The organism is Ruegeria sp. (assembly GCF_965221235.1).
In the GTDB taxonomy this organism is placed as follows: Bacteria; Pseudomonadota; Alphaproteobacteria; order Rhodobacterales; family Rhodobacteraceae; genus Ruegeria.
Window position 1 is genome coordinate 1,323,398 of sequence record NZ_CBDCRS010000004.1, and the last position, 55,878, is coordinate 1,379,275.

Consider the following 55,878-nt stretch of genomic DNA (forward strand, 5'->3'; position numbering starts at 1 on the left):
CCCCGGCGTTGATGTCGAGGACGTCTGGCGCCTCAAGGCGCGGGCTGGCTACAAAGTGTCTCCACAGGGGCTGCTGTACGGCATTGGCGGTTATGCCGAGGCCGGAACCAACAGCCTTGGCAGCGATGATGGCTGGTTCATCGGCGCGGGTTACGAGCAGATCGTTGCCCCGAATGTCAGCATCGGCGGCGAACTGCTGTACCACGAGTTCGACAACTTCAACTCAAGCGGAATTGACGTGGACGCGACCACCCTTCAGTTCCGCGCGACCTATCGGTTCTGATAGACCGAAATCGCAAATTGGGACCCGGCTTTGAAAGGCCGGGTCCTTTTTGGTTTTACAGTTCCAGAACTGTGCTACCGGTGGTCTGGCGCGCTTCCAACGCCCGGTGCGCATCGGCCACCTGATCCAGCGGGAAACGCTGGTCGATATGGATCTTGACCTCTCCGCCTTCGACCTTGTTGAACAAACGCCGCGCCATGGCCTGACAGACCGCGTGATCGGCGACATGCGTGAACAGTGTCGGCCGGGTGATTTTGAGCGAGCCTTTCTTGGCCAGCATACCAAGATCCATCAGTGGCACCGGCCCCGAGGCATTTCCGAACGAAATCATCATCCCCAGCGGCTTCAGGCAATCCAGCGACCCGTTGAACGTATCCGCGCCAATCGAGTCCATCACGACATCGACGCCCTTGCCGCCGGTAATCTCGGCTACACGTTCGGCAAAGTTCTGGGTTCGGTAGTTGATGCAATGGGCCGCGCCGTTGAACTGCGCCAGGCTGCATTTCTCATCCGTTCCGGCGGTACCAATCAATCTGATCCCTTCGGACTTGGCCCATTGGCAGGCAATCAGACCCACGCCCCCAGCGGCGGCATGAAACAGCACCGTATCGCCGCGTTTCAAAGGCGTGGTGCGATGAAACAGGTATTCGACCGTCATCCCCTTGAGCATCATCGCTGCGGCTGTGTCAAAAGAAATCCCTTCCGGCAAAGGACAGACCTGAGCGGCGGGCATCACCCGCGCCTCGCAATAGGCTCCGGCGGGCGCGGTGGCGTAAGCGGCGCGCTGGCCGGGTTTCAGATGTGTCACACCCTCGCCTACGGCCTCGATGACGCCTGCGGCCTCCATGCCCAGCGCATGCGGCAGGTCCATCGGATACAAACCGTCGCGCTGATAGACGTCAATGAAATTCAGCCCGCAGGCCCGGTGGCGAATGCGCACCTCTCCGGGGCCGGGATCGCCCAAAGGCTGGTCTTCGATCCTCAGAACTTCGGGGCCGCCGTGTTCATGGATGACGACGGTTCTTGCCGTTTGCTGCATGCTGACCTCCTGTTGCCTGACGCCAAGCTAACACGCCTGAAAATAAGGGCAATCGGCACAATTTCGCATCACGCAACCGCAAGGTGAAAAAATGTGCTATACTGTCTCTCGGGCGTTGCCGGATGGTCCGGCCACGGGCAACGGTTGCCGGATCCACCCTGCTGCGCAGATACGCTACGGGAGGGGATTATGATGGCGAAAACGATTGGAAATCCGATCAGTTGGGCCGCCCGGAACATCGGCGCGACCGGCGATCACATTGCAGAAAGCGTCAACCGCATCGGCAGCTCGGACACGAGACATCTGCCGGTGGTTCAAACGCTGACGATGCAGGACCTCAGGGCCTGTTTGCGGGCGGGGTATAACGATTTTCTGGAAACGCGGGCCGATGCCATATTCATCGTGCTGATCTACCCCATCGCGGGGTTGCTGATGTTCGGATTTGGCCTGAACCGCAACATGGTGCCGCTGCTGGCGCCACTGATCATGGGCTTTGCCCTAATCGGCCCGATTGCAGCAGTTGGGCTGTACGAAATCAGCCGGAAACGCGAACAGGGTGGTGACGCCCACTGGCTGGATGCGTTCGGCGTGTTCCGCTCGCCCTCATTCGGAGCGATTCTGATGCTGGGCTTTTATCTGGTCATGTGGCTGTTGATCTGGCTGATGGTCGCACAGAGCATCTATGTCCATACACTAGGCCCTGATCTGCCCATGTCCTTGAGCGCATTTGTGACGCAAGTCTTCACCACTGGCGCGGGTTGGACGATGATCATCTTCGGCAATGCAGTCGGGTTCCTGTTTGCCTTGGTCGCGCTGGCGATCAGCGTGGTCAGCTTTCCGCTGCTGCTGGACCGCAAAGTGGGGCTGCCGGTGGCGGTTGTGACCTCGGTTCGGGTGCTGCGACACAATCCCGGCGTCATTCTGGCTTGGGGTTTCATCGTTGCCGCGCTGCTGGTTATCGGGTCGATTCCGATGCTGCTGGGGCTAATTGTGGTGATGCCGGTACTGGGCCACGCCACATGGCACCTGTACCGCCGGGCGGTCGCCTGACAGGCTGGCGCGGGGCTGACCCTGCGCACTTGAGTTAACCGGCGACCTTCAGGACGATCTTGCCAATATGGCCAGATCTTTCCATCCGTGCATGCGCCGCTGACGCCTCTGCCAGATCGAACTCGCTGTCCATGACGGGGGCAACCTTCCCGGCCTCCAGCAACGGCCAGACCGCCTCACGCAGGTCTTGCGCAATCTTCGCCTTGGCCAGATCGCTTTGCGGACGAAGAGTGCTGCCCGTCAGGGTCAGACGTTTGACCATCATCATGGCAAAGTTTAGCTCGACCTTCGGCCCTTGCAGGAAGGCGATCTGCACAAGGCGGCCATCCTCGGCCAGTGCTTTGACGTTGCGCGGAATATAGTCGCCGCCCACCATATCGAGGATCAGGTTCGCGCCACCTTCGGCCCGCATGGTGGCCACGAAATCCTCATCCCGGTAGTTGATCGCCTTTTCAGCGCCCAGCCGGACACAGGCCTCACATTTCTCGGCCGATCCGGCGGTCGCAAACACCCGCGCGCCAAAAGCATTCGCCAATTGGATCGCCGTAGTCCCGATCCCGCTGGAGCCGCCATGGACCAGAAACCGCTCACCCGCTTTCAACCCACCGCGGGTAAAGACGTTGGACCAGACGGTAAAGAAGGTTTCGGGCAGACACGCCGCCTCTTTCATCCCCATGCCAGCCGGAACCGGAAGACAATGCGCGGCCGGGGTTGCGACGTATTCCGCGTACCCTCCACCCGGCAATAAGGCGCAGACCTGATCGCCAACCGACAGCCCTTCGACACCCGCACCGATAGCCACGACCTCACCCGATGCTTCCAGGCCCGGCAGATCGCTGGCACCCGGAGGCGGATCATAAGCCCCTGCCCGCTGCAATGCGTCCGGGCGATTCACGCCAGCGTAAGCCACTTTGAGCACCACCTGCCCGGCCTCAGGGTCAGGCACGGGGCGTTCGGTCAATTGCAGAACATCCGGACCACCGGGTTTGGTGATCTCAACTGCGCGCATCATCTGGGTCATGGGCAAATCTCCTTTGCCCAATGCCTAGCAGGCAAAAATCGAAAGGCCCAGACGCTTACTTGCGCGGGTTCAGCATCCCCGGCAGATCGGCCCGCATCTTCATCGGGGGCTTCACCTGCTTGGCGAACCAGTTCGGTACCGTCAGGAACGGTTTGAACAACGGATTGCCATTTACCTGCGCCTTGAGTTTCTCGAACTGCATCACATTGTCGATGCGGCGGTCCAGAAACTCCCACGTCTTCTGGTGGTCCGGAGAATCATCGCCCAGCCAGAACAGCAGGGTCGAGGAATAGACCCCCGACAAGGTCGCGCGTTTGGTGTACCAGTTCACATCGTCCGAGGTGTCGCCCAGCGTGTCCCAGATCAGATCGCAGGTTTGCCACAACGCCTTGGCCCCATCTGCCGCATGGGTCGGCAGAGAAAACAGCGTCATCCCCCGGCGCACCAGTTCCTTGTCCGACACGGCCTCAAGCCGGAACCGGACGGCAGCGGCCACGCGGTCGCGGAATTTCAGCTCGCTCAGATCGGTGGATTTCAGGCGCTCCACCATCTCGGCATCGCCGCGCGCATGAAACGCCAGCGCCAGATCAACCGCGCCGCGGGGGCAGATCGCACGCGCCAAACCGTCATCCAGATCGCAATCGGTGATCGCTGCACGAAAGCCGGCCTCGGACCAGCCATCAAAGGGCACGTGGATCAGGATCGCGTCCAAAAGCTGTTGTTTTGCATCTTCATAGGTGACAGTCATGGCGGTTCTCCGGTTCTCGGGGCCAGTACTAGACAAGATAGACCGGCTTTGCTATACGGCCAACTCCTGCAATTTCCTTGCAACTCTATCTAGAAAGGTGGTGACAACCACATGCAGGTTAGTGTTCGCGACAATAACGTCGATCAGGCGCTTCGTGCCCTGAAGAAAAAGCTGCAGCGCGAAGGCGTGTTCCGTGAAATGAAGCTGAAGCAACATTTCGAGAAACCGTCCGAGAAAAAAGCGCGCGAGAAGGCTGAAGCGATCCGTCGTGCCCGTAAACTGGCACGTAAGAAAGCACAGCGCGAAGGTTTGCTCTAAGCACCTGACGCTCGTCCAGCTTTGGATGGCACTATTTGACGACCCCCGAGGCCCCGCCCGGGGGTTTGTCGTTTCTAGCACCGGTTGTAATTCGCCGAATCGACCCCGGCCTTCGGCGGCAAGCTGCTAAATCCGACTCAGCAACATTTTGCCCGGCGTTTTACAGCGCAGCGAATCCCGTATCGGTAGCGCGCGCCTGCCAAAACTCGCCTGAAATTCCGCCCCCTCTACCCGTCGGTTCAACGCCCCCTGTAACTGGCCCCGTCTCAACAGACGACACACCAAAACGGAGGCTACCATGTCGACTGCAAGTACAATCGAGCAAGAAATGCTGGCGCTAATCAACGAAGAGCGCGTGTCCCGCGGGCTGGTCCCGCTACAGCTGGAAACACAGCTGAACGCCTCGTCCGAGGACCACAGCGCCTGGATGCTGGGAACGGATACGTTCAGCCATACGGGTGAGGGCGGCTCAAGCGCAACTGAACGCATGCGGGATGCCGGGTTTGATTTCACCGGCAGCTGGCGGTCGGGTGAAAACATCGCCTGGCAATCCGAACGCGGTGCTGAGGGGGCCAGCGATGATGTCGAACAGCTGCATCAGAGCCTAATGAACAGCCCGGGCCACCGCGCAAACATCCTGAACCCGGATTTCCGCTATATCGGTATTGGCATCGAAGAAGGCGACTACAACGGCTGGGATGCTGTCATGGTCACGCAGAACTTTGCGGCAACCGACGCCGAGGTGATGCTGGACACCGGCGCTGCCCCAACCCCACCTGCGCCGACCCCGGTTGTTGATGATGTCGACGACCTGGACGAGGAAACTCCTGCGACCCCGGCGACCGACCCGGAATTGCCGGACACAGACGTCACCGAGACCGACGAGCCGGGTGAGGAAACTCCGGATACCGACGTCACAGAAACCGACGAGCCCGGTGAGGAAACTCCGGATACCGATGTCACAGAAACCGACGAGCCCGGTGAGGAAACTCCGGATACCGATGTCACAGAAACCGATGAACCCGGTGAGGAAACCCCGGACACAGACGTCACAGAAACTGACGAACCAGGTGACGAAACCCCGGACACCGATGTCACCGAAACCGACGAACCCGGTGAGGAAACTCCAGACACCGATGTCACCGAAACCGATGAACCCAGTGAGGAAACTCCGAATACCGACGTCACCGAGACCGACGAACCGGACAGCGAACATTTTGACGTTCAGGCCTTCCTGGCAGCGATTGAAGACTTCGTGAATGGCTTTCTGGAGCTGGTCGATGACTTCAAAATGGACATCGCCGAGCTTGCGGATGAGGATGAAGATGATTTTCTGCTGACCGACGATCTCTACGATGACACTCCGCCCGCGACCGAAGATGATGCAGGCGAAAACACTGACCCAATGGACGAAATCATTGAAACCGTCGATTTCGGTGGCGGCTGCATGATGGACTTCGTCTAGTCGGGATTCCGCAGACCTAAAACAAAAATGCCCCCGGCTTCGGGGGCATTTGCAATTGATCAGTAGATCTTGGGCACGTGCAGCTCATCCGGAAGAACGCGGCGTTCGTAGTCCGGGTTGTACCGACGGTCCGGCAGGTCGACCTTTTCCTGCGGCACGTCGGTGTATGGGATCTTGGTCAGCAAATGCTCGATACAGTTCAGGCGTTCGCGTTTCTTGTCGTTGCCCTCAACGATGTACCACGGCGCCTCGGGGATGTTGGTGCGGAAGAACATATCTTCCTTGGCCTTGGTATACGCCTCCCAGCGAATGCGGGATTCCAGATCCATCGGCGACAATTTCCACTGCTTCATCGGGTCGTGAATGCGCATGAGGAATCGCAGCTGCTGCTCCTCATCCGTAATCGAGAACCAGTATTTCAGCAGGATGATCCCTGATCGCACCAGCATCCGTTCAAATTCGGGAACGTCCTGAAAGAACTGCTCGACCTGATCTTCATTGGCAAAGCCCATCACCCGTTCCACCCCGGCGCGGTTGTACCAAGAGCGGTCAAAGAACACGATCTCACCCGCCGCGGGCAGATGTGGGACGTAGCGCTGGAAATACCACTGGCTCTGCTCCCGGCGGCTGGGCGCAGGCAGGGCAACCACGCGGGCCACCCGCGGGTTCAAGCGCTGGGTGATCCGTTTGATCACGCCCCCTTTGCCTGCACTGTCGCGGCCTTCGAACAGAATGCAGACCTTGGCCCCGGTATGCTGCACCCAGTCCTGCACTTTGATCAGCTCAGCCTGAAGGCGCAGCAGATTGCGGAAATAGACCTTGCGGTCCAGCATGTCGGGATGCTGATCCTTGTAGATCTTGCGGACTTCCATCGAGAGCATGGGTTCGCTGAACTCAATCTCGAAATCTTCGTCCAGCGTGTCTTCCAACTCGGCTTCCAGCCAGTCCTTGGGGGCATCGTTGTTTTCGTAAGCCAAGATCTTATCCTTATCGTCTAACGGGTCCGGACCGTACTGCGCGCGTGTAACCACGAGATGTCACCGGAAAAATTGATGACAGCCCCGCCTCAGGGAAAACAAAGCGTCCAAGGTCAGGGCGGGATCACAAGGGGGTTCGGCCTCGCTTTGAATTTGGCCCCAATGGCTGCCGGATACAAGCGTCAGAATTGACGCATTGCCAACGGTTTGACAGCGGTCCCGCCCAAGATCGCTTGCCAATACACTCATTTCGGCGGCATCAATGACACCGTAATTTCCATGAGGCGACTTTGGCGCATTTCCTGTCCCTGCTGCCTGTAACTTGGCCATGGCTCATCCTGATCGCCGCACAAACCAGCGCGGTATCGGGCCGTCAGAGGCTGGGTCTTTTGCTGCTGGCCCTTTTTGCAACAACCGCATTGATCCTTGGGCTGGTGACACCGCTGGCCGGTCTGATTGTTGGGGCTGGCCTGCTGGGTGCGGCCGGATTGCGGCACCTTAGTGGCGCGGCGGCGCTTGCAGGTCACGCCGTCCTCATCTTGTGGTCGCTGGCGCTTGGGGCGCATCTGATCACCGGGTTTTACAACCTGCTGGTGCTGGACCAGGTGCAGGCCGGACCTAACAGCGCGGCGTTTTCGATGCACCTCAATCTGGACAAGCCGCTGGTTTTATTTGCTGTTCTTCTGGCCTGGCCCAGTATGATCCAAAACGCGAGGCCAACACGGATCGTGCCTTTACTGGCTGGCCTTGCGATCTTGCCTGCCCTGTTCGGGGTCGGAGTTGCCACGGGCGCAGTCCGGCCCGAAATCACACTGCCGCATTGGTGGCTGATCTTTGTCCTGTCGAACCTGTTTCTGACTTGCCTGACGGAAGAGGCCTTTTTTCGCGGCTATCTGCAATCCGCCCTGACCTCCAAGATCGGTGTCGCATTAGGTGTTGTTGCAGCCAGCCTGCTGTTCGGTCTGGCCCATGCCGCGGGCGGCCCGGCACTGGTGATATTTGCCTCGATCCTCGGGGCGGCTTGCGGTTTGGGATATTACGCGACTGGGCGTCTGTGGGTGCCGGTTCTGGTCCATTTCGGGTTCAACGCCCTGCATCTGGCCCTGTTCACCTATCCCGGCCCCGCCTGAGCCTCACACCGGCAGCGCCGTGGTCTTGAACACGGTACGCAAAGCGAATGAGCTTTGCATCTGCGCCACCCCCGGCAGCCGCGACAGATATTGGCGGTGGATGCGGGCGAAGTCCTCGGTGTTTTCGGCGACAACTTTCAGGATGTAATCCGCCGTTCCGGCCATCAGGTGGCATTCCAATACATCCGGGATACGGGCTACGGCCTTTTCAAACGCATCCAGCAACTCTTCTGCCTGCCCTTGCAACGTGATCTCGACAAACACCGTTGTCGGCACGTTCATCTTGCGCGCGTCCAACAGCGCCACATAGTTGCGAATATACCCATCCGCCTCAAGCCGCTGCACCCGCCGGTGGCACGCCGAGGGTGACAGATTCACCTTCTCGGACAGTTCAGCGTTCGACATCCGGCCATCGCGCTGGAGGGCAGCCAGAATCTTTTTATCTGTCGTGTCGAGGCTCATTCACGCAATTCCTTTGCAAGATTTTGGCAATATATCGGAAATACTCCCAAAAAAAAGCCCATCCACAGGCAGAGTTTCACAGAAATTGCGCTCTGAATTGCACATTATTTAAGCAGCTTATGAATGGAGGAGCAAAATGAAGATCGGTTGCCCCAAGGAAATCAAACCCCAGGAATTCCGTGTCGGTATGACCCCCAATGCAGCGCAGGAAGCTGTTGCGCGCGGTCATGAGGTTATCATCGAAACCAATGCAGGAATCGGCGCGGGTTTTGACAACGACGCATACGTCGCTGCCGGTGCCCGGATCGTGGACACGGCGGAAGAGGTGTTTGCCACCGCTGACATGATCGTCAAGGTCAAGGAACCGCAGGCCATCGAGCGCAAAATGCTGCGTGAAGGTCAGCTGCTGTTCACCTATCTGCACCTCGCGCCGGACCCGGATCAGACGCATGACCTGCTGGAATCGGGTTGTACTGCCATCGCGTATGAAACCGTAACCGATGCAAGCGGCGGCTTGCCTTTGCTGGCACCGATGTCTGAGGTTGCAGGCCGTCTGGCCCCTCAGGTCGGATCGTGGACGCTGCAAAAGGCCAATGGCGGACGCGGCGTTCTGATGGGCGGCGTGCCCGGTGTTGGACCCGCGAAAGTCGTCGTAATCGGCGGCGGCGTGGTTGGCACCCATGCTGCAAAGATCGCGGCAGGTATGGGCGCGGATGTCACTGTGCTGGACCGCTCGCTGCCACGGCTGCGCTATCTGGATGACGTATTCGGTGGCCATTTCAAGAACCAGTACTCGACGGCTGGTGCGACCGCCGAACTGATCCAGGACGCCGATATGGTGATCGGCGCGGTTTTGATCCCCGGTGCGGCAGCTCCGAAACTGGTTACCCGCGCGCAGCTTTCGACGATGAAACCCGGCGCAGTTCTGGTGGATGTGGCGATTGATCAGGGCGGCTGTTTCGAAACGTCGAAGGCGACCACCCATGCCGACCCGATCTATGAGGTCGACGGCATCATGCATTACTGCGTCGCCAACATGCCGGGTGCGGTCGCGCGCACTTCGACCATCGCGCTTGGCAACGCGACAATGCCGTTCATGCTGGCGCTGGCGGAAAAAGGCTGGAAGCAGGCATGCCAGGACGACCCGCATCTGTTGGCCGGTCTCAACGTGCATGCTGGACAGCTGACCTACTACGCAGTTGGCAAAGCACTGGGAATCGACGTGGTTTCGCCCAACGTGGTGATCAAGTCCTGAGGCTCTCCCGCCCCTGAAAGCGCCCTCTGACGAGGGCGTTTACAGCGTTGGGCCGGGCGCCGCACCTGCGGCGCGGCGCGGTTGGACTTTGTGCCGACAGTTGCGCAAAAGAAACGGCGCCGCGCGATCAGCGCGGCGCCGGGCCCAACCGGAGAAGGGCATTTTAATGCCCGATCGACGGGCGGGAGGCTTATGCCTCTTTGTGGATTTCGACCGAATGTGGGTATGGGATCGACACGCCTTTGGCGTCGAACGCCTCTTTCACCGCTTTGGTGACCTCGAATTTCACATCCCAGTAATCCGCTGCCGCACACCATAGACGGGCGGTCAGATCGACCGAACTGTCGCCCAGATTGGTGACGCGCACCCAGGGCTCGGGATCGCTGTGAATCCGCTCATCCGCCTTGGCCACGTCCAGAATGATTTTCATCGCCTCGTCAGCGCTGTCGCCATAGTCGATACCAAACACCAGATCGACGCGGCGCGTGTCGTGCGCCGAGTAGTTGGTAATCACAGTACCCCAAGCCTGTCCGTTCGGTACGATGATCTGCACATTGTCCGGTGTCACCAATTCGGTCGTGAACAGGTTCAGGTCCTTCACAGTCCCCGCCGTGCCGCCAATATCCACGTACTGGCCCAGCTTATACGGCCGGAACACCACCAGCATGACACCGGCCGCCAAATCGCTGAGTGTCCCCTGCAGCGCCAGACCGATTGCCAGCGACGCGGCACCCAGAATGGCGACGATACTGGTGGCCTCGATCCCGAAGATCCCCAAAACAGCGACCAGAACCATCGCCAGGATGACCCATTTGACCAGACTGGCCACAAAATTACCCAGTGTCGGGTCAATCTGCGGCGTCGCATTGATCCGGCGACGGACCATGCCCGCGATAGCCCCGGCAACGATCCAACCCAGGATCAGAACGATCAGGGCCTTGACCGCATTCATGATCAGCGGGGCAAAAGCACCCACCTGTGTTACGACCTCATCCACGCGCAACTCCTTTATCCAACAAGAAACCCGCGTCTTTCGCGCGGGATTCACCAAATTGTGAGCTAAAATCGCCCTTTGGTCTAGGTGCGAGTTGCGCCGGTTTTCCCCGTTGTTCACCTGCAAACACAAGCTGCCCCCAAACGCACAGGCATGGGGGCTTACAAGATGGCCCACCACACCCTAACTTCTGGAGATATCCAAACAGGAGCCCCCCATGCTGGACACCAAATCGCACCCGATCATGAACCGCTGGCCTGCGCAGTTCCCGGACCGTATTCAACTCTATTCCTACCCCACACCCAACGGCGTCAAAGCCTCGATCATGCTTGAGGAAACTGGCCTGCCGTACGAGGCCCACAAGGTCACTCTGGCCGATGCCGATGTCAAAAGCCCCGAGTTCCTGTCACTGAACCCCAACAACAAGATTCCCGCAATCATCGACCCCAATGGCCCGGACGGAGAGCCAATTGGCCTGTTTGAAAGCGGTGCGATCCTGCTGTATCTGGGGGAAAAGACGGGGCAATTCATAGGACAGACCGCATCCGACAAGCACCGCATCACCCAGTGGCTGATGTTCCAGATGGGTGGCCTCGGCCCAATGTTCGGGCAGCTTGGCTTTTTCCACAAATTCGCTGGCAGCGAAATCGAAGACCCCCGCCCCCGCGAGCGCTATGTCAACGAAGCCAAGCGTCTGCTGAACGTGCTGAATCAGCAGCTTGAGGGTCAGGACTGGGTCGCCGGAGAGTATTCGATTGCCGACATGGCAATCGCACCCTGGTTGCGTGGTCTGGACTTTTACGAAGCGAAAGATTTGGTCGGCTGGGACGATCAAGCCAATGTCGTGGCCTATCTAAACCGGTTCCTCGAACGTCCCGCCGTTCAAAAAGGTCTGGTGACGCCCGCGAGGGACTGAACCCCACACAAATTGTAAAGCAGGGCTTGCGGCCACACATGGTCGCAAGCCCTTTGTTCTTAGCCCGGCAGCTTACCGGTCAGCACATAGCGCAGAACTTCGACCACCTGACGCGGTTCTTCCGCCACGGCCAGCGCAGCCGCATCCACCTCTTTCAGTGCGTGTTGGTGATCAGGCCCGTGCAAAACGATCAGCGATTTACCCAGTGCCGCCGCATAGCCCGCGTCAAAGGCTGCGTTCCACTGTTTGTATTTCTCTCCAAATCGAACGACGACCACATCAGCATCAGAAATACCTTTGCGGGTGCGGATCGCGTTCACCATCGCCCCTTTATGGTCATGCCAGTATTTGTTGGGTTCCGCCCCCAAAATGGCCACGCCGCAATCGTCGCTGGCATCGTGATCGGTGACCGGGCTGTTGAAGGTGATATCCAACCCCTGCGCGCCGTCGATGATCTGCTCGCGCCAGTCGGTGTGGATTTCCCCTGACAAATAGACTTTCAGGCCCATGACTTCCTCCGCAATTGTTCAGGCCCTACTTAAGGCGTGAAAGCGCGAAGCCCAATGCGGAGTTAGAAGAAACCGCTGATGAAACCTATTTACTTCGCGCCACCAGATACCGCGATGGTGGTTTTGCCGGATGGTTGCCGCTTTCGATTACATCAAACCCGGCTCGGATAACTGCGGTCTCCAAAGTTTGAACGTCAAACAGATTGACATAAGGCGCTTTGCCGAACAGCTGCATCACCGGAAGCATGAGTTTCATAAGCCCAAACTTCAATCCCAGTCCGCCCTCGGACAGGCACGGCGTCTTGGAGATGAACAAACCGCCTGGCGCCAGCCTCGCATGAATATCGGCAAAGACTGCATCGATATCTGGAACCAGATGAAACAGGTTGAAGCCAAGTACGGCGTCAAAGGTCTGCCCAGCTTCTGGCTTGGTGATATCTATGGTTCTGAAAGAGATATTCTCGATCCCTTCTGACTGTGCTTTAGCCCGACCGATACCCAACATGGCTTCGGAAAAGTCACTGGCCGTGACATGTGTGACCGAGGGTGCAAGCAACAACGCGGTTGATCCCGTTCCACAGCCAAGCTCAAGAATATTGTCCTGTTTGGACAGGTAGGACTGGGTTCGACCCAAAGTATATTCATACGATTCCATGTCGCGGATTGGATTGCGCGAGTACTTCTCGGCGATACCATCCCAGAATTCTGCAGCCGTGGTCATAAGGGATCTCCTTTGCGGGGAAACTACTCATGCGCGGATCGGATATAAATTGCCGAAATTTGCAGATCACTTATACATATTTGCATGAATGATCTCGGCGAATTCGACTGGAATCACATCCGCGCCTTTCTTGCGACAGCTGAAACTGGCTCATTCTCGGCTGCGGCCCGACAATTGGGCCAGACGCAGCCAACCCTCAGCCGCCAGATCGCAGCGCTTGAGGGTGATCTTGGCGTGATGCTCTTTGAACGCGTTGGACGTACATTGGAAATGACGCAGGCGGGGATAGAGTTACTGGACCATACCCGAACGATGGGCGAAGCTGCCAATCGTATCGCATTGACCGCTTCGGGACAGGCAAATTCCATCGAAGGACGGGTTCGGATCACTGCAAGCGATGTGATGTCAGCCTATGTTCTTCCGGATCTGCTGCGCGAGATTAGGGCGCAGGCTCCGCGATTGAAGATCGACGTAATCGCCTCGAATGACATTCGCGACCTGATGCGACGCGAGGCTGACATCGCGATCCGGCACGTCCGACCGGATCAACCCGAGCTGATTGCCAAACTGATTCAGGACGCACCCGGTCATTTCTATGCCGCCACTGAGTATCTGAACCGTGTCGGACGGCCCAAATCCATACGAGCGTTGTCGCAGTATGAATTCATCAGCTTCGGCGATACGGACAGAATGATTGCCTATCTGAAACCGCTTGGCATTCCCCTGACAGACGGCAATTTCCGACTGAGTTCGCAAAACGGAATTGTATCCTGGGAATATGCCAGGCAGGGCTTTGGCATCGCGCCCATGTCCCAAGCGGTAGGAGATGCAACCCCCGGCATGGAACGCGTTTTACCAGAGATGGAGCCGCTTACCTTCCCGATCTGGCTGACCACCCATCGCGAGCTACACACCAGCCGTCGCATCCGCTTGGTGTTTGATCTTCTGGCCGACTTCCTGTCGAAATAAAAAACGCGCCCGAAGGCGCGCTTTTGAACCAGATGATAATGAGTTCAGCCGCGAAGAACACCGCCCGTGGCCCTAGTGACCTTGGCGATGATCTTCTCGGCCACCGCTTCGATGTCTTTTTCCTTCAGCGTCGTGTCCGTCGGTTGCAGGCGCACGGTGATGGCCAGAGATTTCTTGCCCTCACCCAAGCTGCCGCCGATGAATTCGTCAAAGACGCGCACGTCTTCGATCAACGCCTTGTCGGCACCGGCTGCTGCATTCACCAGCGTCAGCGCCTCAACGCCCTCATCGACGACAAAGGCAAAGTCGCGCTCGACCGATTGCAGATCGCGCAGTTCCAGCGCGGCGCGTGTGGCACCGGACTTACGCGGCAAGGGCACCTCGTCCGGCCAGATGGTGAACGCCATAGCCGGGCCTTTGATGTCCATCGCTTGCAGGATGCGCGGGTGCAGCTCGCCGAACACGCCCAGAACCTTTTTCGGCCCAAGACAGATCTTGCCATGACGACCCGGATGCCACCATGCGTCGCCGTCGCGCAGGATCTGCACCTTGGCGGGTGCACCAATTGCAGCCAGTACAGCCTCGGCATCTGCCTTGACGTCGAACACGTCGACCGGGCGGGACGCGCCATGCACATCCTTCGGCCCATCGCGTCCGACCAGCAGGCCGGTGATCTGGGTTTTCTGGTCGCCGGGCTCGCCGTCATGGAAGACAGGGCCAACCTCGAACAGCGCGACATCCACGTAACCGCGCGCCTGATTACGGGCGGCCGCCTGCAACAGACCGGGCAGCAGGTCGGGGCGCATATGGCTCATTTCCGAAGAGATCGGGTTTTCAAGTTGGGTCGCTTCGTCGCCACCACCGAACAGAGCTGCTGCGGCCTGATCAATGAAAGTATAAGAAACGCATTCGTTGTAGCCCAGCGCAGCACAGGTCCGACGCGCCATCGACTGGCGGCGTTGAGTCGGCGTCATCACCGCCTTAGGGATACCATCGGTCACACGCGGCAGCGGTTTGCCTTGCAGCTTGGTCAGCGACGCAATCCGCGCGACCTCTTCCACCAGATCGGCCTCACCCATGATATCAGGACGCCAGCTCGGCACATGCGCCATCTCGCCTTCCAGACGGAAACCCAGACGGGTCAGGGTCTGACGCTGCTCGCTTTCGGGGATATCCATCCCGACCAGCGACTGCACACGCTCGGCATCCAGCTTGTAGGCCCGCGCGTGGTTCGGGGCCTTCCCGGCCTCAACCACCTTGGAGACCTCACCGCCGCAAATATCAAGGATCATCTGCGTCGCCTGTTCAAGCCCTTCCAGCGTGTATTCCGGGTCTACTCCACGTTCGAAGCGGTAACGCGCGTCCGAGTTGATCTTCAGCGCACGCCCGGTCAGAGCGATTTGCACATGATCCCAGAACGCACTTTCGAGGAAGACATTCACAGTCTCTTCGGTACAGCCGGTCTCTTCGCCACCCATGATACCGGCGATGGACTCGGGACCCTTGTCGTCCGAAATCACCATCATGCCGGGTTGCAGGGTGTATTCCTTCTCGTCCAGCGCAACCAGCTTTTCGCCGCCTTTGGCGCGATGAACGCGCAGGTTGCCCTGCACCTTATCCGCATCGAACACGTGCAGCGGGCGGTTGCGATCGAAGGTCATATAGTTGGTGATATCCACCAAAGCCGAGATCGGACGCAGACCAATTGCCTTCAACTGATCCTGCAACCACTGCGGGCTGGGTCCATTCTTGACGCCCTTGATCAGACGACCGGTGAAATGCGGCGCGCCATCCAGCGTGTCGTCGTCAATCGTCACCTTGATCGGGCTGTCGAAATCACCCGGCACCGGCGCATAGTCGCGCTGTTTCAGCGTGCCGATGCCACGCGCGGCCAAATCGCGCGCGATGCCTTCGACGCCCAGCGCATCGGGACGGTTCGGCGTGATCGCGATTTCGATCATCGGGTCGATCTTGGAAGGATCGTTCTCGGCCAGCCAATCGACGAACGCATCGCCAACCTCGCCCGAGGGCAGCTCGATGATGCCGTCATGCTCATCCGACAGCTCCAGCTCACGCTCGGACGCCATCATGCCATAGCTCTCAACACCGCGGATCTTGCCGACGCTGATGGTCAGGTCCAGACCGGGGATATACATGCCCGGTTTGCAGACCACGACGGTGATACCTTCGCGCGCGTTCGGCGCACCGCAGATGATCTGCAAATCACCTTCATCGGTCGCAACCGTGCAGACGCGCAGCTTGTCGGCGTCCGGGTGCTTCTCAGCGTGTTTCACATGGCCCAGCGTAAAGCCCTTCAACCGGTCCGCCGGGTTCACGATCTCTTCGACCTCAAGGCCAAGATCGGTCAGCGCTTCAGCAATCTCATCAACCGAAGCATCAGTATCGAGGTGGTCTTTCAGCCAGGAAAGAGTGAATTTCATCGGTCGGTTTCCGCCAGTAAATCTCGGGTCAGACCGCGTTTACCGGATAATGCGCAGAGGGGAAAGAGGGTGCGTGGGGCACCCGCCCCTACTCTTCGGCCACCGTGTTGGCAACCGTGTCCGATCCGACAAATACCGCCAGTATCCGGGCGATCGCGTCGCCGGTATTCTCACCCGCATGAGGTGAGCGGAAAGCCTCAACCAGCGCGTCGCCTTCCCTATACACCCGGACACCCGCCTCGCCGTAATCCACTGTAATCTCACCTTCAAGCACATAGGCTGCCAGCGGCGCATCATGGCGATGAACGCCGGTTTTCTGGCCCGGCTGCATGGTGACGATGGCCATGGTGATCTGCGGCGTGCCTTCGGGATAGACCAGCGGTTCGCCGATGACCGAGGTTTCGGTCTGCAACAGCACATCAACGGGCGGATAGCTGTCGCGGGCAAAGGCCGGGGCTGACGCAAGCACAAGCGCGATGGGTAGAAGGAGTTTCATGGCGCGACCTCTTTTGACAAACACGTGCCAGCAGTGACAAAGCGGGCGCTGCTGCGCAAGCGCTGCGTGTTACGGATAGGTTGGGGTACGGCCCAAAAGCTCGTCCAATTGCCGCCCGATCCAGCCGTGGGGGATGAAATGCCCGCCCGGATGGGTGTCCAGCACCACCTGCCCCTGCGCGCAATCGGTCCATTCCACCCGGCTGAGGGTCAGGATCGGTACCACGCTCCAATCGCCGCGGGGGGTGGCTCCGTTACAGTTGTACTTTTCCCGCCACAGCGCCACCGGATAGGTCGTGTCACCATTCGCGCCATAGGGAAAATCCATCACCGTATCGCTGAGGCCGTGCACATGGCGCGCCTCGCGCGGGCCTTCGGGGCAATCCTCGGTCTGGCGAATGCTGCCCGCAACGGCCAGCAGGGCGGCGATATCATTGCCCGACTGGCAAACATAGCGCCACGCCATCGCACCGCCGAAGGAATAGCCCGAGACATAGATGCGGTCCGGGTCAATCGGATAGCGCTTGGCGACATCCTCCAGCACCCGGTCGGCAAAGGACACGTCGCCTGTGTCCGAGGTCCAGAAATCCCAGCTTTTGCCCAACCCGTTCGGGGCCACCAGCAGCACGCCGCGCAGCTTGGTCGCGCCTGCGATACGTTCGTGGTTGACCACCACAGTCCCCTGCCGCGCCCAGCCGTGGAAGTGCAGCAGCACCGGCAGAGGCGTTTCACCATCCCAGCCCTCGGGCTCCAGCACATGGTACGAGCGGTCGCCGACCTCGCAGGCCGTATCGCCATGGCATTCGGTGTTCCACGGCCCCATGGCAAAGGCAGGGGTCGCGGTCAGCAGGAAGAAGCAAAGCAGTCGATAGATCATGCGCCCGACCCTACCCGGCCCGCGCGCCATGTCACGTCACAACCCTGTGGGAACCTGTAACAAGCCGCGCCATCGCCAGACCGCGGGGTGGCGATCCAAGGGTTGTGTTGGGCGCTTTTTGTGGAGGCCAAATCCGCGCGCTGTTCGATCGGTGCGCTGCCGGAGACAAATCGCCAGCCCGTGCGGGCGGTCTGGCGATGGCGCGGCGGCCTATCGGCCTTTGCTCCGCGCTTTTAGCTTGAGCTATTCATCACGAAGGGAACGACCGTACGGCGTAACAGTTATCAGTTCTTCATTGGTGACAATGGTCTCACCAAGGTTTTCCTTTCGGATCGCCTTCATCAGCTTTGAAAGCAAATCATCGAATTCCTCATGGGGGACCCTAACGCCCGATGAAATTCGCTTATCAAAAGCGACAAACTTCTTCATGGTCTCATCTGAGGCGACGACCGCAAACTTCATCTTTGCTGTTGCATACTTCGAAAGCGCATCTTCCTTTCCGATGCCTCCAAGACTGTGCGCATTTGCCAACTCGCATATCGCTTCGAGCATTTCGATATAGATCTCAAAATGCCGTGCTCTGATTTGTTCGCGTCGATCAAAATGCTTTTGAACCAAATAAGCTACAATACCGAGCCAAAAGGTAACAAACGCTAAGAGCAACGCTTCCAAATTCACCGCGACAAACCACCATGCAGGTTCGGCATATCCAGAGCCGCAAACCCATAGTGCCGCAGCCAGCGCAGATCGGAATCAAAGAACGCCCGCAAATCCGGAATGCCGTATTTCAGCATCGCCAGGCGATCGATCCCGATGCCGAAGGCAAAGCCCTGATAGACCTCGGGATCAATCCCACCGGCGGCTATCACCTTGGGGTGGACCATGCCCGAGCCCAGAATCTCCATCCAGTCGTCGCCCTCGCCGATCTTCAGCTGACCGTTGTCCCAGGAACAGCGGATATCGACCTCGGCCGACGGCTCGGTGAAGGGAAAGTGCGAGGCGCGGAAGCGCAGTTCGACATCGTCGACCTCGAAGAAGGCCTTCACGAACTCTTCCAGAACCCATTTCAGGTTTGCCATCGAGATGTCTTTATCAATCGCCAGCCCCTCAACCTGATGGAACATTGGCGTATGGGTCTGGTCATAGTCGGCGCGGTACACACCACCCGGACAAATCACGCGGATCGGCGCGCCCTGTTTCTCCATCGAACGAATCTGCACCGGCGAGGTATGCGTCCGCAGCACATGCGGCGGGCGGTTATCACCCTCGGCGCGGTGCATGTAGAACGTGTCCATTTCAGCGCGCGCGGGGTGGTGGCCGGGGATGTTCAGGGCGTCAAAGTTGTGCCAATCGGTCTCGATCCGTGGCCCTTCGGCCACCGAGAAGCCAAGTTCGGCAAAGATCGCGGTCAGTTCCTCGGTCGCCTGACTGACCGGGTGGATCGAGCCCTGACGGCGCGCGCGGGTCGGCAGAGTGACGTCCAGCCATTCGGTGCGCAGACGCTCATCAAGTGCTGCATCGGCCAGCGCGGCCTTTTTCGCGGACAGCGCCGAGTTGATCTCATCCTTCAGGGCGTTCAGCGCGGGGCCTGCGACCTGACGCTCTTCGGGCGTCATTTTACCCAGCTCGCGCATCTTCAGCGCGACCTCGCCTTTTTTACCGACAGCGGCAACGCGGATCGCCTCAAGCGCGTTTTCGTCGCCTGCTTCGGCGATTTGGCCGAGATATTTTGCCTTAAGATCGTCCATGACGCTTCCTGACCGTGGCCCCTGAATTCTGTTCAGGTCCTGCTATCACAGCAGTCCGCGAAAGCAAGAGGGGGTCGCGCCGTCTTGGTCAGGCCGCGCGCAGCAATCTCACTGTCTTGTCCTGACGTACCGGACGCGCAAAGGCACCGTAGGCATCAGGCCTGAGGCGAAGTTCAGGGAACAACGCGTACACCTCTTCCGCAGTTCTCTCGGCCAGCCCAACCAAACCTTCCTGCCCCGGGAAGAAACTTTCGGAAATCAGGCCAGAGGTCCGAAGCAGCTGGTGCCGATCAAACAGGATATGCACGTATGTCACACTGTCGCACGGCACCTGTTTCACCGTCGAGCCATTCGCAAGCATCTTGGCGGGAACCAGAACTTCATCCTCGGCAAACATCAATTCCGACTGCCAGCCAGAGATCAAAATCCTGTGCTGCGGTGATACCAATAAATCCCGCCGTGCCCCCAGCGCACCCGCGCTGATACGGATCGGAGCCAGAGAACCGCGCCCCGACACCGTGCGCTCTCCGATCCAACGCACGGGCAGCGCGCCGTTGTCGATGGTGAAAACCAGATCCCCCGGTCGCAGCTCCTCAATCGCGAGCGGGCCGGTCGGTGTATCGACTAACGTACCGGCGGTAAAACAAGCTGCACCGCTGTCGCCTGCGTTAACATCTTCAAAAGTAAGAGTGTCTGGGTCCGGCTGATTGAATTGCAGTGTAGTTGTTGTCGCGTTCGGCCCCGCGAGAACGGGCAAGTTGGTGGACACCGCCCCATCGGCTGCACCGCCGTTGGCAATGATACCTGTCGTGCCACCGCCAATGTCGTAGAAATCAATTACTGTGTTGGGAACGGTCGAGGTATCTGTAAGGGCGATCCCTTCATAAACTATCGGGTTGCCACTGTCCGGGTCGGTAATCAGAAAATTGAAATCATCCGCCGAAATGACATAGACGAACTCGTTGTTGTCCGGATCCTGCTGAACGGGGACAGATGGGTTCGTCAGGGCCAGCACCTGATCCAGCGAGACCTCAAGCCCGACATCCCCATTCGCCTGATAAAACGAAACCGTAAAGTTCCCGGGGTTCAGATTTTCCGCCGATGTCAAAGCGACTTCGACAAATTCATTGACCCCCGTGGTGGCTGCATATGCGTCAGAATAATGTAGTTCGCTGATACGTGCCATTAACTCGGGTCTCTATTTTTTCGTGTAAACTCGATGGCATAGCGCAGGCATATTTCACACCACCTATGCGCCATCACAAAAGACGCAACCTAGGGCTGCATCTGTCTCGGTTATTGCTTTTAGCGCCCGAATGCCAGACCGGGCCACCAAATCTGGACGAATTGGTAAATCAGTAACTGTATTCCGGGAAAACCCGCGTCAGATCGCCCTTCCAATCGCCATTGTAGTGATCCAGCAGCTCATCGGCTGGCACCTTGCCGGTTTCGATGCTGTCTTTCAGGGCGTTCAGGAAATGAGTCTCATCCGGAACCAGACCTCCGGCACCGGGAAAGGCGCGGGATTTCAGACCGGCCTCAGAGATCGCGACCACCTCACGCGCCAGATCGTGCATGTTGATGTTGCCGACCTGCGCTTGCAGCCCGTCTTTGGCGGCCTCGATCCGTAGAGATTCACGGGTCTCTGCGTCCCAGCCTTTGACCAGATCCCAGGCCGCATCCAGCGCGCCCTGATCGTAGGTCAGGCCGACCCAGAAGGCAGGCAGAGCGCACAGGCGGCGCCACGGGCCTCCGTCAGCGCCACGCATCTCCATGAACTTCTTGATTCGCGCTTCGGGGAAAGCGGTGGTCAGGTGATCGGCCCAATCGGACAGGGTCGGCGTTTCCCCCGGCAGGGCGGGCAGTTTGCCTTGCAAGAAGTCGCGGAAGGACATGCCCAGCGCGTTGATATATTCGCCGTTGCGATAGACGAAATACATCGGCACATCGAGCGCGTATTGCACGTAGCGCTCGAACCCGAAGCCTTCTTCGAACACGAAAGGCAGCATGCCGGTGCGGGCATCATCCAGATGCCGCCAGATATAGCTGCGCCAGCTTTTCTGGCCGTTCACCTTACCCTCGAAGAACGGAGAATTTGCGAACAGCGCCGTCGCCACAGGTTGCAGTGCCAGCGCCACGCGCAGTTTCTGCACCATGTCGGCCTCTGACCCGAAATCAATATTGACCTGAACCGTACAGGTCCGCCGCATCATGGCGCGACCCATGGTGCCGACCTTCTCCATATAGTCGTTCATCAGCCGGTAACGGCCCTTGGGCATCAGCGGCATCTCTTCATGGGTCCAGATCGGGGCCGCGCCCAGACCGATGAAACCCACACCGATTTCGTCGGCGATGTCCTTCACCTCGCGCAGGTGGGTGTTCACCTCGTCGCAGGTTTCGTGGATGGTCTCCAGCGGAGCCCCCGACAACTCCAGAGCGCCACCGGGTTCGAGGCTGACATTCGCGCCATCTTTCTCCAGACCGATCAGCTTGCCAGCTTCGCGCACTTCGGCCCAGCCATGGCGGTCGCGCAGCCCTTCGAGTACGGCCACGATTGAACGGGTGCCCTCGAACGGCAGCGGTTTCAGGGTGTCTTTGCAATAGCCGAACTTCTCATGTTCGGTGCCGATGCGCCAATCCTGCTTGGGCTTGCAGCCCGATTCCAGATATTCGGCCAGTTGCTCATGGCGTTCGATCGGTCCGCCGCCGGACTGGGGGATGGACATGAACCGTGCTCCGATCCTGATGTGTCTGTCTAGTTGGTCAGTCGTGGGGGCAAACCGCGCCAGTGTCAATGCAGCCTGAGATGGGCAGGCCGCATCGGCGTACGCTCCCAGATGACCACCGGATGTGGTGACCCCCCGTTCAGTTCGGCCAGCATTTGTTCTGTTTTCAGCCCCGGAAGAGCCGAGAAGACATCGAACAATGCCTCGGCCCCTTCAGCATTCACAGGAATGTGAAGCACAGGTTGCCCCGGTTGCTCCAACACCCAATGCGCAGGTGATGAGGTCGGGTCCAGCGCCAGCCGTTCGATTTCACGCGCGGCCACCATGCCGCCGTCCAGCGCACCCAGATAGGTGATCTGCCCCTCGTCGATGGTCACGACACCGGGGCCACCCGCGCCAGTGCGGAAGCGGGCACGTTGGATACCAATGACCGCAAGCGCCACCGAGACCACGACCAGCACCCAGCCCAGCCAGCCCAACAACCCTCCGGGACCACTGATCCAGCTAAGACCCACGAGCAGGACCGCCGTCGCCACCAGCACCTCGCGCCAGCGCCACATCGTCAGTTTGGCTTCGGGTCGGATGAAACTCATGCCGTATCCTCGGGGTTTGTGAACAGGACCAGAGAATACTGCCCCGCCGGTTGAAATCCGATTCCGATATAGGCACGCGCAGCAGAATCGGAAGCCGCGAACAGAACAGCGCGTTGCGCACCGGCATTGCGCGCCTCGATCAGATGCAGCGCAACCGCCAGACGGCCATAGCCGCGACCGCGCAGGTCCGGCGGCGTGTAGACACCGCCGATCTGGACAGTTTCGGGCAGACGGGCGTTAAAGCCCGTCATCGCCACAGGCGCGCCATCGAACAACAGGACCCGGTGAGAATCGCGCGCCGTATAAGAGACATAGTCCTCTCCAGCCTGTTTCTCGGCCCGCTCGGGGTCGAAATCCATGGCTTCGATCAGATAGTCTCGCCGCCAGCTTTCCGTCACCGCCCGACCAATCGCGCCCAGCGGAACAAGCGTCGCACCGGACGTATCTGGTACAACCAGCTGGTCCAGATTCAGCGTGAATCCGGGTTCATCGCTGTTCAGTGTCGCGGGGCGACCCTCCCACCCGGCCAGCCGCATGATCCGTCGGGCCTGAGTGGCTTCGGCAGCGAGGCCAAACAGCTTGCGGCCACGAATCAATTCAACCGCGCCTGCAAGTTCAGCGTCGGAACAATCGGGGCATTGCGGCAGAACCATGCCCTCGTTGGTGATCGAGAACAGGGCGCGAGGCGCGTCTTCCAACAGCCACACATTCAACGCACGTGGGTGCGTCGCGTTCAGGCCGTGATCGCGCAGATTGGCCAGTGGAAACATCGAGGTCTGGATATGCTGCGACAGGAACGCGTCGATCTTTGAGACATCCGCGTCCTGCGCTGCGCGCCACGTCACGACCAATCCCCCAGCGCCTGCTGCCACATGGTCAGCGCCGCTACTGCCGCCGTGTCGGCGCGCAGGATGCGCGGGCCGAGGCTAACCACATGCGCAAAAGGCAAGCCGGTCAGCCGGGCGCGCTCGCGGTCGGAAAACCCGCCCTCGGGGCCGATCAGAATGGCCCAGGGCTGGCCCGTTTCATTGGCTGCAAGGCGCAGGGCCGAGCCGACCTCGGCCTCGTTGCAGAACATCAGTTGGCGATCTTCGGGCCACCCGTCCGGAACCCGGTCGAGCCGTTGCAGGTCGGAGACCTCGGGGACGAACGTACCGCCGCATTGCTCGGCAGCCTCAACCGCATGAGCCTGCAACCGGTCCTGCCGGATGCGTTCGGAATTGGTGAACTCGGTCTGCACGGGCATGATCCGCGCCGCGCCCATTTCTGCCGCCTTTTCAACGATGAAATCGGTACGGGCCTTTTTGATCGGCGCGAACAGGAACCACAGATCGGGCGGCAGTTGCAACGGCTTGGTCTGCTCGACGCAGGTCAGAACACCGCCGCGCTTGCCGGCCTCAGCCACCTCGGCCAACCACTCGCCGTCCCGTCCATTGAACAGGGCCACATGCCCGCCCACGGCCAGACGCATGACGCCGAACAGGTAATGCGCCTGCTCGCGCGTCAAATCTACCGATTGCCCCGGACCCAGAGGGTGCTCTACATACAGTCTGATCTTTGCACTCATGAGACGTTACATATGCAAGGCAACGCCCCAACACCAGACGGTCAGGTCGCCGATGCGGTCAGTGGCAACTGGGTCGACACATACGCACCCGCATTTGCACGCCCTTATCTGAGGCTTTCCCGCGCTGACCGGCCTATCGGCACGTGGCTGCTGCTGATTCCCTGCTGGTGGGGTCTGGCGCTGGCCATCCTGAGCGACGGCAATCCGAGGTGGGAGGATCTGTGGATCGCCATCGGCTGCGCCATCGGAGCCTTCCTGATGCGCGGCGCGGGCTGTACGTGGAACGACATCACAGACCGGGATTTTGACGGGCAGGTCGAACGCACCCGGTCGCGGCCTCTGCCGTCCGGTCAGGTCAGTGTAAAGCAGGCGGTGACCTGGATGGGGCTGCAATGTCTGCTGGCGCTGGGCATTCTGCTCAGCTTCAATCAGGCCGCCATCGCCATGGGGGTTCTGTCGCTGTTGCCGGTGGCAATCTATCCCTATGCTAAACGGTTCACCTGGTGGCCGCAGGTGTTTCTGGGGCTGGCCTTTAACTGGGGCATTCTGCTGGCATGGGCCGCACATACCGGCACGGTCGGCGTGCCTGCGATCACGCTCTATCTGGCGGGGATCGCATGGACCCTGTTCTACGACACGATTTACGCCCATCAGGACACCGAAGATGATGAGCTGATCGGCATCAAATCCACCGCCCGTCTGTTTGGCACCGACACCGCACGCTGGCTGAAATACTTCCTCGTCGCCACGGTCGCCCTGATGGGGTTGGCCATTATCGACGCGGTAACAACGCAAGCGTCGGTCATGGCTCTGGTCGTGGCACTGACCGGGCCGTGGGCGATGGGGTGGCATATGGCATGGCAATTGCGCGGACTGGATACCGAGGACAACGCGAAGCTGCTGCAACTGTTTCGTGCCAATCGCGACACCGGCTTGATTCCGCTGATCTTCCTTTGCGTCGCCCTGTTGCTCTGATTGCACCTTGGCGCACGGCTCTGTAAGAGTTCGCCCAATCGCTTGAGGAGTCGATAGCCCACACATGCGTTTGCCCTATGTCTTTGCCGTTGCCCTAATCTTTCTCGTGTCGGCGGGCCTGTGCCTGGTGGCCGCCAGCTATGCGGTGACAAAGGTTGAAGAGTCCTCGGAATTCGCAGTGCGCCGCGCGCTGGACCTGAAAGGCCATGACTGGGCCGAGGTGCATTCGGATGGGCTGCGCGTAGTTCTGACCGGCACCGCCACGGATGAGGCCACCCGCTTCAACGCTTTGACAGCGGCAGGCACCGAGGTCGATACCTCGCGCGTGATCGACGAAATGGAGGTCGCGCCAACGACCCAACTGGCTGCCCCACGCTTCTCAGCAGAGATCCTGCGCAATGACAGCGGCATTTCCGTGATCGGCCTGATCCCCGCCAGCGAGGATCGCGAGGCGCTGATGGACCTGCTGCGCGATCTGGACGCCACGGGCAGCGTTTCCGATCTGATGGAAACGGCGGATTATCCCAAACCCAAAGGCTGGGACGATGCGATCCGCTATGCGGTTGAGGCACTGAACAGCCTGCCACGTGCCAAAATCTCGGCCAGCCCCGGACTGGTCAAAATCACTGCTATTGCGGACAATCAGCAGGAAAAAGAACGGCTGGAACGCGACCTGACCCGCGCCGCGCCACCGAGCCTGCGGATCGGCCTGTCGATCTCGGCCCCGCGCCCTGTGATTACACCTTTTACCATGCGGTTCCTGATTAGTGACGCGGGCGGCCAGTTCGATGCCTGCTCAGCCCAGGACGAAAAGGCCCGTGACGAGATTGTCGCCGCCGCGCAAGAGGCTGGCCTGACCGGGCCTTACACCTGCACCATCGGTCTGGGCGTTCCCTCGCCCCGCTGGCCCGAGGCTGCCATCCTCAGCATTCGCGCGCTGGCCGAGCTAGGTGGCGGGTCGGTGACCATGTCGGATGCCGATATCACCCTGGCCGCGGCCCAAGGTACGGACACCGGAGTGTTTGACCGCGTCGTGGGTGAGCTTGAAAACACCCTGCCCCCGGTCTTTGCGCTGCACGCCATCCTCCCGGCGCCTGAAACGGAGGGCGAGGTCGGTCCGCCCGAATTCACCGCTACGCGCAGCCCAGAAGGGTTGGTACAGATGCGCGGGCGTCTGGGGGACGAGACCCAGCGCGATATGATCGACAGCTATGCCCGAGCAGCCTTTGGTTCGGAGCAGGTCCATACCGCCACACGGGTCGAGGCCGATGGTTTGCCCGCGGGCTGGCCCGTGCGGGTTCTGACCGGGCTTGAGGTGCTGGCCCAACTGCATAACGGCGCGCTGACGGTCACCCCCGACGATCTTGTCCTGACCGGGGTCAGCCATGACCCTGACACCAAGGCTCAGATCGCTGGCCTGCTGTCCGAGAAACTGGGCGATGCGCAGGACTTCACCCTGTCGATCACCTATCAGAAACCGCCCGAACCCGCCGACAAACTACCTGACCCCGAGGTGTGCGAGGAACGGATCGCCGAGGTCCAGTCGGCCACCAAGATCGCGTTTGAACCCGGCTCGGCCACTGTCGCGTCCGACTCGCGCGATACGGTCAACCAGATCGCCGACATCCTGCGGGAATGCGGCCCGATCCGGCTTGAGATACAGGGCCATACCGACAGTCAGGGCCGCGAAGAAATGAACCAGCAGCTCAGCCAGGCGCGGGCGCAATCCATCCTGAACGAGTTGCGTGGCCGCCGCATTCCAACCGCCAGTTACACCGCCGTAGGCTATGGCGAAACGCAGCCCATCGCAGATAACGATACCGAAGAGGGTCGTGAAGAAAACCGCCGTATCGAGTTCCGCCTGATACGCCCCGAATCCGTGGAACCCTCGGAAACCGGGCTGGAAGCGCTTGAGGCCGAGACGACCAGCGCCGAGCAGCCGGACACGACCGCATCAGAAGCGGATGCAGAGGACCAGTAAGTTGAACCGTATTGAATTCATCATCGCCACAGCCGTCATCCTGTTCGGGGCCTTCTGTATGGGCTGGTTCGCCAACTGGCTGGCCCACCGCCTGTCACGCGTGCGCCAAAGCGACGTGGCCGATCTGGACCGTATGAGCCAGGAACTGCACGAGGCTGAAGAGACCCGCGATCAGGCCATTACCTACCTGCAACAGCGCGAGGCCGAGTTGACCAATCAACTGACCCAGACCGAAGCCGAACTCGCCGCCGCCATGGACGGGCTACGCGCCGCCCGGCAAGAGGCCGAAGAACTGCGCGGTCGGATCAATAACGCGGATTAAGCGCCCTAACCGAGCGCTTACGCTTTTTTGTTCTCATTACGTTCTCACCTCGGTAAGGTCATCCCGAAACTTGGGGGCGACCAATGTCACGACAACAGATTCAGTTCGACCATTTCAAGAACCTGCATTTCGGACAAAAGGCTTTCGTGATGCCCAATGCTTGGGATGCGGGCTCGGCAAAGCTGCTGGCCGGTATGGGCTTTGACGCGCTGGCCACGACCAGTGCGGGATATGCCTATTCCCAAGGCAAACGCGATTCCTGCGCAGAACTGAGCCGGGATGAACTGTTGGCCAATGCGTCAGATATCGCCAACGCTGTCGCCCTGCCCGTCTCTGCCGACCTTGAGGGCGGGTTTGGGCACGCGCCCGAAGACTGCGCTGAAACAATCCGTATGGCGGAAGAGATCGGCCTGGTTGGTGGATCGATCGAGGATGCCACGGGCGATTCCGATGCCCCGATATATGGTCTGCACGAAGCGGTTGATCGCATTCAAGCCGCTGCGGAAACGTCAGCGCACTTACCGTTCCTTTTGACTGCACGGGCAGAGAACTACCTGTGGGGATGCCCCGATTTAGGCGATACGATCAAACGATTGCAATTGTACTCCGACGCGGGAGCAGACGTGCTTTATGCCCCCGGCCTGCCGAATCTGGACGCAATCAGGACCGTCTGCCGCGAAGTCGACAAACCGGTGAATGTTCTGATGGGATTAAGCGGACCGACCTATACCGTCTCTGACTTGTCTGACGCAGGCGTGCGGCGCATCAGCGTTGGCGGATCTTTCGCACGCGCGGCGTTTGGCGCGCTGAGACGGGCTGCGGAAGAAGTGAAATCGAAAGGTACATTCGGGTATGCGGCTGACGCGATTCCAGATGCCGAGCTCAGCAATCTGATGAAGTGAACACGGCTGATCTGATCACCAACGGGTCAGCGCGTCTTCGTCTTCATCCTTCGCGGCAACCCATTCGGCACCGGCGTTCGTGATCTCTTTCTTCCAGAACGGCGCGCGGGATTTGAGGTAGTCCATCAGATACTCCGCCGCCTCAAACGCATCCTTGCGGTGCCGCGCGGCGGTGGCGACCATCATGATCCGGTCGCCCGGCGCCAGACGCCCGTGGCGATGGATCACCAGCACATCGCCCAAGGACCATCGCGTCTGCGCCTCTTCGGCGATTTTTGTCAGGGCGCGTTCGGTCATGCCGGGGTAGTGTTCGATCTCCATCACATCCAGATCGCCCGAGGCCAGATCGCGGACCACGCCGGTGAAGGTCACAATGGCCCCGTTGGCGTCATCCCCGGCAGCAAAGGCGTTGGCCTCGGCCCCCAGATCGAATGCCTCTTCCTGAACCACGACGCGCATGTCAGCCACCGGTCATGGGTGGAAAGAATGCCACTTCGCGCACACCAGTGAGCGAGGCATCGAAATCGGAAAGCTCCTGATCCAACGCGACGCGCAGCGCGGACAGATCGGCAAAAGCTGCGGCGTAACGATCTTCACGCGCGCTGAGTTCGGCGACCAACTCGGATACAGTTGTCGCCTCGGTCTCGACGTTCTCTTTCGGCAGGCCGATCCGTTCGCGGACCCAGGCGAAATACAGCACGTCCATCGCTTAGCTCTCCTTCAGATGGGGCATGGCTTTACGTAGGTAGTCGTAGCCGGTGATCAATGTCAGCGTCGCGGCAATCCACAACAGCCACAGCCCGATACGACCAGACCAGAACATCCCCTCAAGATGCCAGCGCAGGTGATTTGCATCGTCAATCTGCCCGGTCAGCGCCTGATCAATCAGTTCCGGGTTCATTCCGAAAGTGCCCATCACAAAGTAGTGTTCAAAGATACCCTGCGAGAACAGAACTGCGATCGCCACCATCTGAGCGGTGGTTTTCCATTTGGCCAGCTTCGTCACTTTCAATGTCCCGGCGGTATCGCCCAGATATTCCCGCAGGCCGGAGACGAACACCTCGCGGAACAGGATCACGGTCGCAGGCAGCACCAGCCAGGGGGTCCAGTTTTCATTCGAATAGCCCACCAGGATCATCAGCGCGATCACCACCATCGCCTTGTCGGCTATGGGGTCCAGCATGGCTCCGATCTTGGTCTCCTGCTTCCATGCCCGCGCCAGGTAGCCGTCGAACCAATCGGTGATGGCCGCTGACAGGAACAGCACCAAAGCAAACCAGTCCGCATATGGTCGGGTGAAATACAGAAACATTACGGCCAGACCGGGGGCTGCGAGCAGGCGTAGCACGGTCAGAATATTGGGCAGGTTCCACTTCATGGTCTGGACATTACCTTGCCGGTTCCAGACATTAAAGGCAGCTTGGCAAAAATCTGACCCGATCACAGGCGGTTGCAGCGCTGAAGGTCAAAGGGTCGCAAGCGGAAACTCTCAGCAGGATACCCCCTTGGCGCGCGGGTGCTTTGCGGTCAGATTGGCGCTTGGTTTCCAACACGGCAAAGACATGACGGTCCATATTCAAACCGACCCCCGCTCCAACCTGATCGGCAGCGCCTGGATGATCTCGGCCATGGCGCTTTTTGCGCTGGAGGACGCATTGCTGAAAGGTGCGTCTGCGGCACTGCCAATCTGGCAGATCCTGATCCTGTTCGGGGTGGGCGGGTCCGCCATCTTTGCGGCAGTGGCCTTGATACGTGGCACAAACCTGTTTCAGCCCGACGTCCTGTCACGACCGATGAAGGTGCGGGTGCTGTTCGAAATCCTCGGACGACTGTTCTATGTGCTGGCGATCACGCTGACGCCCTTGTCTGCCGCCACCGTGATCCTGCAAGCCACGCCACTGGTCGTCGTCGCCGGAGCGGCGCTGGTCTTTGGCGAGACCGTCGGCTGGCGACGGTGGAGCGCTATTCTAGTTGGGCTTATCGGCGTGGTGATCATCATCCAACCGACCGGAGACAGCTTTTCCGCGCTCTCGCTGCTCGCTGTGCTGGGGATGCTGGGTTTTGCCGGACGCGATCTGGCCAGCCGGGCAGCCCCGGCAACCCTTGGCACTGAGGTGTTGGGCTTTTACGGCTTTCTCTGCATCATCGTTGCCGGTCTTGCCTATCGGTTCTGGGAGGGCGCGCCAGTTGCCGCCGTGGACCTGCACACCGGGCTGCACGTGGCCGGAGCCGTCCTGATGGGCACCGCCGCCTATGCCTCACTGATGAAAGCAATGCGCACGGGCGAGGTCTCGGCCGTTACCCCGTTCCGCTATTCCCGCCTGCTGTTCGGAGTTGCCTTGGGTGTGGTGTTCTTCGGAGAACGTCTGGACCAGACCATGTGGATCGGCAGCGCGCTGATCGTGGCATCGGGGCTGTATATCCTGTGGCGCGGACGGCGGGCCTAGCCCTTGTCGTGGAAGAAATCATAGACCTTCTGCGCCAGCCCGGCTGAGATACCTTCGACCGCTTTCAGATCCGCCAGGTTGGCCCGGCTAACCGCCTTGGCGCTTCCGAAATGAGTCAGCAACGCGCGTTTACGCGCCGCGCCCACGCCAGGGATTTCGTCCAGCGGTGTCGCACCCACCGCCTTGGCCCGTTTGGCACGGTGCGTGCCAATGGCAAAGCGGTGCGCCTCATCCCGTAGCCGTTGTACAAAGTACAACACAGGATCATTGCGTTTCAGCGCGAAAGGTCGCTGGCCTATGCGGTGGAATTCTTCCTTGCCATGGTCACGGTCGACACCCTTGGCGACACCGACCATCGGGATGTCTTCGACGCCATGCTCGACCATGATCTCGTGCACAGCGCTCACCTGCCCGGCCCCGCCGTCGATCAGCAGAAGGTCGGGCCACATGCCCTTATCGCGATCCGGGTCTTCCTTTTGCAGACGGGTGAAGCGGCGGGTCAGAACCTCTTTCATCATGCCAAAGTCATCGCCGGGCGTCAGGTCATCGCCGCGGATGTTGAACTTGCGATAGGCGTTCTTCATGAAGCCCTCAGGGCCCGCGACGATCATCCCACCCACCGCGTTGGTGCCTTGGATATGAGAGTTGTCATAGACCTCAATCCGTCTTGGTGGGTTATCCAGATCAAACGCCTCTGCCACACCGCGCAGCAACTTGGCCTGTGTAGCACTTTCCGACATTCGGCGCGCAAGGGACTCGCGTGCATTGCGCAAGGCACCAGCAACCAGTTCCTGTTTCTCGCCGCGCTGAGGCACAAGGATTTCCACCTTGCGCCCGGCTTTTTCGGACAGCGCCTCTTGCATCAGGTCGGCATTCTCGATGGCATCGGACAGGATCAGCTGCCGCGGCGGTTCCTTGTTGTCGTAGAACTGACCTAGGAAAGCCTCCATCACCTCAGCCGGGGACACATCCGCCCCGACCCGAGGGTAGAAGTCCTTGTTCCCCCAGTTCTGGTTCGCGCGAATGAAAAACACCTGAACGCAGGCCTGCCCGCTGTCCATATAGAGCCCGATCACATCCGCCTCGGCGACACCGCGCGGGTTGATACCCTGCGAGGTCTGCACCTGCGTCAGCGCCCGGATACGGTCGCGCAAACCGGCGGCGCGTTCGAACTCCATCGCCTCGGACGCGGCCATCATCTGCTCGGCCAACTCCTCTTGCACCTTGGTCGAACGGCCCGACAGGAAGCGTTCCGCATCCTTGACGCTTTCGCGGTAATCGGCTTCCGAGATCAGCCCAACGCATGGCCCCGAACAGCGTTTGATCTGATACAGCAGGCAGGGCCGCGTGCGACTGTCGAACATCGAATCCGAGCAGTTCCGCAGCAGGAACGCCTTTTGCAACTGGTTCAGCGTCCGATTCACCGCACCGGCGCTGGCGAAGGGGCCGAAATACGCGCCCTTTTCCTTCTTCGCTCCGCGATGTTTCTTGATCTGCGGATAGGCATGATCCTTGGCGACCAGAATGTTCGGAAAGCTTTTGTCGTCCCGCAGCAGCACGTTGTACTTGGGCTTGAGCTGCTTGATCAGGTTCTGCTCAAGCAGCAGCGCTTCGGTCTCGGTCCGCGTGGTCAGGAACATCATCGAGGCGGTCAAGGCGATCATCTTCTCGATCCGCCCCGAATGACCCGGACGCGTATAATTCGACACCCGCGCCTTCAGGTTCCGCGCCTTGCCCACGTACAGAACCCGGCTGTCTGCATCCAGCATCCGATAGACACCGGGCGAGCTGTCCAGCGTTTTCACATAACGCTGAATGCAGGCATAGCCGGTCGGGGAGGATTCGCTTTCGGTGGTCATGAGCCTCAGATATGATTCTCTGTCCATGGCTGCAATCTTGCGTCCCTCAGATCAAGAGAAAACAAATCCACGGTTTCTGTGGATAACTATGAAGATAAGTTTCCCACGATCGCGGATGACCCTTGTTTCATTAAGGATTCTTTGATTTGCACAAAAATTAGGCACTATATTAGCGCATTGTTTTTAAATGATATTGGCTCAGTTCGTAAATCGTATGCAAGCTTCACGTTTCTGATATGATCTTGGGAAAATCGAGGAGGTATTGACAGTGGATCACAAGCAGTTTCAGGAGTGGTTATCCCGCATAGACGGTCTCAGTCTGGCGCAGAGGCAGCAAGCACAGGCTGTGTTGCTGGGGGAAACTGAGCCATCCGCTTCGCTGGCAGCGATCGAAGCGCGCGTCGCCGAGGACCGTGAGTGCCCGCATTGTGGCACGCCTGGCGCGGTTTCGCGGGGCAAGGCCCGAGGGCTACAGCGGTATCAATGCAAGGCCTGCAACAAGACTTTCAACGCGGCAACGGGCACGGCTTTACAGGGCCTGCACAAGAAGGACAGATGGCTCGCCTTTGGGGGCTGCCTTGCGGATGGGCTGACCGTTCGCGCGTCTGCAAAGCGCTGTAATTTTGCCGTCTCTACGGCGTTTCGTTGGCGGCACCGATTTTTAGGCACGAAGGACCAGGACCCTCCAAAACTCAAGGGCATTGTCGAAGCCGACGAGACCTATGTTCTCAAGAGCCGCAAGGGCGATCGCAAACTTGATCGCAAGGCGCGCCGCAGGGGCGGCAAGGCCAGCAAGCGCGGTCTGTCAGACGAACAGGTTCCGATATTGGTTGCCGTGGACCGAGGCGGCACAACGGCGTGTTCCGTCCTTCCATCTGTCACAGCTGACAGCATACACAGCGTTCTGGAACCCCGGATTGATGATGACATCCTTCTGGTCACTGATGGAAACAACGTTTACCCGCCCTGCGCCAAGTCACTTGGGGTCAGACACGAAGCATTGAACCAGTCCGCCGGTGAACGGGTGCGTGGGGTGGCTCACATACAAACAGCCAACAATCGGCACAGTGGGTTGAAGGACTTCCTGCGCCGCTATCGCGGCGTTTCGAGCAAATACCTCGAAAACTACCTGCGATGGTTCGAACGGTGTGACCTGCTGAAATCATCGGCCAGATCCTGTCTCGCGACCGCGATTGGGACCTCATGCACACAATTTGCGAACTGAGCCATGATATTTTTTCCTACACATGGCAAGTATATGAAAAAAAAGACATTTTTGTAACGTGCAGGTAACGCGAATGAGAGCGGTGCAAAACTTGCAGCGATTTTACCTATTCTACGCCCAGAACATCCGGCGTTTGCCAACCCAGATGCTGCCCGCCATCCACGCACAAAAGCTGCCCGGTAACGGCGTGAGCGTCCAGAAAATAGCCCAGTGCCGCGGTGATATCCGACGGGTTGGCCCCCCGCTCCAGAACCGTGTTCGCGCGTTGTGCCTTGAAGTGAGCCTCGCTCTGACGATGGCCCTGCATGGTCGGTCCCGGCCCGATTGCGTTGACGCGGATCGCGGGTGTCAGCGCCTGTGCCGCAGTACGGGTCAGCGCCCATAGACCCATCTTGGCGATGGTGTAGGACATGAACTCGGGCGTCAGCTTGCGCACCCGCATGTCAACCATGTTCACGATCAAGCCCGTGGCCACAGGCTCTCCGGCGTCGTCTGTTTCAGGTGTCAGCCCCTGTTCCGCCATCGCCTGCGTCAACACGAAAGGCGCGCGCAGATTGCTGTCCATATGGCGGTCCCAGCTTTGCCGTGTGGCCGTTTGGATGTTGTCATATTCAAAGATCGAGGCGTTGTTGACCAGACAGGTGATCGGCCCGCCCAGCGCCTCAGCCGCACGGGGCAGCAACGCACTGACCTGTGCTTCGTCCAGCAGATCGGCCTGCAGGGCAACCGCTTTGCGCCCCAGCGCCTCGACCTCAGCCACAGTCTCCAAAGCAGGTTGTTCAGAGGTCGCATAATGCACCGCCACATCAAACCCACGTTGCGCCAGATACAGAGCCATTGCCCGGCCAAGTCGAATTCCGGCACCGGTCACTAAGGCTCGGGTCATGGGGCTACCTCTCAGTCAAATCACGCCAACAGAGCGATGACGTAGACCGCATACAAAACTGTCAACACCACGCCCCAAACCCGCGTGATATCTTTTTTGAAAAACACGAACGGGATCAGCAGCAGTGACGCGCCCAGCATGACCCAAAGATCGAACTCAAGGAATTCCGGGTCGACGGGAATGGGGCCAACCAGAGTGGCAATGCCGACAATGGCCAGCAGGTTGAACATATTCGACCCGATCACATTGCCGAGCGCGACATCCGCCTGCCGCCGCAGGGCCGCCATTACGGTCGTTGCCAGCTCGGGCAGAGATGTTCCGACCGCGACCAGCGTCAAGCCAATCACCGTCTCGCTAATGCCATAGGTGCGGGCGATCTCGGTTGCGTTTTCTACCAACAGATGCGCGCCCATGGGCAGCCCGATCAGGCCCAGAACCAGATAGATCGAGATCTTCCAGTACGGCATGTTCGGATCGGCCTCTTCCAGACCGTCCAGTTCTTCCTCATCCTCGCACGCTTCGCCACAGGCTCTGCGATGGGCTTTGGCTTCGCGGAAGGCATTCCACAGAACCAGCGCCAAGGCCGCCAGCAGAATGGCCCCGCTGAACAGGTTGAACACGCCACAGAAAGCAAGCCCGATGAACAGCACCGAGGCCAACAGCATAAAGACATAGTTCCTGCGGCTATCGCATTCGCTGGTGTGCAGTGTCGCCAATAACGCGGGCAATCCCAGAACCAGCAGGATATTCGCCGTGTTCGACCCGACCACGTTGCCCAACGCAATGCCGGGCGCGTTTTCCTTGATCGCGCTGATGGCGATCAGCAGCTCAGGGGCTGACGTTCCAAAAGCCACAATCGTCAGGCTGACGATCAGCGCGGGCACACCCATGCGCAGGCTCAGGTTCACCGCGCCCCGCACCAGCGCGTCGCCCGCCAGCAGCAGGATCAGCAATCCAAGGCCGGATAACAGCCATGCCGTCATGAACGGCCTCCTTTTTCGCAGGCGCAGGGGCCTTTACCGATCCTGAACCGCCCGCAGCGCGGGCATCTTTGCGATTGCAACCGCTTCTGCCCCGGAAAGCGCAGCTTTCCGAACATCGCCAGGACCCCCATGGCAATCAGGAAGAGGGTGACAATCTTGATAATCACGTCACAAACCGAAACGCGCGTAGGCGGCGCGCTCCTCAAGCCCGGCGATGGCGTCCTGCGCCAGAGACGCGCCAAACCGCGACCAGAGCGGTTTGCGCAGGCCGTAGCGGCGGAATTTGACCTTGTCGCCAAAGCGTTCCTGCATCTTGGGTTTCAGATGCGCAATGCCGTCGATCAATCCCAGTTCCTGCGCGCGCCGCGCCAGCCAGATTTCACCAGTGAACAGGTCCTGAGTTTCGTCCAGCCGCATACCGCGCCGGGCTTTGACATGGGCGATGAAGTTCTCATGGATATCGGTCAACAGTGCTTCCAGCCGGGCGACATCCTCTTTCTTTTCCGGTGAAAACGGGTCGAGCATAGATTTCGACTCGCCCGCCGTATGCACGCGCCGTTCAATACCCTGCCGTTTCAGCAGGACATGCGCGCCAAAGCTTGACGATATCACCCCAATCGACCCCAGAACTGAACTGTCATCGGCGTAAATTTCATCCGCAGCGGCTGCCAGCCAATAACCGCCGGATGCCGCCACATCCTCGACAAACGCAAAAACCGGCACGTCGAGCTCTTCGGACAGCCGTCGGATACGGGCCCCGATCAGTGAACTCTGCACCGGCGATCCACCGGGCGAGTTGACCTCAAGCGCGACGGCGGCGGGTTTACCTTTGCGAAAGGCTTTCTCCAGCACAGGGGCCAGAGCGGTGTCGGACATCGACCCACGCCCGGACATCCCTATGGCTCCGGACAGGCGCACAACGGCCACAACAGGTTGCTTTTTGACAAACGGCAGGCTGAGTTTCATGGATGCCGATGTAGAGTGCGCCCAACCGGTAAACAAGAGAGCGCCGCTGCGTAAAACGCGACGTGAACACATTTCCTGAGGTCAGTGGGCAAAAATGCAACGCCCACCTGTTGCTTAACTGCGTATCCGCCAGCCGGTTTTGAAGATCCACCAGATGATGCCCAGACACAGCCCGGTAAAAGCCAGAATGGCCAGCAGGCTGAGCCCGATCGGCACGTCCGCCAACCCGTAAAACGACCAGCGAAACCCCGAGATCAGATATACCACCGGGTTGAACAATGTGATCGTCTGCCAGACCGGGGGTAGCATTGAAATCGAATAAAACGTCCCACCCAGAAAGATCAGAGGCGTCACCACAAGCTGCGGCACCAGCGACATTTGTTCGAAGTTACTGGCCCAAATACCGATGATGAATCCCAGCAAAGAAAAGCTGAGGCAGGTCAGGATCAGAAATGCCGCCATCGCAAACGGGTGTTCGATGCGTAAATCCACAAAGAAAGTGGCCGTAGCCAGAATGACCAAGCCCACAAACAGCGCCTTGGTGGCCGAGGCCCCCACATAGCCGATCACAATTTCGATAAAATTTACGGGAGCGGACAGCAATTCGTAAATCGTGCCCAGAAACTTGGGGAAGTAAATCCCAAACGAGGCGTTTGAGATCGACAGCATCACGACCGAAAGCATGATCAGCCCCGGAACGATGAACGCGCCGTAAGACACACCCTCGACCTCTTGAATGCGGCTGCCGATGGCGGTGCCGAAGACGACGAAATACAGCGAGGTCGACAGGACAGGGGACACAAAGCTTTGCGCCATAGTGCGAAAGAACCGGGCCATTTCGAACCGGTAGATGGCGGCAATGGCGGACCAGTTCATGCAGGCTCTCCCGACACCAGATTGACGAAAATCTCTTCCAGACTCGACTGCCGGGTCTGCACGTCGCGCAACACCAGCCCGGCCTGTGCCACATCATTCAACAGCGTTGTGATCCCGGTGCGGTCAGCATGGGTGTCATAGGTATAGACCAGCGCATCACCGTTGCCGTTCAGCACCAGATTATGCGCCGCCAGACACTCAGGAATGGTCTGGATCGGATCGGCCAGCATCACCTCGATCTGTTTTTTACCCATCTGAGCCATCAGCGTGTCTTTGTCCTGCACCAGCAGCAACTCGCCCTTGTCGATGACGCCAATACGGTCGGCGATGGCTTCGGCTTCTTCGATGTAATGCGTGGTCAGAATGATGGTCACACCGGCCTGTTTCAGCTCGCCCACGATCTCCCACATATCCTTGCGCAGCTCGACATCTACACCTGCGGTGGGCTCATCCAGAAACAGCACGCGAGGTTCGTGCGCCAAAGCCTTGGCGATCAACACCCGGCGTTTCATACCGCCCGACAGTTCCTTGATCGCATTCTTGCGCTTGTCCCACAAAGACAGCTTGCGCAGAATCTCTTCAATCCGCGCATCGTCGCGACCATATCCGAACAACCCGCGGGACAGGCGAACCGTGTTCCAAACCTTTTCAAACGGCTCCAACGCGATTTCCTGCGGCACCAGCCCGATCATCCGGCGCGCGGCACGAAAGTCGGTCAGAATGTCGTGGCCACCCACCGTCACCGAACCCGAGGTCGGCGTGGTAATTCCGCAGATGGTCGAGATCAGAGTCGTCTTGCCCGCCCCGTTTGGTCCCAGCAGCGCAAGAATCTCGCCCTCTTCAATCTCTAGCGACACGCCTTTCAGCGCCTCAAACCCGTCGGCATAGGATTTGCGCAAGTTCTTAATGGACAAAATGGTGGTCATACGTCGTCCCCGTTCTGGCCCGGACCTTATCTTGCGATGACAGCAGGGAACAGATCACTTACGCACAGTGTTCTGAGCATTTTTGCCAAAAGGTCAATCGCGTCCGGCCCTGCCAAGCAAAACCGGTCCGCTCTTCATCTGGCCAGAAATACCTCGGGGGATGAATTGGCCGCAGGCCAAGAAAGGGGCTGGCCCCCTTCCCTTTTATCGCCCGCGCACGGTGTCGATCATCAGCTGCACGTTCTCCGGGTCCGCATCCGGCGTAATCCCATGCCCCAGATTGAAAATATGCGGCCCTTTTGAAAACGCCTCGACAATCCGCCGCGTTTCATCGACCAGAGCCTGCCCGCCGGTCACCATATGCGACGAGGCCAGATTACCCTGCACACATCCATCGACCTGCACGTGCTCGGCCCCCCAGTCCGGCGACACCGAGTTGTCCAGCGCGACACAATCCACGCCGGTCGCCTTGGCAAAGCCGATATAGCCATCCCCGGCCTCGCGCGGGAAACCAATCACCGGAATGCCCGGATGACGTTCCTTGATCGCCTGCGTAATCACGCGGCACGGCTCAACGGCGTATTTCTGGAACGCCTCCCCCTTCAACGACCCGGCCCAGCTGTCGAAGATCTTGACCACTTCAGCCCCGGCCTCAATCTGGGCCGAGAGGTACTCGATCGTCGCCAGAGTGATCCGCTCCAGCAGCGCCTCGAACAAGGCGTTGTTTTCCTCGCGCAGCGCATGGGCCGGTCCCTGATCCGGTGTCCCGCGCCCGGCGATCATATAAGTGGCCACCGTCCAGGGCGCACCAGCAAACCCGATCAAAGTTGTCTCGGACGGCAACTCCCGCGACAGGATGCGGACTGTTTCGTAAACAGGCGACAGAGTTTCGTGGATTTCTTCAACCGGCTTCAGCGCGTCAAACTCTGATTGCTGCGTGATAGTTGACAGGCGTGGGCCCTCTCCGGTGACAAACCACAAATCCGCGCCCAGCGCCTGCGGCACCAGCAGGATGTCGGCAAACAAAATCGCCGCGTCGAACCCATAACGCCGGATCGGTTGCAAGGTCACCTCGGCCGCCAGTTCGGGATTGTAGCACAGAGATAGGAAGTCCCCGGCCTGCGCGCGGGTGGCGCGGTATTCTGGCAGATACCGCCCGGCCTGACGCATCATCCAGATCGGAGGCACATCCTGCACCTCACCCGCCAGTGCCCGCAGCAGTTTCTTTGTCTCGGCCATTGTTGTCCCCAATCGTCTGGTTTGCCGCAACGGGTCGGCCCTCAGTGGCAATTTGTCAAGCTCTGCCCCCATTGTCAGGGCAATGTGACGCGACTAAAGCTTGGCTTATGACACTGACCCTGCCTTCTCCCGCATCACCGCTGAAAATCGGCACACGTGGCTCGCCTCTGGCTTTGGCGCAAGCTTATGAAACCCGGCAACGACTGGGGACCGCATTTGATCTGCCGGATGAGGCGTTCGAAATCGTGGTGATCAAGACCACCGGCGACAATCGCGCCATGATCGACGCCGACCGCCCGCTGAAAGAGATCGGCAACAAGGGTCTGTTCACCAAGGAAATCGAAGAGGCGATGCTGCGCGGCGATATCGACATCGCAGTGCATTCCACCAAGGACATGCCCGTGGAACAGCCAGACGGTCTGGTGCTGGACACCTTCCTGCCGCGCGAAGACGTGCGTGATGCGTTTATCTCGCCCAGCCTCAACTCGATCCATGACCTGCCGCAAGGCGCAGTGGTCGGTACGTCATCGCTGCGCCGCCGGGCCCAGTTGCTGAACCGGCGCCCTGACCTGAACGTGGTCGAGTTTCGCGGCAATGTTCAGACCCGGTTGAAGAAACTGGCCAATGGCGTGGCGGATTGCACGTTTCTGGCGATGGCCGGTATCCGCCGCCTGAATATGGCGGACGTCCCCGCCACCGCCATTGCGCCCGAAGACATGCTGCCCGCCATCGCGCAAGGGACCATCGGCATCGAACGGCGCAGTGACGATTCCCGTGCTGCTGGTATGCTGGAGGCCATTCATCACGCCGAAACCGGCCAGCGCCTGTTGGCCGAACGCGCACTATTGGCGGCGTTGGACGGATCTTGCGAAACACCGATTGCCGGGCTGGCCGAGGTTCACGAGAACCGACTGCGACTGCGTGGAGAGGTACTGCGCCCCGACGGGTCAGAGGCGATTGCCGAGGAATTGACCGGCACCATCGAAGACGGCGCTGATATGGGCCGTGCGATGGCCGAAACCCTGCTGAAACGGGCGGGCCCAGGGTTCTTCGATTGGAGAAAATGAAAAAAGTTTGTGTAATGTGAACTGTTTCACTGTGGACGGCCCCGGGATAGGGCATCAAGGTGACATACCGAGTGAGACGCAGGGTTGGTCTCGAAAAAGTCGAAAAGTTTAGGTCTGTTTTATCTTTTAAGTGGTATTCGAGGGGGCGAGTCCTGACCCGCAGAACCATTCGGTAAGGGCCGCTGTCGTGGTTCGACAGCGGCCCGATTTCTTTTCTGGCAGTCCGAACTCAGATCGCGCTGATCGCCTTAACCGCCTTTTCAACGGCTGCCCGTGTCTGTTCCAGATCAGCCTCGGTCACAGCCAGCGACGGATAGAGCTTGCCCGGAGCTTTGAAGATACCATTCGCGCGCAGGTTGTCGTTGTAAACCACGCTGCGACGGGGATCATCATGCTTGGCGCTGCGATAGTCCCGGCAGGCGGCATCGGTGAAATAGACATCGAACAAAGTCTCATCTCCGACGATCTGATGCGGAATGCCCGCCTTGGTCAACGCGTCCACCTGCATCTGCTGCAATGCCGCCCCCGTGGCGCGCAGCTGGTCATAGATACCGTCACGCCGCAGAATCTCCATCGTCTTGAGACCCGCAACCGAGGCCACGGGGTTGCCGGACAAAGTACCCAGCTGCATCAGCCAGCCTTCCTCACCGACCTGAGCTTTGTCGAAATGCTTCATGATGTCAGCGCTTGCGCCCAACGCGGCCAGAGGGAAGCCGCCGCCCGTGATCTTGCCCAATGTGCAGATATCCGGCGTTACGCCGTATTTTTCCTGCGCACCGCCATACGCCAGACGAAAACCGGTGACGATCTCGTCGAAGATCAGCAGGACATTGTGCTTGTCGCACAGGTCCCGCAGGCCTTGCAGGTATCCGGGCGTGGGCGGAATGATCCGTTGCAGCGGCTCAACCATGATTGCGGCCACATCATCATGTTCGTCCAGCAGGGCGGCCACGGCCTCAAGGTCATTGAACGGCGCAACCAGCATCTGCTCGGCCACGCCTGCGGGGATGCCTGCGCTGTCCGGCACGGCTTGTGGGAAATTAACCTGACGGCTGGGGGCAAGGCTCATCTGCGCCTCGGCGCTCATGCCGTGATAGCCGCCTTCGAATTTCAGAATCTTGTCACGCCCGGTATAAGCGCGGGCCAGACGGATCGCATACATATCCGCCTCACCACCCGAAGCGACAAAGCGGACCTGTTCACAGCAGGGCACGGCGTCGATGATGGCTTCGGCCAGTTCGATGCCTTTGGCATTGTTGGCGAAGAAGGTCATGCCCTTGGGCAGTTGCTCCAGCACCGCCTCCATCACCTCGGGGTTGCCATGACCCAGCAGCATCGGACCCGAGCCGATCAGGTAGTCGATATACTCGTTGCCGTCTTCATCCCAGACATGGCTGCCGTCACCACGCGAGATGATGATACCGGGGTCAAAGTTTCCGAAGCCTCCGGCGGGCAGAACGGCGTTGGCGCGGGCAATCCATTCGGATTGAGTGTTTATTTTCAGCATCTCACACGATCTCCAATATCGGGGAACCAAGGACGTCCGGGTCTGGCACAACACCTAACCCCGGACCTTCGGGCGGCGCAATCCTGCCGTTGTCACGGTTGGGTGCACCGGGGCAGATTCGGGGCGCGACATAGGACGCCAGATCACAGGTGTTCAGCAGCGATCCATGCGGGGTCGAAGCCGCAAAGTGCAGCGCAGCAGCAGTGACGACATCCGATCCCCAGGTGCATTCGGCGCAAATCTCGGCCCCCAGCTGTAAGGTCAAATCCCGCGCCCGGCGCATCGCCGACAATCCACCGAATTTAGAGAGCTTCAGGGCTACCGCGTCCATGCAGCCCAACTCATGCGCGCGCATTAGCGAGGGCAGATCGTATGCGTTCTCGTCGATCTTCATGGGCAGGCCCGTGGCCTGACGAACAGCGGCGCAGTCTTCCAGCGTTTTGCAGGGCTGCTCCAGCATCATATCCAGATGCGCAACTGCACGGCCCGTCCGGGTGGCCTGCAAACGCGACGCGCCGCAGTTCCAGTCGCCATAGACCAGCGGCCCCGGCCCCACAGCCTCGCGCACTTTGATCAGGCGTTCAGCATCGGCCTGCCAGTCGCCTTCGACCCCCAACTTGACCTGAAACTGGCGAATGCCGGTCTGATAGGCCGTCTGAGCGATCCGCGCCATCTCATCCGGGGCGATACAGGTGATCGAATGATAGAGCGGCATGTCCTTGCGCGTCCGCCCGCCCAACAGGGCATAGACCGGCTGGCCGGTAGCCTTGCCGAACAGATCCCACAACGCAAGGTCGACAATGGACTTGGCATAAAGATGCCCTTGCAGGAACCCATCAAGTTTGCGCATTGGCGCATCCACACCGAACGGGGACATGCCCAGAATTTCCGGCCCCATCTCTGTTACCGCGCTTGCAACGCCCCCGGCATAGGCCGGAAGGTAGTGCGGGATCGGACAGACCTCTCCCCAGCCTTGCAGGCCGGTATCCGTTTCAAGGCACAGGATATGAGAGGTCACGGTCGCGCAGGTCTTGCCTTCGGCCATGTGATAGGTCTCATGGCTGGTCAGATCGACGGACCACAGCGTTAACTTGGTGATCTTCATGTCCGCGCTCCGATAGCCGTAAGCGGCGGCGTCAGTTCCAACCGCGCAGTTTTACGGGCCGCCCGGTTACCAGCTTCCACAGCGTATAGACCGCCCAAAACCAACCGGCGATAGCCGCGATCAACCATCCGAACACAAACAGCGAGGCTCCGCCCCCGGCGGAGGCAAAGGTTGAGAACGCCATCAAAATCCCTGCAGTCCATGCGATGAGCCAGCCAGACAGAAAAATCGACGCAAAAAGACGCATCCCGGCAGACATATCCCCTTTGCCCTGCTCCGACTTGCCGCTTTGTTGCGGGGGTTGAACGCTGCCAAAGATTGAATCGGCGTCCTTCCGTTTGCGGTTCTGACCAATCACCACCCCGATTCCCAGTGCGACGACTGCAACAATAACGTGAGATACGTCCATATTTGCCCCTAAAATTATTACTTATTTTCATTAACATAGGGGTGATAGCCGCAAATTTCAATAATTCAGCATACAATTGCATACCGTTTCCTTGCGTCATTTTCCGTACTCCGCGACCGGCTCACCCAGCGCATCCTCGTCTGGATGCACGCCAAGCCCCGGCGTTTCCGGCAGGTGCAGGTGGCCGTCGATATTGCGGGGACCACGCCCGCCTGCGATGTCCACAGTGATCATGTCCTGACAGGCCCAGACGGCGTGGCAATTGTCGTCGGGGATAGTCGCCGCCAGATGCAGCGCTTCTGTATCGGCCAGAACCGAGCCCCCGGTGGCCATAACGAACATGTCGATGCCATGGGCCAGCGCGATGTCCCTCATCCGCGCGGCTTTGGTCAGACCGCCAACGCGGTTCAGCTTGATCCCGAACACTTCGGCCAGACCGTCGCGGGCGATCCGGGCGGCGTCCTGCAAGGTCACGAGGCTTTCATCCACGGATACGGGCGAGGCGTGACGGCCCGAGATTGCTGCAATATCATCCAGCGACTCGCCGGGCTGCTCGAACATGACGTTCAGGTCCTCACAGGCGCTCATCACGCGCAGAGCCTGTTGCCGGGTCCAACCTCGGTTGACGTCATAGAGGACAATCTCACCCGGTCGCCGGATACTTTCAACGTCGCGGACGCGGGCAATGTCACGCTCGACATCGCCCCCAATCTTCACCGAATGCGCGACGTAGCCGCGGCTGCGATAGCGTTCCATAACCTCACGGGTTTCTTCGATTGTTTTCGCCCCGACCGAGGACGCAATCGGGCGCGGCGTCCTTGACCCTCCGCCCATCAGATCGGCTATTGGCAAGCCCGCTGCCTGACCGGCAATATCCCAGCAGGCCATGTCAATCGGGCTTTTGGCATAGAGGTGGCCGGGCAAAGCAAGGTCCATCGCTCGCTCGACGTCCAGCACCTTGCGCGGATCGAGCCCCAGAATGAACGGGGCCATCGTCTCAATCCCGGCGCGGATACCCGGACCATGTGCGGGCACATAGGTATGGCCCCACGGGGTGCCTTCACCCCAGCCTATCAATCCTGCATCCGTTTCGATCTTCACAATCGTTGCATCGAGAGTCTCGAATTTCAGCCTCCCACCTGAAAGCCAATAGGGATGCTCCAACGGCAGATCCACGTGGTAAATGGTGATGGTCTTGATCTTCATAAATTGTACTCCGCCACCGGCGCGCCGAGGCTATTGAAATCAGGCGTCACCCCCAATCCAGGCGCGTCCGAGGCATAAAGCTTGCCATTCCGCGACACAGGACCGCCGATTCCGGTCGATCGGGTGTTGTAGTTCATCAGATCGGTCGTGTTTTGCAGATACTCGGGCGGCGTCGAGGCCGCAAAATGGGCGACGACCGAGGTTGTGATCTCTCCGCCCCAGGTGTCCTCGCTGACCACGGGGATGCGGTTGTCGACCAGATAGTCCCGCACCCGCCGTGCCTTGCTGAGCCCGCCGAGGTTCGAGATTTTCAGGCAGCAGATTTCGGCCCCGCGATCTGCCACGATGCGTTGAGCCATGTGGATGCCAGTGACACATTCATCCAGCTTCATCGGCTGTTCGGCCACACGGCGGACCTGTTGGCATTCTTCGTAGGTGCGGCAGGGCTGTTCGAGGATGAAATCCAGATCGCGTGTGGCCCGCGCCACCCGGATCGCATTGTCGACGCGCCAGCCCTGATTGGCATCGGCCATCGCTTTTTCGCCCGGTTTCAGCAAAGGCACTGTGGTGCGGATTCGGTCGATATCGGTGGCCCAATCACCCCCGACCTTGACCTGAAACTGCCGATACCCTTGTTCGCGATAGCGGTTCATCTCGGCCACGGTTTCATCCACCGGTTTTTGCGGCGCGACCCGGTACATCGGAGCACCGTCGGTCAACTTGCCACCCAGCAGCATCCAGACCGGCTGATCGCAGGCTTGCCCCAGAATATCCCAGCAGGCCGCATCGAACGGCGCCTTGGCGTATCCGTGCCCCTGCACCAGATGATCCATCAACTGTTCGATCCGGCCCACCTGTCGCGGATCTTCACCCAACAGCTTTGGAGCAACCAGACGCGCCAGCGCCGTGACGCCCTCGGAATGGGCAACCATGTAGTTTTCACCGCAGGGCGTGAACTCACCGCACCCTTGCAGACCGGCGTCGGTGTCGATCACCACAACCGAGGCAATCGCCGTTTTAATCGCGTTGCCCGCCCCCCAGACGTAAGCCCCGCCCACATAAGGCAGCCCGGTCTGGTAGATGCGGATACGGGTGATCTTCATGCGGCATCCATTCTGGGCAGGTCGCCCATTCCTTCGCCGCGCCAAAGAACAAAAGTCAGGATCGGCTGATCCGTCGTGACCATCGCGTGGCTTTGCCAGCTTTGGTGTTGCCGCGTCTGGTTCGGGCCAACAAAAGTCTCGTCCCCGTCAACGCAGAACGTCGCACCGCCCGCAAGTGTCAGATACAGCTCTTCGGCCTGATGGCTGTGCCAGTCATAGTTCAGACCGGGACCCCAATACCCGACATAACCCCGCAACTGGGTCGAGTGGAAATGTCCGGTGGGGCCAAACAATTCATAATACCCGTAGTTGCGCAGGAATTCGGCCCCGACCTCATCCTCGGAATAGGTCTGTTTCCAATGCGCCAGATAGGTGGTCGCTTTCACCGCATCAATCAGCTTTTGAGTCAGGTCACTGCCCGCAAGATCAAAGTCCCGTACCAGATCGGTTGCGGGAACGTGGTTCGGTGCAAGATCGGCTGTCGAAACATCCGACGGCCACGCCCCGAACGCGGCCAGATCAGGATGCGCCTGATGCAATTGCCGCGCGGCTTCCAGAACGTCATCCAGCGTCATGGGACCACCACGATATTACCGGTATGCTGCTTGGCGATGAATGCGGCCTGCGCTTCGCGCAATTCCTCCAGCGGATAAGTCGCGGCAAGCGCGGGCTTGATTTCACCAGCTTCGATGTATGTCACCAGATTCTTCATCACCTGCGGATCAATCACGGTTGAGCCGGTGAAGGTCAGGTCGCGCAGGTAGAACGTGCGCAGATCAAACTCGACCATCGGACCTGCGATAGCACCGGAACAGGTATAGCGGCCGCCACGTTCGAGAATGTCGATCAGATGCGGCCAATAAGGGCCGCCCACCACGTCGGCCACAACCGTAATCTTTTCACCACCCAGCACCGCGCGCAGGTTTTTTGGTGCACGAGGCAGGATCATGTCGGGGCCAAGCTCGGCGACATCAGCGTGTTTCGCCTCGGATGCCATTGCGATCACCCGCGCGCCACGGCGTTTGGCCAGTTGCACCAGCGCACCGCCGACACCGCCCGAGGCTCCGGGGACCAAAACGGTGTCTTTGTCGGTTACATTGGCGCGGGTCAGCATGCCTTCGGCGGTGGAATAAGAACAAGAGAACGTCGCCAGTTCGGCATCCGACAGGTCCGAGTTGATCGGCACGGCGTTAACCGCAAGCGTGGTCGCGTATTCGGCAAACCCGCCATCTCGTTCCGAACCGAAATAGCCGGTCTTGTCCATGTTTTCCGGGTCAGCAGGGTCGCGCAGCCAGCCATCGGTGATGACGCGTTCGCCGATGCGCGCGGGATCGACGCCTTCACCGACGGCCACGATTTCCCCGCAGATGTCGGCCCCTTGAATGCGGGGGAAGGTGATCGGCGCGCCGCCCCATGTCGGGTCCTCTTCGCCGACCTCTTCGAAGGCACCGCCGGTGGTCGCCTCAGAGACGGTCTTGGAGTACCAGCCGGACCGCGTGTTCACGTCAGTGTTGTTTAAACCGCAGGCCGCGACCTTGATCAGCACCTCTCCGGCGGCGGCGTCCGGGCGCGGCCAGTTTTCGTGCAGCACCATCTGGTCCAGATCGCCATGGCCCATCGTGACCATGGCTTTCATCGTATCAGGCAGGCTCATTACGCAGTCTCCATCGCGACGTCAGTGCGCGGCAGCAGGTTCTGCGGATCGTAGGCCGGTTCGCCCAGCACACGCGCGGCACGGGGTTTGCCGTGGATCACGACTTCAAGCGCGGTTCCGGGTGTCGCCGCTTCGGGTTTGACATAAGCAAAGGCGAGAATTTTACCGACTGTGTGACCGTACGCCACCGAAGCGGTCGATCCCACGACACGTCCGTCCAGCATGACCGCCTCGCCGCCGTGGCCGTCAATCTCTCCATCCGGTTCGATTTCGAGATAGGCGCAAATCCACGGCAGGTCGGTGTTCAGGGTTTTGTCCTTGCCCAGATACTCTTTGTCGGTACGAGCAAAGCGCAGCACGTCGGCTTCGGCCAAGGTGACCTCATTGGTCAGCTCGCCTGCGCCTTTAAAGCCCTTCTCCATCCGCATCACGTTCATGGCGAAGCTGCCATAGTCGGTGATGCCGTGCGGCTCACCCGCCGCCCAAAGCGCGTTGTAAACGTCGAGACAGGCGGCGTTGAGCATGTGCAGCTCCCAGCCCAGCTCACCGGCATAAGACATGCGGAAGGCCCAGACATTGTGGCCCGCGATGGTGATTTCCTGCGCAGACAACCAGCGGAACCCTGCATTGGTCAGATCGGCATCGGTGCAGCGCGCCAGCACGTCGCGCGACCGGGGGCCGTTCAGCGACAGGGCCGACCAGTCGGCTGACAGAGCGGTGATCTGCACATCCTCATCCGCGCGCTGTTGCGCAAGATGATCCAGCAGGCGCTGTTCGAAGAAAGCGGCACAGACCAGATAGAAACGGTCTTCGGCCATGCGGACAATTGTCGTCTCCAGCTCAATCCGACCCCGGCGGTTCAGCATATGGGTCAGCGTGATCGAGCCCACCTTTTGCGGCATCCGGTTGGCAGTCAGCCGATCCAGCAGGGCATAGGCGTCCGGCCCCGAGACCTCGACCTTGGTGAAGGCGGTGACATCCATGATACCGACGCTTTCGCGCACTGCTTTGACCTCGGCCGCAACCATGTCATCGGCGGGGGTGCGGCGGAAGGAATAGTGATCACGTTGTTCCACACCGTCCCGCGCGAACCAGCGTGGGCGCTCAAAGCCGTAGACTTCCTCATGCACCGCGCCTTTGGATTTCAGCAGCTCATACAGCGGGGACGGCTTGATTGGACGCCCCTCAAGACGGTTGAAATGCGGGAAGGGGATTTCGTGGCGCAGGCAATAATCCTCTTCGGCCTTGATCACCTGCCAATCCTTGGTGGCATAGCTTCCAAACCGGCGCGGATCATACTCGCGCATCGAGATGTCAGCCGCCCCATGCACCATCCAGCGCGCCAGTTCGCGGGTCAGCCCCGGCCCCCAGCCGATACCGATCTGCGTCCCGCAGCAGCACCAGTAGTTCCGCACACCCGGCGCAGGCCCGATCAGCGGGTTACCGTCGGGTGGATGCGAGATCGCCCCGTGTACGTCGCGTTGAATACCCAGTTCGGCAAAGATTGGCATGCGGTTCAGGCTTTCCTCAAGCCACGGCATCACCCGGTCGTAATCCGCATCGAACAGCCAGTTTTCGTATTCCCACGGGCAATGGTCATGCCAGACCGAGTTCGGGTTCTCTTTCTCGTATATCCCGATCAGCCCGCGCTGCTGTTCCATCCGGATATAGCCCGAAACCTTGCGGTCATCGCGGATCACCGGCAGTTCCCTGTCCAGGTTCTGGAATTCCGGCACCGGCTCGGTCACGAAATAATGGTGGGTCATCGAGGTCATGGGCAGTTGCAGCCCCGACCATTCACCCATCTGCCTTGCATAAGTGCCGCCTGCGTTCACCACATGCTCGCAGGTGATGGTGCCTTTCTCGGTTTCCACCACCCATTCGCCATTCTCAGCCTGCGTGATGTCAGTGGCGCGGCAGTTGCGGAAGATTTGCACGCCCTTCTGGCGCGCACCCGTCGCCATCGCCATGGTCACGTTGGTCGGGTCCACATGGCCGTCATCCGGCGTGTGCAGCGCGCCCAATACGCCTTCGAGATTATAGAACGGGTGCAGCTCAGCCACCTTCTCAGGGCCAACCAGTTCGATGTTGAAGCCCAGCGAGCGACCCACCGACAGGGTGTGGCGCAGCCAGTCCATCTCATCCTCGGTATAGGCCAGACGGAAAGACCCGCAGCCGTGCCATGTCACCGGCTGGCCTGTTTCGGCCTCCAGCTGACCGGAGTAAAGCCCGATATTGTAATCCACGCATTTGCCCAGCCCAAAGCTTGAGGTCGAATGCGTAATCTGGCCCGCCGCGTGCCAGGTGCTGCCACTGGTCAGTTCGGCCTTTTCCAGCAGGACGGTATCCTCGCCCCACCCCTCATGCGCCAGATGATAGGCCAGACCGACCCCCATGACACCTCCGCCCACGATGACCACGCGGGCATGTGACGGCAGATTCTTCTCGGACATGATTTTTCCTCTTCCCGAGTCGCGTTTCTGCTCGACAGGCTAATTCCACAAATGTACCATCGTCAATCATGAATGACACAAATGTATCATCAATCGTTCTGGACCGCCTCACAGAGGAGTGGGAAGCCCTCACCCCCGAGGCGCAGAAAGCCGCACGCTACGTGCTGGAAAATCCCACGGATGTTGGGGTTTCAACCGTGCGTGAGATCGCCGAGGCCGCCAAGGTCAAACCCAACACCTTCGTCCGCATGGCGCGGCAGGTTGGCTTTGAAGGCTACGAGGATTTCCGCGCCCCGTTCCGCGATGCGATTCGGCAAGGCGGCGTGTCGTTTCCAGACCGCGCCCGCTGGTTGCAGGACATTGGCAAGTCTGGCGAACTGGGCGGGCTTTACGCAGATATGGTCGGGGCCGCGATCCGCAATATCGAGGACACGTTTGCCGGGATCGACGCCGCCAGTCTGAAAGCTGCGGCCGAGGACATTTGGGCCTGTCGCCAGATTTTCACGCTGGGCGTCGGCGTCAACAACGCGAACGCGCGCAATTTCACCTATCTTGCGTCAACGGGGATGAAACAGTTCCACGCCATCCCCCGCCCCGGTTCGACCCCGGTGGACGATCTGGCCTGGGCCGATGAGCAGGACGTGCTGATCGCCATCACCTGCCACCCCTACCGGACCGAGGTGATCGACGCGATCAAGCTGGCACGCCAACAGGGCCTGACCGTCATTGGCATTTCGGACAGCCCGGCCAGCCCGGTCATCCTGAACGCGCAGCACGGCTTTGTTGTCGCCGCTGACACGCCGCAATTCTTTCCGTCATCCGTTTCGACCATCGCTTTGCTGGAAACGCTGCTGTCCTTCGTGATCGCAGTTTCCAGCGATGAGATCGTCGAGCGGGTGGAACGGTTTCACCAACGCAGACACCAACTTGGCCTCTACGCGGAGGAGCCCGAATGAACGCACCCCTGACCCACTCATTGGACGCGCGCTATTACATTGACCCTGCGATTTTCGAGCAGGAGATGCAGGGTCTTCTGGCCCGAACGTGGCAGTTCGCGGGCCACGTAGCACAGGTCAGGGAACCGGGCGATTACTTCGCCTTCGAAATCGCCGGTCAGAACCTGTTCTGTATCCGCGGTCGCGACGGCGAAATCCGCACCTTCTACAATGTCTGCCAGCACCGCGCGCATGAGATGGTGAGCGGCGCAGGCAACACCCGCGTTGTCGTCTGCCCCTACCACGCCTGGACCTATGAATTGTCCGGCCAGTTGCGCGCCGGGCCGAACATCAAATCCGTCCCCGGCTTTGACCGCAGCGCGATCTGCCTGACCTCGGTCCGCACCGAAGTTTTCAACGGCTTCATCTTCGTCAATCTCGACGACGATGCCGCGCCGATGGACGAATGGTATCCCGGCGTACGCGAGGAAATCCGCGCTTTTGTGCCTCATATTGACGATCTGGAACCGCTGGAATGGGTCGAGATTCCGGAAAACTGCAACTGGAAAGTCAGTATCGAGAATTACTCGGAATGCTATCACTGCCCGACCAACCACCCGACTTTTGCCGAAGGTGTGGTCAAGCCCGAGACCTATGACATTCAGCCGGATGCAGGCGGCGGCTATGTACTGCGCCACACAACCGAATGCCAGAGCCTTGACAAGATGACCTATCCCATCGACCTGTCGGTGCCTCATGCGGGCGACTATCAGTCGTGGTTCCTGTGGCCGATGTTCTCTTTCCAATGCTACCCGGGCAATGTGCTGAACACCTATCATTGGCGCGCCGTCGACGCCGACCACTGCACCGTCTGGCGCGGCTGGTACACTGAGGGTGGATCAGAAAGCGCAGTAATCCGGCAACTGGCCGTGCAGGACCGCGAGACCACCGTCGAAGAGGACATCCACCTGGTCGAATCCGTCCACCGGGGCCTCAAATCCCGAGGTTATCGCCCCGGCCCGCTGGTTCTGGACCCCGGATGCGGAGTGATGTCGGAACATTCCATCGCCCGTCTGCAACAATGGATGCGTGAGTCCGTTGATTAACGCCCTCACCACAAACCAAGAACGGACCGTTTCAAACACGCATAAAAGATCTCGGAGGAGCCCATCTCATGCACAAAATTCTCGCGCTCTGGGCGGTACCCCGATCAACGTCCACCGCGTTTGAATGGATGATGCGCCAGCGCGGCGATCTGGAATGTCTGCACGAACCTTTTGGCGAAGCGTGGTATCAGGGCGAAGACCCGTTGTGGCACCGGTTCAAACCCGGAGACGTCACCACCCCCGGCCTGACACTGGACAGCGTGTGGGCCGATATTCAGGCCAAGGCCCAGACCGGGCCGGTGTTCATCAAGGATTTCCCCCATTATATCAACCACATGTGGAATGCCGAGTTCCTGTCGCATTTCACCCACGCTTTCCTGATCCGCGACCCAGCCAAAACCATCACTTCGATGTACAAACGCTGGCCGGACTTTGCCGAGGGCGAGGTTGGATTTCCCGAACAGCGCGCCCTGTTTGATTTGCTGACCGCGCTGAATGGCGCCCCGCCCCCGGTGATCGACAGTGATGACCTGCTGGAAGATCCCCACGGGATGACTGAACAGTTTTGCGACGCCGTGGGCATCCCCTTTGTCGAGGCCGCCATGACATGGGAAGCCGGGGGCGATCCTTCGGCGCATAGCTGGTGGGACGGCGGCTCATTTCACGCAAATCTTGCAAAATCAACCGGGCTGGCCCCGCAACCTCGCAAATATGTGTCGATAGAAGAGGCTCCGGATCGGGTCCGACAGGTACACCGCCGGATGAAACCGCATTACGATCACCTCTATGAACATCGTCTGACGCGCCACTGAACCGGAGTTAAACAAAATGGCAGATATTTTCGACGAAGACCTTTTCCTCAAAGGCCTCGAACAACGCAAAGCCACGCTGGGCGCGGAGTATGTGGAAAAGAACCTCGCCGCAGCGGATGATTTCACCCGCCCCTTCCAGGAGGCAATGACGGCCTGGTGCTGGGGGTTTGGATGGGGTGACGACGTTATCGACGCGAAAACCCGGTCAATGATGAACCTGTCTATGATTGGCGCGTTGGGAAAAATGCATGAATGGGAGATTCACTGCAAAGGCGCGATCAGTAACGGCGTCACCAAAGAAGAAATCCGCGCCATCATCCACGTGATCGGTATTTATTGCGGTGTCCCACAAGCCCTCGAGTGCTTCCGCGTCGCCCGAAAAGTTCTGGAACTGGACTGATTTCTAGGCCGGGCGTATAGAATGGCCCGGCCAGACTTCCCGCTTTGATTCAACGCGTTACTGCCACCCGTTGCGTCGGCGCAAGTAGCCTGTAAATAATAAGAAATTTCTTTCAGGCATGTGTTGAACCACGAACAAGCACGGCACCCTCAAAAACAAAAGCAGACAACTCTAATCCGGAATACAACGCGATTGAAGACGTCTACAAATCCCTGGCCAAAGGCGAATGCTCGGTCTGGATCACTCAAAACGCCAACGAGACTGACATCCCGCAGGCAAGGCCTATCGTCTGGTCGGTGGTTCTGAATGAGTTGCCGCAGGCCGAGCGGGACCAATTTGCGAAACAGGACATAAAGCCCATTTGGCAAGTGGTCGAAAGCAAGGCCACCTACCCGAAAGATCAGGTAGAGCACAACATCCAGTTGGTGCTTGACATCCACTGTAAGGACGATCCGGAAACCGACGCCGATTTTCGCAAACAGCAAGATGCCAGCGATCTGTTCGGCATTTTGCAAGGGGCCAAAGGCACTCTTTTGGCTCTTGGCAAACCCGAGCGGAACGCCCTTCGCCGCCTGCAAGCGCTGGCCCCAAAGCTTCGTATTCTAATCCTTTCCGACAACGAAGAGGCTTTGCCTCCGCCGACACAGACTTCTGAATTCATCACCACACCACCGCATGATTTCTGGGCGGGCCTGAAACAGCGTATTGAGGCCACAGAGAAGCCCAATCAGTTAAACCTGAAAAACGCCCCCGGTCTTGAGTTTGACATTGGTTGGATTGCCAAACTTGGCCCGGGGTTGAAACTTCTGACCGCCGAAGACGTGAAAGAAGACCGCGCCGTCAGTCAGGAGGATTTTGACAGCTTCCTGTCTGGAGATCTGAACTGGAACGCATTAGGCGCGGGGGCCGCGGCCGACCGGGGAAAATTTGGGTGTATTTGCTCGGACGAAGGGGAAACCCAGACGATCGACCCGATCAGGCATATCTGCTCGGTTGCGCAAAAACTGGACGAAACAGAAACTAATCCGAACAATGCGATGGAAAGCGTCATCGTGTTTTCCGAGAAAGGTACGGGAAAGTCGACGATGGTCCGTCAAGCGGCCATCGAGCTTTCTCGTAAAGGGTATCCAGTTGTTGTATCCAACCCGCGCCCGGCCGGGGTCAAAGCCGAAACGCTTTTGGAGTTCATCATCTACATTCAGGACCTCTGGGCCAAAAACCGTGAGGGCAAAGGCAAAGGATACGGGAGCATTCCGGTTTGCGTCTTGCTGGATTCAGACGCTGAGATCGCAGCAAAAGAAGCAAACCTGGCCAATCTTTTGTCCCGTGAACTGAACAGAAAAGTGGTTCTTGTTCGCGTCCTGGAAAAAAGCCGGGAAGAGATTGAAAAGGCCAGCAACGTTGTTCAGATCGTCGCGAACACGTCGAGGAAAGAGGTGCTTCATATCGGGGAACACCTCAGAGAGTTCTGCGCGGACCGCGATTTGCAGGAAATCCCCGGTCAACGTGAATGGGAGGCCTATTACACCGGCTTTTACAGCAAATACCAAAACTATGTAAACAAGGACAAACAGGTCAGCCACGACCTGCCTCATCTTTTTCTGGTCGCGATTTATCCCTTCGTCAAAGAGCGGGTCAGGGATGAGCGCAGCCTGGCCAGATATCTGTACGAAAACTGGAAATCCATCGAAGACAGAAACGTTCGAAAGCTGGTCGAGGTCGTGGCAGAAGCTGGGTTTTATGGCATCTCGCTACCTTATGAATGCCTGTTCAAACAGAGCGTCTACGAAGCGATCCTGCGCGGCGGAATCTCGAAAGAGGACGAGCACGTATTCGATTCCTTTACGATCTGGAAACGCTACAAACACTACGATTCTTCCAGTTGGTCCATTTTCGCCCGTCATCCAGCCATCTGCGGAATGCTGTTGAACATGACCGCCCCGCGTGAATCAGGCGCACCACATTCAAATCTGGTTGAACTGCTCAATGGCCTGACCGGCAGCTACGCCGACACCTGGCTGTGTGAAGCGGTTGTATCGGGGATCGGCCCTTGGTTCCGAAGTGGAGAAAAAGAAGCATTTGGAATCGAATTTGAAACGCCGCGGCAGCGCGCCGCGCGCGAGCTTCTCGAGGCGATCCCCGAGGGTATTGCGCTTGAAAGCCGCCTCATCTGTCACCAGTATGCACGCTTTCACATCCATATCCTGCACGCCTGCCTTGAGAAACTAAA

The 55,878-nt window shown here is 59.4% G+C and carries 57 protein-coding genes (2 of these 57 only partly in view); 20 read left to right on the top strand and 37 right to left on the bottom strand.

Features of this window, described 5'->3' with window-relative positions; all coding sequences use genetic code 11:
- Positions 1-283: the 3' portion of an outer membrane protein gene (locus tag ACOQOY_RS09725; RefSeq protein ID WP_420585242.1), read on the top strand. It extends 251 nt beyond the left edge of the window; only the last 283 of its 534 coding nucleotides appear in the window; the start codon falls outside the window, past its left edge; it ends in the stop codon at positions 281-283.
- A 55-nt stretch (positions 284-338) separates the two neighbouring features.
- Here ACOQOY_RS09725 and ACOQOY_RS09730 read toward each other — a convergent pair whose 3' ends face one another.
- Positions 339-1,322, bottom strand: a complete 984-nt coding sequence (locus tag ACOQOY_RS09730) for a quinone oxidoreductase family protein (RefSeq protein ID WP_420585243.1) — start codon at positions 1,320-1,322, stop codon at positions 339-341.
- Between the two features lie 192 nt (positions 1,323-1,514).
- On the opposite strand from ACOQOY_RS09730, the gene ACOQOY_RS09735 reads away from it, so the two are divergent.
- Positions 1,515-2,372 (top strand): DUF2189 domain-containing protein, encoded by an 858-nt coding sequence (locus tag ACOQOY_RS09735; RefSeq protein WP_420587229.1) that lies wholly within the window; start codon positions 1,515-1,517, stop codon positions 2,370-2,372.
- 34 nt (positions 2,373-2,406) lie between these two features.
- On the opposite strand, the gene ACOQOY_RS09740 is transcribed toward ACOQOY_RS09735, so the two are convergent.
- Complete coding sequence (locus ACOQOY_RS09740) at positions 2,407-3,393, bottom strand: NAD(P)H-quinone oxidoreductase (protein ID WP_420585244.1); 987 nt, start codon at positions 3,391-3,393, stop codon at positions 2,407-2,409.
- Between the two features lie 55 nt (positions 3,394-3,448).
- Positions 3,449-4,141 (bottom strand): COQ9 family protein, encoded by a 693-nt coding sequence (locus ACOQOY_RS09745; protein WP_420585245.1) that lies wholly within the window; start codon positions 4,139-4,141, stop codon positions 3,449-3,451.
- A gap of 111 nt (positions 4,142-4,252) precedes the next feature.
- Here ACOQOY_RS09745 and rpsU point away from each other — a divergent pair, with 111 nt between their 5' ends.
- The gene (gene rpsU, locus ACOQOY_RS09750; protein ID WP_005614280.1) at positions 4,253-4,459 is read left to right on the top strand and encodes a 30S ribosomal protein S21; all 207 of its coding nucleotides are present in this window, start codon (positions 4,253-4,255) and stop codon (positions 4,457-4,459) included.
- A gap of 298 nt (positions 4,460-4,757) precedes the next feature.
- Positions 4,758-5,924, top strand: a complete 1,167-nt coding sequence (locus ACOQOY_RS09755) for a CAP domain-containing protein (RefSeq protein WP_420585246.1) — start codon at positions 4,758-4,760, stop codon at positions 5,922-5,924.
- A gap of 59 nt (positions 5,925-5,983) precedes the next feature.
- Here ACOQOY_RS09755 and ppk2 read toward each other — a convergent pair whose 3' ends face one another.
- Positions 5,984-6,901 (bottom strand): polyphosphate kinase 2, encoded by a 918-nt coding sequence (ppk2, locus tag ACOQOY_RS09760; RefSeq protein ID WP_420585247.1) that lies wholly within the window; start codon positions 6,899-6,901, stop codon positions 5,984-5,986.
- A gap of 290 nt (positions 6,902-7,191) precedes the next feature.
- Between ppk2 and ACOQOY_RS09765 the strand changes: the two genes are divergently transcribed.
- Positions 7,192-8,031, top strand: coding sequence for a CPBP family intramembrane glutamic endopeptidase (locus ACOQOY_RS09765; protein ID WP_420585248.1), 840 nt, complete (start codon positions 7,192-7,194; stop codon positions 8,029-8,031).
- 3 nt (positions 8,032-8,034) lie between these two features.
- Here ACOQOY_RS09765 and ACOQOY_RS09770 read toward each other — a convergent pair whose 3' ends face one another.
- Complete coding sequence (locus ACOQOY_RS09770; RefSeq protein ID WP_420585249.1) at positions 8,035-8,493, bottom strand: Lrp/AsnC family transcriptional regulator; 459 nt, start codon at positions 8,491-8,493, stop codon at positions 8,035-8,037.
- 136 nt (positions 8,494-8,629) lie between these two features.
- On the opposite strand from ACOQOY_RS09770, the gene ald reads away from it, so the two are divergent.
- Positions 8,630-9,748, top strand: a complete 1,119-nt coding sequence (ald, locus tag ACOQOY_RS09775; protein WP_420585250.1) for an alanine dehydrogenase — start codon at positions 8,630-8,632, stop codon at positions 9,746-9,748.
- A 190-nt stretch (positions 9,749-9,938) separates the two neighbouring features.
- Here ald and ACOQOY_RS09780 read toward each other — a convergent pair whose 3' ends face one another.
- Positions 9,939-10,700 carry a mechanosensitive ion channel family protein gene (locus tag ACOQOY_RS09780; protein WP_420587230.1) on the bottom strand — a complete coding sequence of 254 codons (762 nt, stop codon included), beginning with the start codon at positions 10,698-10,700 and terminating at the stop codon, positions 9,939-9,941.
- A gap of 259 nt (positions 10,701-10,959) precedes the next feature.
- Between ACOQOY_RS09780 and ACOQOY_RS09785 the strand changes: the two genes are divergently transcribed.
- Entirely contained in the window at positions 10,960-11,658 is a 699-nt protein-coding gene (locus tag ACOQOY_RS09785) for a glutathione S-transferase family protein (protein WP_420585251.1), read from the top strand.
- Positions 11,659-11,717: 59 nt separating this feature from the next.
- Here ACOQOY_RS09785 and ACOQOY_RS09790 read toward each other — a convergent pair whose 3' ends face one another.
- Together ACOQOY_RS09790 and ACOQOY_RS09795 are read right to left on the bottom strand one after the other, a co-directional pair.
- A complete protein-coding gene (locus ACOQOY_RS09790; protein ID WP_420585252.1) occupies positions 11,718-12,167 on the bottom strand; it encodes a YtoQ family protein in 450 nt (149 codons plus the stop codon).
- An 85-nt stretch (positions 12,168-12,252) separates the two neighbouring features.
- Positions 12,253-12,888 carry a class I SAM-dependent methyltransferase gene (locus ACOQOY_RS09795; RefSeq protein WP_420585253.1) on the bottom strand — a complete coding sequence of 212 codons (636 nt, stop codon included), beginning with the start codon at positions 12,886-12,888 and terminating at the stop codon, positions 12,253-12,255.
- An 84-nt stretch (positions 12,889-12,972) separates the two neighbouring features.
- Here ACOQOY_RS09795 and ACOQOY_RS09800 point away from each other — a divergent pair, with 84 nt between their 5' ends.
- The gene (locus ACOQOY_RS09800) at positions 12,973-13,857 is read left to right on the top strand and encodes a LysR family transcriptional regulator (RefSeq protein ID WP_420585254.1); all 885 of its coding nucleotides are present in this window, start codon (positions 12,973-12,975) and stop codon (positions 13,855-13,857) included.
- A 44-nt stretch (positions 13,858-13,901) separates the two neighbouring features.
- Here ACOQOY_RS09800 and pheT read toward each other — a convergent pair whose 3' ends face one another.
- The 10 genes from pheT to ACOQOY_RS09850 form a co-directional block, all read right to left on the bottom strand.
- Positions 13,902-16,298, bottom strand: a complete 2,397-nt coding sequence (gene pheT / locus ACOQOY_RS09805; protein WP_420585255.1) for a phenylalanine--tRNA ligase subunit beta — start codon at positions 16,296-16,298, stop codon at positions 13,902-13,904.
- An 88-nt stretch (positions 16,299-16,386) separates the two neighbouring features.
- Positions 16,387-16,794, bottom strand: coding sequence for a cupin domain-containing protein (locus ACOQOY_RS09810; protein WP_420585256.1), 408 nt, complete (start codon positions 16,792-16,794; stop codon positions 16,387-16,389).
- 69 nt (positions 16,795-16,863) lie between these two features.
- Positions 16,864-17,670 carry an alpha/beta hydrolase family esterase gene (locus ACOQOY_RS09815; protein ID WP_420585257.1) on the bottom strand — a complete coding sequence of 269 codons (807 nt, stop codon included), beginning with the start codon at positions 17,668-17,670 and terminating at the stop codon, positions 16,864-16,866.
- 243 nt (positions 17,671-17,913) lie between these two features.
- A complete protein-coding gene (locus tag ACOQOY_RS09820; protein WP_420585258.1) occupies positions 17,914-18,348 on the bottom strand; it encodes a hypothetical protein in 435 nt (144 codons plus the stop codon).
- Complete coding sequence (gene pheS / locus ACOQOY_RS09825) at positions 18,345-19,418, bottom strand: phenylalanine--tRNA ligase subunit alpha (RefSeq protein WP_171635078.1); 1,074 nt, start codon at positions 19,416-19,418, stop codon at positions 18,345-18,347. The genes ACOQOY_RS09820 and pheS overlap by 4 nt, the downstream gene beginning before the upstream one ends.
- A gap of 88 nt (positions 19,419-19,506) precedes the next feature.
- Positions 19,507-20,604, bottom strand: a complete 1,098-nt coding sequence (locus ACOQOY_RS09830; protein WP_420585259.1) for a Hint domain-containing protein — start codon at positions 20,602-20,604, stop codon at positions 19,507-19,509.
- 169 nt (positions 20,605-20,773) lie between these two features.
- Positions 20,774-22,144 carry a glutamate--cysteine ligase gene (locus ACOQOY_RS09835; RefSeq protein ID WP_420585260.1) on the bottom strand — a complete coding sequence of 457 codons (1,371 nt, stop codon included), beginning with the start codon at positions 22,142-22,144 and terminating at the stop codon, positions 20,774-20,776.
- Between the two features lie 65 nt (positions 22,145-22,209).
- Complete coding sequence (locus ACOQOY_RS09840; RefSeq protein WP_420585261.1) at positions 22,210-22,737, bottom strand: hypothetical protein; 528 nt, start codon at positions 22,735-22,737, stop codon at positions 22,210-22,212.
- Entirely contained in the window at positions 22,734-23,582 is an 849-nt protein-coding gene (locus tag ACOQOY_RS09845; protein ID WP_420585262.1) for a GNAT family N-acetyltransferase, read from the bottom strand. The genes ACOQOY_RS09840 and ACOQOY_RS09845 overlap by 4 nt, the downstream gene beginning before the upstream one ends.
- Entirely contained in the window at positions 23,579-24,304 is a 726-nt protein-coding gene (locus ACOQOY_RS09850) for a 16S rRNA (uracil(1498)-N(3))-methyltransferase (protein ID WP_420585263.1), read from the bottom strand. The genes ACOQOY_RS09845 and ACOQOY_RS09850 overlap by 4 nt, the downstream gene beginning before the upstream one ends.
- Positions 24,305-24,316: 12 nt before the next feature.
- On the opposite strand from ACOQOY_RS09850, the gene ubiA reads away from it, so the two are divergent.
- The 4 genes from ubiA (at position 24,317) to ACOQOY_RS09870 (ending at position 28,484) form a co-directional block, all read left to right on the top strand.
- Positions 24,317-25,279, top strand: a complete 963-nt coding sequence (gene ubiA / locus ACOQOY_RS09855) for a 4-hydroxybenzoate octaprenyltransferase (RefSeq protein ID WP_420585264.1) — start codon at positions 24,317-24,319, stop codon at positions 25,277-25,279.
- Positions 25,280-25,343: 64 nt separating this feature from the next.
- Positions 25,344-27,260, top strand: a complete 1,917-nt coding sequence (locus ACOQOY_RS09860; RefSeq protein ID WP_420585265.1) for an OmpA family protein — start codon at positions 25,344-25,346, stop codon at positions 27,258-27,260.
- Between the two features lies 1 nt (position 27,261).
- Positions 27,262-27,582 (top strand): hypothetical protein, encoded by a 321-nt coding sequence (locus ACOQOY_RS09865; RefSeq protein ID WP_420585266.1) that lies wholly within the window; start codon positions 27,262-27,264, stop codon positions 27,580-27,582.
- An 83-nt stretch (positions 27,583-27,665) separates the two neighbouring features.
- Positions 27,666-28,484 carry an isocitrate lyase/PEP mutase family protein gene (locus tag ACOQOY_RS09870; protein WP_420585267.1) on the top strand — a complete coding sequence of 273 codons (819 nt, stop codon included), beginning with the start codon at positions 27,666-27,668 and terminating at the stop codon, positions 28,482-28,484.
- A 15-nt stretch (positions 28,485-28,499) separates the two neighbouring features.
- On the opposite strand, the gene ACOQOY_RS09875 is transcribed toward ACOQOY_RS09870, so the two are convergent.
- Genes ACOQOY_RS09875 through pgsA form a run of 3 tightly spaced genes read right to left on the bottom strand, consistent with a single transcriptional unit; the run spans position 28,500 to position 29,862 of the window.
- Positions 28,500-28,943, bottom strand: coding sequence for a molybdenum cofactor biosynthesis protein MoaE (locus ACOQOY_RS09875; RefSeq protein ID WP_420585268.1), 444 nt, complete (start codon positions 28,941-28,943; stop codon positions 28,500-28,502).
- Position 28,944: 1 nt separating this feature from the next.
- On the bottom strand, positions 28,945-29,190 hold the full coding sequence (gene moaD, locus ACOQOY_RS09880; protein ID WP_420585269.1) for a molybdopterin converting factor subunit 1: 246 nt from the start codon (positions 29,188-29,190) through the stop codon (positions 28,945-28,947).
- Between the two features lie 3 nt (positions 29,191-29,193).
- Positions 29,194-29,862 (bottom strand): CDP-diacylglycerol--glycerol-3-phosphate 3-phosphatidyltransferase, encoded by a 669-nt coding sequence (gene pgsA / locus ACOQOY_RS09885; RefSeq protein WP_420585270.1) that lies wholly within the window; start codon positions 29,860-29,862, stop codon positions 29,194-29,196.
- A 184-nt stretch (positions 29,863-30,046) separates the two neighbouring features.
- Between pgsA and ACOQOY_RS09890 the strand changes: the two genes are divergently transcribed.
- Positions 30,047-30,931, top strand: coding sequence for a DMT family transporter (locus ACOQOY_RS09890; protein WP_420585271.1), 885 nt, complete (start codon positions 30,047-30,049; stop codon positions 30,929-30,931).
- Here the strand turns inward: ACOQOY_RS09890 and uvrC are convergent.
- Entirely contained in the window at positions 30,928-32,817 is a 1,890-nt protein-coding gene (gene uvrC / locus ACOQOY_RS09895) for an excinuclease ABC subunit UvrC (protein WP_420585272.1), read from the bottom strand. The genes ACOQOY_RS09890 and uvrC overlap by 4 nt on opposite strands.
- Positions 32,818-33,058: 241 nt before the next feature.
- Between uvrC and ACOQOY_RS09900 the strand changes: the two genes are divergently transcribed.
- Positions 33,059-34,015: an IS1595 family transposase gene (locus ACOQOY_RS09900; RefSeq protein WP_420584042.1), complete on the top strand. Its 957-nt coding sequence runs from the start codon at positions 33,059-33,061 to the stop codon at positions 34,013-34,015.
- A 106-nt stretch (positions 34,016-34,121) separates the two neighbouring features.
- Here ACOQOY_RS09900 and ACOQOY_RS09905 read toward each other — a convergent pair whose 3' ends face one another.
- The 6 genes from ACOQOY_RS09905 to hemE all read right to left on the bottom strand — a co-directional run bounded on the left by ACOQOY_RS09905 (position 34,122) and on the right by hemE (position 39,891).
- Positions 34,122-34,901, bottom strand: a complete 780-nt coding sequence (locus ACOQOY_RS09905) for an SDR family oxidoreductase (protein ID WP_420585273.1) — start codon at positions 34,899-34,901, stop codon at positions 34,122-34,124.
- Positions 34,902-34,921: 20 nt separating this feature from the next.
- Entirely contained in the window at positions 34,922-35,884 is a 963-nt protein-coding gene (locus ACOQOY_RS09910) for a calcium/sodium antiporter (RefSeq protein ID WP_420585274.1), read from the bottom strand.
- Between the two features lie 168 nt (positions 35,885-36,052).
- Positions 36,053-36,850 (bottom strand): S49 family peptidase, encoded by a 798-nt coding sequence (locus ACOQOY_RS09915; RefSeq protein ID WP_420585275.1) that lies wholly within the window; start codon positions 36,848-36,850, stop codon positions 36,053-36,055.
- A gap of 114 nt (positions 36,851-36,964) precedes the next feature.
- A complete protein-coding gene (locus ACOQOY_RS09920; RefSeq protein ID WP_420585276.1) occupies positions 36,965-37,726 on the bottom strand; it encodes an ABC transporter permease in 762 nt (253 codons plus the stop codon).
- Positions 37,723-38,652, bottom strand: a complete 930-nt coding sequence (locus tag ACOQOY_RS09925; RefSeq protein WP_420585277.1) for an ABC transporter ATP-binding protein — start codon at positions 38,650-38,652, stop codon at positions 37,723-37,725. Before ACOQOY_RS09925 ends, ACOQOY_RS09920 begins: the two co-directional genes overlap by 4 nt.
- 204 nt (positions 38,653-38,856) lie before the next feature.
- Positions 38,857-39,891: a uroporphyrinogen decarboxylase gene (gene hemE, locus ACOQOY_RS09930; RefSeq protein ID WP_420585278.1), complete on the bottom strand. Its 1,035-nt coding sequence runs from the start codon at positions 39,889-39,891 to the stop codon at positions 38,857-38,859.
- Between the two features lie 107 nt (positions 39,892-39,998).
- Here hemE and hemC point away from each other — a divergent pair, with 107 nt between their 5' ends.
- Positions 39,999-40,958 (top strand): hydroxymethylbilane synthase, encoded by a 960-nt coding sequence (gene hemC / locus ACOQOY_RS09935; protein ID WP_420585279.1) that lies wholly within the window; start codon positions 39,999-40,001, stop codon positions 40,956-40,958.
- A gap of 229 nt (positions 40,959-41,187) precedes the next feature.
- Here hemC and ACOQOY_RS09940 read toward each other — a convergent pair whose 3' ends face one another.
- The 8 genes from ACOQOY_RS09940 to ACOQOY_RS09975 all read right to left on the bottom strand — a co-directional run bounded on the left by ACOQOY_RS09940 (position 41,188) and on the right by ACOQOY_RS09975 (position 50,395).
- Positions 41,188-42,465, bottom strand: a complete 1,278-nt coding sequence (locus tag ACOQOY_RS09940; RefSeq protein ID WP_420585280.1) for an aspartate aminotransferase family protein — start codon at positions 42,463-42,465, stop codon at positions 41,188-41,190.
- Position 42,466: 1 nt separating this feature from the next.
- A complete protein-coding gene (locus ACOQOY_RS09945) occupies positions 42,467-43,570 on the bottom strand; it encodes a mandelate racemase/muconate lactonizing enzyme family protein (protein ID WP_420585281.1) in 1,104 nt (367 codons plus the stop codon).
- Positions 43,571-43,601: 31 nt separating this feature from the next.
- Positions 43,602-43,979, bottom strand: coding sequence for a hypothetical protein (locus ACOQOY_RS09950; protein ID WP_420585282.1), 378 nt, complete (start codon positions 43,977-43,979; stop codon positions 43,602-43,604).
- A 96-nt stretch (positions 43,980-44,075) separates the two neighbouring features.
- Positions 44,076-45,185 carry a mandelate racemase/muconate lactonizing enzyme family protein gene (locus ACOQOY_RS09955; RefSeq protein ID WP_420585283.1) on the bottom strand — a complete coding sequence of 370 codons (1,110 nt, stop codon included), beginning with the start codon at positions 45,183-45,185 and terminating at the stop codon, positions 44,076-44,078.
- Complete coding sequence (locus ACOQOY_RS09960) at positions 45,182-46,288, bottom strand: mandelate racemase/muconate lactonizing enzyme family protein (protein ID WP_420585284.1); 1,107 nt, start codon at positions 46,286-46,288, stop codon at positions 45,182-45,184. Before ACOQOY_RS09960 ends, ACOQOY_RS09955 begins: the two co-directional genes overlap by 4 nt.
- Positions 46,285-46,863: a dimethylsulfonioproprionate lyase family protein gene (locus ACOQOY_RS09965; protein ID WP_420585285.1), complete on the bottom strand. Its 579-nt coding sequence runs from the start codon at positions 46,861-46,863 to the stop codon at positions 46,285-46,287. Before ACOQOY_RS09965 ends, ACOQOY_RS09960 begins: the two co-directional genes overlap by 4 nt.
- Entirely contained in the window at positions 46,860-47,942 is a 1,083-nt protein-coding gene (locus ACOQOY_RS09970; RefSeq protein ID WP_420585286.1) for an alcohol dehydrogenase family protein, read from the bottom strand. The genes ACOQOY_RS09965 and ACOQOY_RS09970 overlap by 4 nt, the downstream gene beginning before the upstream one ends.
- Positions 47,942-50,395 carry an FAD-dependent oxidoreductase gene (locus ACOQOY_RS09975; RefSeq protein ID WP_420585287.1) on the bottom strand — a complete coding sequence of 818 codons (2,454 nt, stop codon included), beginning with the start codon at positions 50,393-50,395 and terminating at the stop codon, positions 47,942-47,944. Before ACOQOY_RS09975 ends, ACOQOY_RS09970 begins: the two co-directional genes overlap by 1 nt.
- A 68-nt stretch (positions 50,396-50,463) precedes the next feature.
- Here ACOQOY_RS09975 and ACOQOY_RS09980 point away from each other — a divergent pair, with 68 nt between their 5' ends.
- The 4 genes from ACOQOY_RS09980 (at position 50,464) to ACOQOY_RS09995 (ending at position 53,648) form a co-directional block, all read left to right on the top strand.
- Positions 50,464-51,351: a MurR/RpiR family transcriptional regulator gene (locus tag ACOQOY_RS09980; protein ID WP_420585288.1), complete on the top strand. Its 888-nt coding sequence runs from the start codon at positions 50,464-50,466 to the stop codon at positions 51,349-51,351.
- On the top strand, positions 51,348-52,436 hold the full coding sequence (locus tag ACOQOY_RS09985; protein WP_420585289.1) for an aromatic ring-hydroxylating oxygenase subunit alpha: 1,089 nt from the start codon (positions 51,348-51,350) through the stop codon (positions 52,434-52,436). Before ACOQOY_RS09980 ends, ACOQOY_RS09985 begins: the two co-directional genes overlap by 4 nt.
- 68 nt (positions 52,437-52,504) lie before the next feature.
- The gene (locus ACOQOY_RS09990; RefSeq protein WP_420585290.1) at positions 52,505-53,248 is read left to right on the top strand and encodes a sulfotransferase family protein; all 744 of its coding nucleotides are present in this window, start codon (positions 52,505-52,507) and stop codon (positions 53,246-53,248) included.
- Positions 53,249-53,264: 16 nt separating this feature from the next.
- A complete protein-coding gene (locus ACOQOY_RS09995) occupies positions 53,265-53,648 on the top strand; it encodes a carboxymuconolactone decarboxylase family protein (protein WP_420585291.1) in 384 nt (127 codons plus the stop codon).
- Between the two features lie 149 nt (positions 53,649-53,797).
- Here the strand turns inward: ACOQOY_RS09995 and ACOQOY_RS10000 are convergent, their stop codons facing one another.
- Positions 53,798-54,226, bottom strand: a complete 429-nt coding sequence (locus ACOQOY_RS10000) for a hypothetical protein (protein WP_420587284.1) — start codon at positions 54,224-54,226, stop codon at positions 53,798-53,800.
- Positions 54,227-54,469: 243 nt separating this feature from the next.
- Here ACOQOY_RS10000 and ACOQOY_RS10005 point away from each other — a divergent pair, with 243 nt between their 5' ends.
- Positions 54,470-55,878, top strand: the 5' portion of a protein-coding gene (locus tag ACOQOY_RS10005) for a hypothetical protein (protein ID WP_420587231.1). It continues 1,165 nt past the right edge of the window; only the first 1,409 of its 2,574 coding nucleotides appear in the window; it begins with the start codon at positions 54,470-54,472; the stop codon falls past the right edge of the window.

What these genes read in the sequence shown, in the direction of transcription:
- ACOQOY_RS09850 (WP_420585263.1), bottom strand. Translation starts at nt 24,304, where the DNA reads ATGAGTGCAAAGATCAGACTGTATGTAGAGCACCCTCTGGGTCCGGGG.
- ACOQOY_RS09730 (WP_420585243.1), bottom strand. Translation starts at nt 1,322, where the DNA reads ATGCAGCAAACGGCAAGAACCGTCGTCATCCATGAACACGGCGGCCCC.
- uvrC (WP_420585272.1), bottom strand. Translation starts at nt 32,817, where the DNA reads ATGGACAGAGAATCATATCTGAGGCTCATGACCACCGAAAGCGAATCC.
- ACOQOY_RS09860 (WP_420585265.1), top strand. Translation starts at nt 25,344, where the DNA reads ATGCGTTTGCCCTATGTCTTTGCCGTTGCCCTAATCTTTCTCGTGTCG.
- ACOQOY_RS09975 (WP_420585287.1), bottom strand. Translation starts at nt 50,395, where the DNA reads ATGTCCGAGAAGAATCTGCCGTCACATGCCCGCGTGGTCATCGTGGGC.
- ACOQOY_RS09770 (WP_420585249.1), bottom strand. Translation starts at nt 8,493, where the DNA reads ATGAGCCTCGACACGACAGATAAAAAGATTCTGGCTGCCCTCCAGCGC.
- ACOQOY_RS09955 (WP_420585283.1), bottom strand. Translation starts at nt 45,185, where the DNA reads ATGAAGATCAAGACCATCACCATTTACCACGTGGATCTGCCGTTGGAG.
- ACOQOY_RS09985 (WP_420585289.1), top strand. Translation starts at nt 51,348, where the DNA reads ATGAACGCACCCCTGACCCACTCATTGGACGCGCGCTATTACATTGAC.
- ACOQOY_RS09905 (WP_420585273.1), bottom strand. Translation starts at nt 34,901, where the DNA reads ATGACCCGAGCCTTAGTGACCGGTGCCGGAATTCGACTTGGCCGGGCA.
- ACOQOY_RS09910 (WP_420585274.1), bottom strand. Translation starts at nt 35,884, where the DNA reads ATGACGGCATGGCTGTTATCCGGCCTTGGATTGCTGATCCTGCTGCTG.
- ACOQOY_RS09875 (WP_420585268.1), bottom strand. Translation starts at nt 28,943, where the DNA reads ATGCGCGTCGTGGTTCAGGAAGAGGCATTCGATCTGGGGGCCGAGGCC.
- rpsU (WP_005614280.1), top strand. Translation starts at nt 4,253, where the DNA reads ATGCAGGTTAGTGTTCGCGACAATAACGTCGATCAGGCGCTTCGTGCC.
- ACOQOY_RS09800 (WP_420585254.1), top strand. Translation starts at nt 12,973, where the DNA reads ATGAATGATCTCGGCGAATTCGACTGGAATCACATCCGCGCCTTTCTT.
- pheT (WP_420585255.1), bottom strand. Translation starts at nt 16,298, where the DNA reads ATGAAATTCACTCTTTCCTGGCTGAAAGACCACCTCGATACTGATGCT.
- ubiA (WP_420585264.1), top strand. Translation starts at nt 24,317, where the DNA reads ATGCAAGGCAACGCCCCAACACCAGACGGTCAGGTCGCCGATGCGGTC.
- ACOQOY_RS09890 (WP_420585271.1), top strand. Translation starts at nt 30,047, where the DNA reads ATGACGGTCCATATTCAAACCGACCCCCGCTCCAACCTGATCGGCAGC.
- hemE (WP_420585278.1), bottom strand. Translation starts at nt 39,891, where the DNA reads ATGGCCGAGACAAAGAAACTGCTGCGGGCACTGGCGGGTGAGGTGCAG.
- ACOQOY_RS09950 (WP_420585282.1), bottom strand. Translation starts at nt 43,979, where the DNA reads ATGGACGTATCTCACGTTATTGTTGCAGTCGTCGCACTGGGAATCGGG.
- ACOQOY_RS09830 (WP_420585259.1), bottom strand. Translation starts at nt 20,604, where the DNA reads ATGGCACGTATCAGCGAACTACATTATTCTGACGCATATGCAGCCACC.
- ACOQOY_RS09735 (WP_420587229.1), top strand. Translation starts at nt 1,515, where the DNA reads ATGGCGAAAACGATTGGAAATCCGATCAGTTGGGCCGCCCGGAACATC.
- ACOQOY_RS09745 (WP_420585245.1), bottom strand. Translation starts at nt 4,141, where the DNA reads ATGACTGTCACCTATGAAGATGCAAAACAACAGCTTTTGGACGCGATC.
- pheS (WP_171635078.1), bottom strand. Translation starts at nt 19,418, where the DNA reads ATGGACGATCTTAAGGCAAAATATCTCGGCCAAATCGCCGAAGCAGGC.
- ACOQOY_RS09785 (WP_420585251.1), top strand. Translation starts at nt 10,960, where the DNA reads ATGCTGGACACCAAATCGCACCCGATCATGAACCGCTGGCCTGCGCAG.
- ald (WP_420585250.1), top strand. Translation starts at nt 8,630, where the DNA reads ATGAAGATCGGTTGCCCCAAGGAAATCAAACCCCAGGAATTCCGTGTC.
- ACOQOY_RS09810 (WP_420585256.1), bottom strand. Translation starts at nt 16,794, where the DNA reads ATGAAACTCCTTCTACCCATCGCGCTTGTGCTTGCGTCAGCCCCGGCC.
- ACOQOY_RS09920 (WP_420585276.1), bottom strand. Translation starts at nt 37,726, where the DNA reads ATGAACTGGTCCGCCATTGCCGCCATCTACCGGTTCGAAATGGCCCGG.
- ACOQOY_RS09795 (WP_420585253.1), bottom strand. Translation starts at nt 12,888, where the DNA reads ATGACCACGGCTGCAGAATTCTGGGATGGTATCGCCGAGAAGTACTCG.
- ACOQOY_RS09740 (WP_420585244.1), bottom strand. Translation starts at nt 3,393, where the DNA reads ATGACCCAGATGATGCGCGCAGTTGAGATCACCAAACCCGGTGGTCCG.
- ACOQOY_RS09925 (WP_420585277.1), bottom strand. Translation starts at nt 38,652, where the DNA reads ATGACCACCATTTTGTCCATTAAGAACTTGCGCAAATCCTATGCCGAC.
- ACOQOY_RS09970 (WP_420585286.1), bottom strand. Translation starts at nt 47,942, where the DNA reads ATGAGCCTGCCTGATACGATGAAAGCCATGGTCACGATGGGCCATGGC.
- ACOQOY_RS09755 (WP_420585246.1), top strand. Translation starts at nt 4,758, where the DNA reads ATGTCGACTGCAAGTACAATCGAGCAAGAAATGCTGGCGCTAATCAAC.
- moaD (WP_420585269.1), bottom strand. Translation starts at nt 29,190, where the DNA reads ATGGACGTGCTGTATTTCGCCTGGGTCCGCGAACGGATCGGCCTGCCG.
- ACOQOY_RS09790 (WP_420585252.1), bottom strand. Translation starts at nt 12,167, where the DNA reads ATGGGCCTGAAAGTCTATTTGTCAGGGGAAATCCACACCGACTGGCGC.
- ACOQOY_RS09960 (WP_420585284.1), bottom strand. Translation starts at nt 46,288, where the DNA reads ATGAAGATCACCCGTATCCGCATCTACCAGACCGGGCTGCCTTATGTG.
- ACOQOY_RS09835 (WP_420585260.1), bottom strand. Translation starts at nt 22,144, where the DNA reads ATGTCCATCCCCCAGTCCGGCGGCGGACCGATCGAACGCCATGAGCAA.
- ACOQOY_RS09815 (WP_420585257.1), bottom strand. Translation starts at nt 17,670, where the DNA reads ATGATCTATCGACTGCTTTGCTTCTTCCTGCTGACCGCGACCCCTGCC.
- ACOQOY_RS09780 (WP_420587230.1), bottom strand. Translation starts at nt 10,700, where the DNA reads ATGAATGCGGTCAAGGCCCTGATCGTTCTGATCCTGGGTTGGATCGTT.
- ACOQOY_RS09980 (WP_420585288.1), top strand. Translation starts at nt 50,464, where the DNA reads ATGAATGACACAAATGTATCATCAATCGTTCTGGACCGCCTCACAGAG.
- ACOQOY_RS09945 (WP_420585281.1), bottom strand. Translation starts at nt 43,570, where the DNA reads ATGAAGATCACCAAGTTAACGCTGTGGTCCGTCGATCTGACCAGCCAT.
- ACOQOY_RS09940 (WP_420585280.1), bottom strand. Translation starts at nt 42,465, where the DNA reads ATGCTGAAAATAAACACTCAATCCGAATGGATTGCCCGCGCCAACGCC.
- ACOQOY_RS09995 (WP_420585291.1), top strand. Translation starts at nt 53,265, where the DNA reads ATGGCAGATATTTTCGACGAAGACCTTTTCCTCAAAGGCCTCGAACAA.
- hemC (WP_420585279.1), top strand. Translation starts at nt 39,999, where the DNA reads ATGACACTGACCCTGCCTTCTCCCGCATCACCGCTGAAAATCGGCACA.
- ACOQOY_RS09965 (WP_420585285.1), bottom strand. Translation starts at nt 46,863, where the DNA reads ATGACGCTGGATGACGTTCTGGAAGCCGCGCGGCAATTGCATCAGGCG.
- ACOQOY_RS09840 (WP_420585261.1), bottom strand. Translation starts at nt 22,737, where the DNA reads ATGAGTTTCATCCGACCCGAAGCCAAACTGACGATGTGGCGCTGGCGC.
- ACOQOY_RS09915 (WP_420585275.1), bottom strand. Translation starts at nt 36,850, where the DNA reads ATGAAACTCAGCCTGCCGTTTGTCAAAAAGCAACCTGTTGTGGCCGTT.
- ACOQOY_RS09870 (WP_420585267.1), top strand. Translation starts at nt 27,666, where the DNA reads ATGTCACGACAACAGATTCAGTTCGACCATTTCAAGAACCTGCATTTC.
- pgsA (WP_420585270.1), bottom strand. Translation starts at nt 29,862, where the DNA reads ATGAAGTGGAACCTGCCCAATATTCTGACCGTGCTACGCCTGCTCGCA.
- ACOQOY_RS09990 (WP_420585290.1), top strand. Translation starts at nt 52,505, where the DNA reads ATGCACAAAATTCTCGCGCTCTGGGCGGTACCCCGATCAACGTCCACC.